Below are 56,516 nucleotides of genomic sequence, written 5' to 3'. Positions count from 1 at the left end.
GCCCTGGGGGCGCACGCCGGAGGAGGGGAAGTGCAGCAGCTGCGCGTCGGTCGTGACGAAGACGAGGTCGAGGTCCGCGTCGTCCTCGAGGTCCACGACGCCGACGACGGCGTCGCCGTCCTTCAGCGAGATGATCTCGAAGCCGTCGGTGCGGGGGAAGTCGAGCTGGACCCGCTTGACCACGCCCTGGCGGGTGCCCAGCGCGATCGCGCCGCCGCGGGCGATGTCCGCCTCGGCCAGGCGGATCAGGCCCAGCGGGCGCTCCTCCCTGTCGAGCTCGAGGAGATCGACCAGGCGCGTGCCGCCGGCGAGGGAGGGCGCTGAGGCGGTCGGGGCGAGGTTCGGCAGGTCCACGACGGACAGGCGCAGCACCCGTCCGCGATCGGTCACCACGCCCACCTCGGCGCGGGTGGTGCTGCGCACCGAGGAGACGATCACGTCGTGCGCGCCCCGCGGGCCCTCCCGCAGCAGCGGCCCCTCCCCGGAGACCCGGGCGATCAGCCCCGTGCCGGTCAGGTGCACGCCGCAGGGCTCGTCGGCGACCTCGAGGGAGGCGCCCGCCTTCGGCGCCGGGGCGGAGGCGGACTCGAGCAGCACCGTGCGGCGCGCGTCCCCGTGCTCGGCCCCGACGGCGGCCAGCTCGTCGGAGACCAGGCGGCGCAGGATGTCTTCGGATCGCAGAATTTCTTCGAGATGCTCGATCTCGGCCCGCAGCTCGTCCCGCTCCGCCTCGAGGTCGATCTGCGAGAACTTCGTCAGGCGGCGCAGGCGCAGCTCGAGGATGTACTCGGCCTGCACCTGGGTGAGGTCGAAGACCTGCATCAGGCGGGTGCGGGCGGTCTCCGCGTCGTCGCTCTGGCGCACGATCTGGATGACCTCGTCGATGTCGAGGATCGCCAGCAGCAGGCCCTCGACCAGGTGCAGGCGCGCCCTGCGCTTGCCCAGGCGGTGCTCGGTGCGGCGCCGCACCACGGCCAGCCGATGGGCGACGAACACCTCCAGCAGCTGCTTGAGGCCCATCGTGCGGGGCTGCCCGTCGACCAGGGCGACGTTGTTGATGCCGAAGGACTCCTCCAGCGGGGTGAAGCGGTAGAGCTGCTCGAGCACCGCCTCGGGCTCGAAGCCGGACTTCACCGTGAGCACGAGCCGCATGCCGTGGTGGCGGTCGGTGAGGTCCTGGTAGTCGGTGATGCCGGTGACCTTCTTGGACTGCACCGCGTCGCGCAGCTTCTCGGCGAGGCGCTCGGGGCCGACCTGGTAGGGCAGCTCGGTGACGACGATGCCCTTGCGGCGCGAGGTGACGTTCTCGATCCGGGTGGTGGCCCGCATCTTGAAGGAGCCGCGACCGGTGCGGTAGGCGTCCCGGATCCCGTCCAGGCCCACGATCCGACCGCCCGTGGGCAGATCCGGGCCGGGCACGAAGCGCATCAGCTCCTCGAGATCAGCCTCCGGGTTCTCGATGAGATGGCGGGCCGCGGCGATCGTCTCGACCAGGTTGTGCGGCGCCATGTTCGTGGCCATGCCGACGGCGATGCCGGAAGCGCCGTTGACCAGGAGGTTCGGGTACTGCGCGGGGAGCACCTCGGGCTGGGTGAGCTGGTTGTCGTAGTTCGGGACCATGTCCACGACGTCCTCGTCCAGCGAGTCCGTCATGAGCAGCGCGGCCTTCGCCAGGCGCGCCTCGGTGTACCGGGCCGCCGCCGGGCCGTTGTCCAGGGAGCCGAAGTTGCCGTGCCCGTCCACCAGCGGCAGGCGCATGTTGAAGCCCTGCGCCATGCGCACCAGCGCGTCGTAGATCGCGGTGTCGCCGTGGGGGTGGAGCTTGCCCATCACCTCGCCGACCACGCGCTGGCTCTTGACGTGCCCCTTCTCGGGGCGCAGGCCCATCTCCGCCATCATGTAGAGGATGCGGCGCTGGACGGGCTTGAGGCCGTCGCGCGCATCGGGCAGCGCCCGGGAGTAGATCACGGAGTAGGCGTACTCGAGGAACGAGGACTCCATCTCGCTGGTGACGTCGATGTCGACGATGGTCTCGTCGACGGCGTCGTCCCCTGCGGGCGGTGCGGTGCTGCGTGATCGGGCCATGGAGGACATCATGGCGCATGACCGGCCATGATCCTGGGATCCCGTGCGCCCGACGGGACGTGAATCCCGTCAACAGCCGCCGCTGCCGGACTAGGATCGCGCCATGGCGGACAGACGCGACGGCCTGCGGTCCCTGCGACGACGTGCCCGGGGCGGCACCGACGCCGGCCCGGCCTATCCCGCGCACTGGGAGGCGGACATCGCGCTGCGCGACGGCTCGGCGGCGCACCTGCGGCCGATCCTGCCCGAGGACGCCGAGGCGCTCCAGGCCTTCCACCAGCGCCAGTCCGAGCACTCGCGGTACCTGCGGTTCTTCGCGCCGATGCCGCGGCTGTCCGAGCGGGACCTGACCCGCTTCACCACCGTGGACCATCGCGACCGGGTCGCCTTCGTCGTGCTGGTGGGGGAGGACATCGTCGCCGTCGGCCGCTACGACCGGACTTCCCCGCGCTCGGCGGAGGTCGCCTTCAACGTCGCCGACTCCCGGCAGGGCTCGGGACTGGGGTCCGTGCTGCTCGAGCACCTCGCGGCCGCCGCGCGGGAGCAGGGCATCGACGTGTTCACCGCCGAGGTGCTCCCGCAGAACACGAAGATGATCAAGGTCTTCACCGAGGCGGGCTTCGACGTCGACCGCACCCTCGACGACGGGGTGGTCATGGTGTCCTTCCGGATCGACCCCACCGCCCGGTCCCTCGCGGTGATGGCGGAGCGGGAGCACCGCGCCGAGGCGCGCGCCATGGAGCGGCTGCTCCACCCCGAGTCCGTGCTCCTGGTGGGGGTCTCCTCCCACCGCGATTCCGTCGGCGGCCGCTTCCTCACCGCGCTGGAGGAATCCGGCTACCCGGGAACCGTCCACCTCGTCTCCCGCGAGGCGCTCGAGCTGCGGGGCCGACGCGCCTGGGCGCGGATCTCCGAGGTCCCCGGACCCGTCGACCTCGCCGTGATCGCGCTGCGCCCCGAGGCCTGCCTCGACGCGGTCGAGGAGTGCGCCGAGATCGGGGTGCGCAGCGTCGTGATCCCCACCGAGGGATTCGCCGACAGCGAGCACGGCGGGAGCCTCCAGCGCGAGCTGGTGGCGCGGATCCGACGCCACGGCATGCGGCTGCTGGGCCCGGGATCCCTCGGCATGCTGCGCACCGGCGACTCGCCGCTCAACCTCTCCCTCGCCCCGCACATGCCGCGCGCGGGGCGGGCCGCGCTCGCCGGGCAGTCCAGCGCGCTCGCCGCGATGCTCCTGGCCGGCACCGATGCCCGCGGGATCGGCCTGCACGAGTTCGTGGGCGTGGGCAACCGCGCCGACGTCTCCCTCAACGACACCCTCCAGCACTGGGAGGACGACGAGGAGGTGGGCGTGATCGGGCTGGCCATGGAGTCGATGGGCAACCCGCGCAAGTTCACCCGGATCGCCCGGCGCCTGACCCGCCGCACCCCGCTGATCGTGCTGCGCCCGCCCGGCAGCGAGTCCCATCTGCCGCCCGGCCATGACGTGCGCCGCTCGACGCTGCCTCGGCGCGCCCTGGACCAGGTGCTCGACTCCGCCGGGGTCGTGCAGACCGGGGGAGTCGACCACCTCCTGGACGTCGTGGACGGCATCGAGCGCCAGGGCCTCCCGCTCGGGCCGCGGGTCGGGATCCTCTCCAACACCGCGGCGCTCGGCGCCTCGCTGCGCGGCGCCGCGGATCGCGCCGGGCTGCGCATCGTGGCAGACAACCGCTCCGTCCCCCTCTCGCCCGACCCGCGTCTGATCCAGCGCGCCTTCACCACGATGGCGGCGCTGGGCGAGGTGGACCTCGTGATCGCCGGGGTGCTCGACGCGCAGGGCGAGGACGCCGAGGAGGTGCTGCGCCAGATGGCGATCGTCGCCCGCCACTCCGAGGTGGTGCTGCTGGTGTGCGTGGTCACCGGCAGCGACCGCTTCGACGCGCTGCGCGGCCGGGTGCGCGTCGACCCGCAGCTCCCGCCGGTGCACGCCACCCCCTTCGCCGTCGTCCGCGCCGCCTCCGGCCTGCTCGAGGCGGCGCTGCGACCCGCGGCCGACGACGAGGAGCCGGCCCGGCGCGAGGACGTGGACCGCGTCGCGGCGCGAGAGATCGCCGAGCGGCTCCTGGGGGACCTCACCGGCGCGGGGAGCCCGTCGGCCCCCGGGGGCCGCGCCGGCGCCGGCACCGGCGCCGAGGTCGAGGTCGAGGTCGGGGGAGAGTACGTCGCCGCGCTCCTGGCCGCCTACGGCATCCAGCTGCTGCAGGGCCGACGCGTCGCCGACGAGGACGAGGCGCTCGCCCGCGCCGCCGAGATCGGATATCCCGTCGCGCTGAAGAGCACCGACCCCGTGCTGCGCCACCGTGCGGACCTCGGCGGGGTGCGCCTGGGGATCCCCGACGCCGTCCAGCTGCGCCATGCGGTGCAGGCCATGCGCAAGGACCTCTCCTACTCCTCCGCACCGCTCGAGGTGCAGGCGATGGCGCCGGCCGGGGTGCCGATGGTGGTGCGCAGCGTCGAGGACCCCTCCCTGGGGCCGGTACTCTCCCTGTCCGTGGCGGGGGACGCGACCGACCTCCTGGACGACATCGCCTATGCGATCCCGCCCTTCAGCGAGGCCGGTGCGCACCGGCTCGTCGACGCCCCCGCCAGCGCCGTCAAGCTTCGCGGCACCCGGGGGCTGCCGCCCGCGGACCGCGACGCGCTCGCCGACCTGGTGGTGCGGGTGGGCCTCCTCGCCGAGGACCTGCCCGAGCTCGCCTTCCTCGAGCTGTACCCGGTGCTGGTCGCCCAGCACGGCCTCACCGTGGTCGGGGCAGGAGCACGGCTCGCCCCCGCGCCGAACCGCACCGACGGGGCGCGCCGCACGCTGTCCGGGCCGCCCGGTGCCTGAGGATCGTGCGGCGTCCGCCGCGTGGGAGACTGGGGCGATGACCACCGCTCTGCCCGCCGACCTCCGGAAGGACCTCGAGACCGCCGGGTACTTCCCCCAGGCCGCCTCCCGCAGCATCGAGCGCTCCCTGCGCGGAGCGGCCGTGCTCACGCACCTCGTGCGTGCCGAGACCACCTTCGACGGCCCCGAGGTGCGACGGCACCTCACCGTCGTCGTGCTCACCGCGACGCACCTGCTGATCACCCATCTCGACGACGACCCCGCGGACGCGCTGAACCCCAGCCAGGTCGTCTCCACCACCGAGCGGGTGCGTCTGCGCCGCATCACCTCGACGGGCCTGTCCCAGGTCTTCGACACCGACGGGCAGCTCGCCACGGGCCGCGAGTCCGAGATCACCCTCGGAGTGACCTGGGACGGCAGCCGTCGCCTCGACCTCGAGCCGGCCGACTGCGGCGACCCCACCTGCCAGGCGGACCACGGCTACACCGGCAGCTCCGCCCCCGCGGACCTCGCGCTGCGGGTCAGCGCCCTGGCCGACGGCGAGGCCGCGGTCGAGGAGGCGCTCGCCTTCCACGACCGTCTCCTCGAGGCGATCGACGACCTCGGGGCCTGAGCCGGAGCATGGCCGAGATGGACGACCCCTTCCTGCCCGACTGGCCCGGGGACCTGCTGGCCCCGCCCTTCGCCGCGGGGGAGCGCCCGGGCCTGCTGGACGTGCTCGCCCCCCTCGCCTCCGCCCCCGAGGAGGGACGGGACCTGGTGGTGCTGCTCGACGGCGTCGGCGCGGACCTGCTGGCCGAGCACCGGGCGCTCACCCCGACGCTGAGGCGCCTCGAGGGCTCCGTCGAGCGGATCCGCACGGTCACCCCGTCGACGACCGCGAGCGCGATGGTCTCCCTGCACACGGGGCTCGCACCGCTCGAGCACGGGGTGCTGGGCTATCTCGGCTTCGATCCCGCGGGCCGCCGCGCCGTCAACCAGCTGACCGGCGCCCCGGGCCTGGACCCCCACGCCTGGATGCCGCTGGCGACCCCCGTGGAGGCCGGGGCACGCCGCGCCGTGCAGGTCGCCCCCGCCAAGCACGCCCGCTCCCATCTCAGCGGCGTCGCCTATCGCGGCTGGGAGTTCCTCGCCCAGGGGCGCGGGGACCGCGTCGAGGCGGTGCGCACCGCGCTGCACCGCGGCGGCCCGGACGCGCTGGTGCACCTGCACGTGGACGACGTGGACCACGCGGGCCATGCGCACGGCATCGACTCCGAGCCGTGGCGCACCGCGCTCGCCGAGGTCGACGCGCTGATCGGCACGCTGCTGCGACGGGTCCCCCGGGGGACCCGCGTCCACCTCACCGCCGATCACGGGATGGTCGACACTTCCGCCGCGCACACCGTCGACCTCGCCGAGGAGCCGGCGGTCCAGTCCCTGGTCGAGGAGGTGACGGGGGAGGCGAGGGCGCTCGCCCTGCACGCGGTGCCGGGCGACGGCGCCGCCGAGGAGCTCGCCGAGCGGATGCGGGAGCTGATGGGGGAGCGCGCCCTGGTCCTCACCCGGGAGCAGGTGCTCGCCTCGGGGCTGCTCGCCCCACCCGCCACGGCGATCCCCGCGCACGTCCGGGGACGGATCGCGGACGTGCTCGTCCTCGCCCGCGGACGCTGGGGCGTCGACGACTTCTCACGCCGCCCCGAGACGGCCCGGTCGATGATCGGGGTGCACGGATCGCTCACCTCGGCGGAGGCGGTCGTGCCGCTGCTGCGTGCGATCAGCTGAGCCCTGCCGCGGCGCGATGCCGGGCGGGCAGGGCCGCCCTCGGCGGTCCCGGGATCCGGGTCAGTCGTTCCGGGAGCCGAAGACGATCTCGTCCCAGCTGGGCATCGAGGCGCGCTTGCTCTTCGATCGGGAGGACTTCCGGGACGGCTTCGCGGGCTCCTCGGACTCGCCGGAGCCCTCGCCGCGCGCGGCGGCGGAGGCGTCGTCGAAGCCGGGCAGCGGCGTGAGGTCCACGGTGTCCTGGTACTGGATCTCGGGCCCCTGGGGCTCGTCGTCCGTCTCGTCGGCGGTCTCCTCGGCCGGGTCCTCGGCGCCGTCCTGCGCGCTCGGGGAGTCCGAGGGGTCCTCGGCGGCGAGCTCCTCGTCGGCGCCCTGCCCGTCCTGCTCCTCCGGCGCCGAGGAGTGCTCCCGCAGGGCCTCCGCGTCCGGGTCGTGGTCGGCGGGGGACCCGTCGGCCGCGGCGTCCGCTCCGGCCGCGGCCGGGCCCGAGAGCAACGGCGCGACGGGACGCGCGGGATCGGTGCGCGGGTCGGGATCGGCCGCGAGGTCGGAGCCCTGCGCCTCGGTGCCGTCGTCGCCGGGCTCCTCGACGGTCTCGTCGAGCCCCGACCAGACGGTCGCGGAGTCGTCGGGGCGGGGCACGGAGCGCATCCCCCGACGGGCGTTGAGCGCGTCGAGCTCGCTGTCCTCGAGCGCGGAGGGGTGCTCGTCCGCCACCGGACGGCGGGGCGGCCAGGTGCGGGCGCGGGGCGACTCGCCCTCGAGCGAGCCGTCGGCCTCGAGGTCGTACACGGAGGACTTCACGGCCTGGAGCCGGCCCCGGCCGCGGCTCGGCTCCGGCGGGGCGTCCTCGTCGCTGATCCAGCGGGCCTCGTCGTCCAGCGGGGAGACGGAGCGGGTCTCGACATCGGCGGCCCAGTGGGCCTGCCGGGTGCGACCGCCGGCGGAGAAGGTCAGCTCGAGGGTCCAGGTGCCGTCGGGGCGCCGCCAGGCGTCCCAGGCGCTCTCGCCGGTCGCCTCGCGGGCGGCGAGCCGCTCGGCGACGACCTCCTGGAGAGCAGGGCCTCCGCGGCCGACGGGGAAGGTGCGCGCCCGCTGGGCGGTCCACTCGCGCTCGGCGAGCACCGGCCCCTCGTAGCGGCGGACGTGCTCGAGGGGGATCTCGGAGGTCTCCGAGATCTCCTCCGCGCTGCGGCCGGCGCGGAGCATCGCCTGGATCTCCTTGGGGCGCAGCGGGGTCGCGTCGGCCGCCTGGATCATGTTCAGCGCGGGACGGTCCGAGCGCACCGCGGCGCGCAGTGCGCGGTCGATCCGCAGGGTGTACCGATCGCCGTCGGAGTCGACCAGGAGCAGATGCTCCCCGTCGTCGTGGATCCCGTCGAGATCGAGCTCGCGCATCGTCGTCCTCTCCGTCCGAGCCTGGTCTCGGAGCCTGGTCGCTCGCAGGCACAGTCTAGGCCGTGACCCTACAGTGCGACGCCTGGGTGCGCGCCGGACGCGCCCGGGCCGTCGGCACCGGACGCCGACGGGGCGGGGACGTCGTGTTGCCGCTCACGGGTGCCTCTGCAATAATGCCGCCGCATTCAGCGTTGGGACCCGGACCGGTCGGATGCGGTCCCTAGTGGCCGCACCGGCGCGGACATGCCCACACCCAGGTCGTACGACCCCGCAGACAACCAGGAACGGACCGTAGATGGCCACTGATTACGACGCCCCGCGCAAGAACGACGACGAGTCGAACGACGACTCCATCGAGGAGCTGAAGGGCCGACGGAACGAGGCGGCGACCCCCACGGTCGACGAGGACGAGGCCGAGGCGGCCGACTCCTACGAGCTCCCGGGCGCCGACCTCTCGGGCGAGGAGCTGTCCGTGCGCGTGCTGCCCCGCCAGGCGGACGAGTTCACGTGCGCCAGCTGCTTCCTCGTGAAGCACCGCAGCCAGATCGACCATGTCGAGGGCACGCTCATCATCTGCAAGGAGTGCGCGGCGGCCTGACGTGCGCGCGAGCGCGGGTCAGCACAGGGGGAGCACCCCGACAGCAGGAACGGCACCTCCCGATCGGGAGGTGCCGTTCGTCGTTCCCGGACCGGTCGCGTCCGGCCGGGCCGTGGCGCGTCACCGGCGAGGACGTGGACGGCGCCGCCGGTCAGGCCGCGCGCCGCGCCTGCTGCTGGGCGGTGCGCAGAGCGAGGGCGAGGTCCTCGGGGCGCCGGGTCGAGCCGACCCACGCGGTGGTCGGGTCCTCCGGATCCAGCACCGGGACGCGGATCCCGCTGCGCGTCCAGCCGCGCACCTCGTGGTGGGCCAGCGGCTCGAAGTCCTGACCGATCGTGAGCGCCCACTCCTCGCCGCGCAGCACCTGCGGCTCGCCCAGCTCCGTCACGTCGATCCGGGCGCGACCCAGGCGGAACCGGCCGTCCGAGACCTCCAGCACGGGGGAGTAGGAGATCAGCAGCACGATCGCGATCACGATGGAGACCGCCGACAGCGCGATCGCCGCGCCGAGGTGCAGGGGCACGATGACGAGCCCGAGCGCCGCACCGATGGCGACGCCGATCACCCAGGCGCCGACCCCGGGCAGGAGGTGCTCGCGGTGGAGAGGTGTCCCGGCGCCGCTCCCGGAGGCGGGGGCCGCACCGGCGGCGGACCGCTCGGACGGGGACTCGGCGGCGGGGGGAACGGCGGAGGCGGACATGCCCACCATGGTCTCACGCACTCCCTGGGCCCCCGGTGCGCGGAGGACGCCGCCGGAGCGCCTACCCTGGCGTCATGTCTGCCGATCCCGACACCAGCGCGCCGCTGCGGATCCGCCGCACCGGCGAGACCCCGCTCCCGCACCGCGCACACGCCGACGACGCCGGCCTCGACCTCGCCAGCGCCGAGGAGCTCGTGATCCCCGCGGGCGGCCGCGCCCTGGTCGACACCGGCCTCGCCGTCGCCCTCCCGCCCGGCACCGTGGGACTCGTCTGCCCCCGTTCGGGCCTCGCCGCGAAGCACGGCGTCACGGTCCTCAACGGCCCCGGTATCGTGGACGCCGGCTATCGCGGACCGCTCAAGGTCGCGCTGCACAACACCGATCCGACGGAGGACTTCCCCCTCCACGTCGGCGACCGGATCGCCCAGCTCGTGGTGGTGCCGTTCCTGGCCCCCGTGCTGCAGGAGGTCGACGACCTCGAGCAGACGGACCGGTCCACCGCAGGGTTCGGCTCCAGCGGCGGCTTCGACGGCGCACACCACCAGGAGGGATGACCATGGGACTGTTCTCCCGCAGGAAGCGGCAGGAGCCGGAGGAGATCGAGGGCCTCGACGCCCTGGACCTCGACTCGCCCGAGCAGGACGAGGCCCCGGAGGACGAGGGCGCGGCCGACGACGCCCTCCCCGAGGACGAGCCGGAGGCCCCCGCACGCGGGGACCATCTCGAGGACGGGCCCTACGACGAGGCCGATGCGCCCGACGAGGACCGCATCGACCTCGGCGGCCTGCTGGTCCCCGCCATCGACGGCATGGAGCTGCGGATGGAGGTCGACCAGCGCACGAACGCCGTGACCGGCGCGAACCTCGTCATCGAGGGCTCCTCGCTGCAGGTCCAGGCCTTCGCGGCCCCCAAGTCCCGCGGGATCTGGGAGGAGGTGCGGGGCAGGCTGCGCGAGTCCGTGGTCAAGCAGGGCGGCACCGCCGAGACCCGGCCGGGCGCCTTCGGGACCGAGCTGATCGCGCGCATGCCGGTCAAGCGGGCCGACGGGCGCACCGCCTACCGTCCCGCGCGCTTCATGGGCGTCGACGGGCGGCGCTGGCTGCTGCGCGCGGTCCTCTCCGGCAAGGCGCTGGCCGACCCCGAGCAGGCGCGCCGCTTCGAGACGCTCGTCTCCCGCCTGGTCGTCGTGCGCGGCGCGGAGGCGATGGCGCCGCAGGAGCTGATCCCCCTGCACCTGCCCGGCGAGCGTCCGGGCCTCAACCAGATCCGCTCCGGCCCGCTGGACCCGCTCGCCCGCGGTCCGGAGATCACCGAGATCGGATGAGCACCCACCGCGCCGGCGGCCGGCCCCGACGGGACCCGGCCGACTCGCCCTCCGCCCCCGCGCCAGCTGCCGGCCCCACGCCGCGCGGCGGCTCCGACGCCGCGCCTGCTCCCGGGACCGGCGCGCAGGACGCGCCCCCGTCGAACCAGCAGCCCGCGGGAGAGCCCGCTGTCGGCGAGGGATCGACCCGCAGCGGCCTCGGCGCCGTGCTCCAGGAGGAGGAGTTCTCCGTCGCCGACGCGATCGGCGGGCGCCGCGGGATCGTGGAGTCGGTGCTGCCGACGCTGCTGTTCGTCGTGCTCTTCGTCGCCACGGGCGCCGTGGGCCTCGCCGCGGGCGCCGCGGTCGCGGCCGTCGTGGTGATGCTGGTGGTGCGCCTCGTCCAGCGCCAGAGCCCCTCGACCGTGATCGGCGGGCTGATCGGGGTCGCGCTCGGCGCGGTCCTCGCGGTCCGCTCCGGGGAGGGGTCCGACTTCTACTGGCCGGGCATCGTCACCAACGCCGTCTCGCTGGCCGTGCTCCTGCTCTCCCTCGCCCTGCGGCACCCGCTGGTCGGCGTGGTCGTCGCGCTGCTGGACCCGCGGGTCTCGGACTGGCGCGAGCACGAGGACGGCCGCCGCGTCTACACCCGCGCGACCCTACTGTTCGCGGGGCTGTACGCGGCCAAGCTCGCCGTGCAGCTCCCGCTGCTGCTGACCGGCCAGGTCGCGGCGCTCGGCGCGGCGAAGATCGCCATGGGCCTGCCGGCCTTCGCGGTGATCGCCTATCTCGTCTGGCTCATGCACCGCGGGCTGCTCGCCCGCCGCGGCCTCCGCTGAGCCCCGACCGGCGCGGTCAGCGCACCGTCCACTGGATGAGATGATGGTGCACGATGTGCCCGCCGAGAGTTCTGCCGCCGTCCGAGCCGAACTCGGACCCGGAGTGGAGGAGAGTGGTCCGATGACCCCCGATGCCGACAGCGCGCCGAGCAGCCCCGCCCCCGGCGGCCGAGTCCTCACGGTCACCGCCGGCCCTCCCGCGGCCGGCGGCACCTTCGTGGCCCGCCACGAGGGCCGGGTCGTCTTCGTGCGCGGCACCGCACCGGGGGAGACCGTCACCGCCCGGCTCCTCGAAGACCCCCAGGCGAAGGCCGATGCCCGCTTCTGGCGCGCCGAGGCGCTCGACGTGCTCGAGGCCGGTCCCGACCGCGTCCCCACGGTGTGGGAGGAGGCCGGCGTCGACGGCGTCGGCGGCGCCGAATGGGCGCACATCGCCCTGCCGGCCCAGCGCCGCATCGCGAGCGAGGTCATGCAGGAGCTGCTGCGCCGCGCCGGGGTGACGAGCTTCCCGATCGAGCAGGTGCAGGTCGAACCCGCCCCGCACGACGCCGACGGGCTCGGCTGGCGCACCCGCGTGCGCTACGCCGTCGGCCCCGACGGGGAGGTCGGGATGCGCGGCTGGCGCTCGCACGAGGTGCGTCCCGTGGGCGAGGATCCCCTGTCGGCCCCCGCGGTGCGCGCGCTGCGCCTGGGGGAGTGGACCGCCCCCGAGGGCACCGAGGCCGTCGACGCCGTGGCCCCCTCGGCCGGTCCGGCCTCGGTGGTGCTGATCGGCCGCGACCTGGATCCCGAGGCGATCGAGATCCCGGAGAGCTGGGGCGACGCCGACGTCGCGGTCCGCACCGCCCGCGGTCTCGTCCCGCTGCGCGGCGACGGCACCGTCCACGAGCGCCTGGGCGAGCGGATGTTCACCGTCAGCGCCACCGGCTTCTGGCAGTCCCACCGCCGGGCCGCGGAGCTGCTCACCGAGGTCGTCGACTCCGCCCTGCACGCCCCGCGGGGCGGCAGCGCCTGGGACCTCTACGGCGGCGTCGGCGTCTTCGCCGCGGTCGCCGCGGAGCAGGTGGGCACGGGCGGCTCGGTCGTCTCCGTCGAGGGCAACCGCCGCGCCTCCCAGCTGGCCGCCCAGAACCTCGAGGACCTCCCGCAGGTCTCCACCGCCACGGCCGATGTCACCGACTGGGTGCGCGCACGCCGCGGCGGGGTCGACGCGGTGGTCCTGGATCCGCCGCGCGCCGGGGCGGGCGTCGAGCTGATGGGGCTGCTCGCCGGCGCCGTGCGCCAGCGCATCGTGTACGTCTCCTGCGAGCCCGCCACCCTCGCCCGCGACCTCGCCGCGATCGAGGGCAAGGGATGGCAGGTCAAGGACCTGCGCGCCTTCGACCTCTTCCCGCACACGCACCACATCGAGTCCGTCGCGGTCCTCGAGCGCTCCGCGGGCTGACCGGACCGACACGCGCCCGGCGCAGATGACGCCCTGTCAGGACCATGGGGTCCTGCGTGGTATGATTTATCTTGACTTCAAGATACTTGCCGGGGATCCGCCCGGCACCCCCTCCTCGGCCCGCGCCCTCCGCGTCGGGCCCCGAGGTGCGCGATCTCCTGCCGTAAGCGGGAGGCGCGCCTACGATGGAGGGGTCGAACCCATACCGAAGGAGTGCGTCCGATGAGCACTGTCGACTCATTCGCCGCGAAGCAGAAGCTCGAGGTCGGCGGCACCGACTACGAGATCTATGCGCTCGACGCCGTCGAGGGCGCCGAGAAGCTTCCCTACAGCCTCAAGATCCTGCTCGAGAACCTGCTGCGCACCGAGGACGGGGCGAACATCACCGCCGACCACGTCCGTGCGCTCGCGAGCTGGGACGCGACGGCCGATCCGTCCGTCGAGATCCAGTTCACGCCCGCCCGCGTGATCATGCAGGACTTCACCGGCGTCCCCTGCGTCGTCGACCTCGCCACCATGCGCGAGGCCGTCCAGGACCTCGGCGGGGATCCCGAGCGGATCAACCCGCTCGCCCCCGCGGAGATGGTCATCGACCACTCCGTGATGATCGACGTCGCGGGCCGCCTCGACGCGCTCGAGCAGAACATGGAGCTGGAGTACGAGCGCAACCGTGAGCGCTACCAGTTCCTGCGCTGGGGCCAGACCGCCTTCGACGACTTCAAGGTCGTCCCCCCGGGCACCGGCATCGTCCACCAGGTCAACATCGAGTACCTGGCCCGCACCGTCATGACCCGCGAGGTGGACGGGGTGCTGCGCGCCTACCCCGACTCCTGCGTCGGCACCGACTCGCACACCACCATGGTCAACGGCCTGGGCGTGCTCGGCTGGGGCGTCGGCGGCATCGAGGCCGAGGCCGCGATGCTCGGCCAGCCCGTCTCCATGCTGATCCCGCGCGTGGTGGGCTTCAAGCTCACCGGCGAGATCCCGCCGGCGGCCACCGCGACCGACGTCGTGCTCACCATCACCGAGATGCTTCGTCAGCACGGCGCGGTGGGCAAGTTCGTCGAGTTCTACGGCGAGGGCGTCTCCCAGGTCCCGCTCGCGAACCGCGCGACCATCGGCAACATGAGCCCCGAGTTCGGCTCGACCGTCGCGATCTTCCCGGTCGACGAGGTCACCACCGACTACCTGCGCCTGACCGGCCGCTCCGAGGAGCAGGTCGCCCTCGTCGAGGCCTACGCCAAGCGCCAGGGCCTGTGGCACGACCCGTCGACGGAGGTCGAGTACTCCGAGTACCTCGAGCTGGACCTCTCCACCGTGGTGCCCTCGATCGCCGGCCCCAAGCGCCCCCAGGACCGCATCGTCCTCACCGAGGCGAAGGAGTCCTTCCGCAAGGTGCTGCCGTCCTACGCGGGCGAGGGCCATCAGGTCGAGGAGGGCGAGGACGCCGGCAGCTTCCCCGCCTCGGACCCGGCCGGACTGGAGTCGGACAACGCTTCCGGCGGCGACGCTCCGGAGCGCCAGAACGTGATCGGCCGCGCCTCGGACCCGGTCCAGGTCAAGGGCAAGGACTTCGAGATCGACCACGGCATCGTCTCGATCGCCTCGATCACCTCGTGCACCAACACCTCGAACCCCTCGGTGATGATGGCCGCCGGCCTGCTCGCCCAGAACGCGGTGGACCGCGGCCTGGTCGCCAAGCCGTGGGTGAAGACCTCCATGGCCCCCGGCTCGCAGGTCGTCACCAACTACTACACCCGGGCGGGCCTCTGGCCGGCGCTCGAGGCGCTCGGCTTCCACCTGGTGGGCTACGGCTGCACCACCTGCATCGGCAACTCGGGCCCGCTGGACTCGGAGATCTCCGAGGCCATTGCCGAGAAGGACCTCGCCGTCACCGCGGTGCTCTCGGGCAACCGCAACTTCGAGGGCCGCATCAACCCCGACGTGAAGATGAACTACCTGGCCTCCCCGCCGCTGGTCATCGCCTACGCGCTCGCGGGCACGATGGACTTCGACTTCGAGAACGACCCGCTGGGGCAGGACAAGGACGGCCAGGACGTCTACCTGCGCGACATCTGGCCGAACCCGACCGAGGTCGAGAAGGTCATCGGCGAGTCCATCTCCCAGGAGATGTTCACCGAGGACTACAAGGACGTCTTCACCGGCGACGAGCGTTGGAGGAGCCTGGAGACCCCCGAGGGCGCGACCTTCGAGTGGGACTCCGAGTCCACCTACGTGCGCAAGCCCCCGTACTTCGAGGGCATGGAGGCGCAGCCTGCGCCGGTCGCCGACGTCGAGGGCGCCCGGGTGCTGGTCAAGGTTGGCGACTCGACCACGACCGACCACATCTCGCCCGCCGGCTCGATCAAGCTCGACTCCCCGGCAGGCAAGTACCTCCAGGAGCACGGCGTCGCGCGCAAGGACTTCAACTCCTACGGCTCCCGCCGAGGCAACCACGAGGTCATGATCCGCGGCACCTTCGCGAACATCCGCATCAAGAACCAGCTCCTCGACGGCGTCGAGGGCGGGTACACGAAGAACTTCCTGACCGGCGAGCAGGAGTTCATCTACGACGCCGCCCAGGCCTACGCCGAGCAGGACATCCCGCTCGTGGTCCTGGCCGGCAAGGAGTACGGCACCGGCTCCTCCCGCGACTGGGCCGCCAAGGGCACCAAGCTCCTCGGCGTCCAGGTCGTCATCGCCGAGAGCTTCGAGCGCATCCACCGCTCGAACCTCATCGGCATGGGCGTGCTGCCGCTGCAGTACCCCGCCGGCGAGACCGCCGAGTCCCTCGGGATCGACGGCACCGAGACCTTCTCCTTCACCGGGATCACCGCGCTGAACGAGGGCGCCACCCCGAAGACGGTCAAGGTCGTCGCCGCCAAGCAGGACGGCACCTCCGTGGAATTCGATGCGGTCGTCCGCATCGACACTCCCGGCGAGGCGGAGTACTACCGCAACGGCGGCATCCTGCAGTACGTCCTGCGCTCGCTGGTCGCGGCCTGATCGCAGGCCCCTCCCGCGCTGTCCGGTCCTCGTGACCGGCGCACGCTGCGCCCCGCCCGGCTCCGGCCCGGCGGGGCGCAGTCGGGTCCGGGCGCCGTCCCGAGGTGCCCCGTCCTGAGATGCCCCTCCCACCGTGCCCCGGCCCGGCCGGGCGGCCGCCCCGGGGCGCGAGCGGGGAACGACGGCCACGGGTGCGCGCCACGTCCCGGAGACCCCTCGAGCGCACCCCTGACCGGGCTGTCTGCACCGCGTTGCACACCTCGGCGGGGTCGGGTGAAGCCCCGGTGAAGATGTGCACAGATGTGACCATGTCTTCCGTCGCGGCAGGTCAGAACCACGTACTCTGAACAGGTCCCGATTCCGTCCCCGAGGGAGGACCGTGCGTGTCCACCACTGAGCAGCGCGCCGTCGCGCCGAGCCGTCGGCGCCCGCACCCCGCCCCCTCCCGCCCGGCGGCGGACTCGACCGTGCCCCCGTCCGAGGTGCCGATCCCCGCGGACCCCGAGGCGCTGCGCGCCCTGGACGCGGAACAGCTCCCGGGCCTCGCCCGCACCCTGCGCCGCCGCCTCCTCGAGATCTGCGCGGTCAGCGGAGGGCACCTCGGCCCGAACCTCGGCGTGGTCGAGCTGACCCTCGCCCTGCACCGCGAGTTCCGCTCCCCGGCGGAGCCGATCGTCTTCGACACCGGCCACCAGGCCTACGTCCACAAAATGCTCACCGGACGCGCCGACCTCGAGGGGCTCCGCCGCGCCGGCGGCACCTCCGGCTATCCCGACCGCGGCGAGTCCGAGCACGACCTGGTGGAGAACTCCCACGCCTCCGGCTCGATCGCCTGGGCGCACGGCCTGGACCGAGCCCACCGCCTCGCGGGGGAGCAGGGCGTGTCCGTCGCGGTGATCGGGGACGGCGCGCTCACCGGCGGCGTCGGCCTCGAGGCGCTCAACGAGCTCGCCGCGGACCGCGGCTCCCGCACCGTCGTCGTGCTCAACGACAACACCCGCTCCTACGCGCCCACCGTCGGCGGCCTCGCCCGACACCTCGCTGCGCTGCGCGCGGGGGAGGTGCTGCCCGGACAGGACGTCTTCACCCAGCTGGGCCTGACCTATCTCGGACCCGTCGACGGCCACGACCTCACCGCGCTCGCGGCCGCGACCGCCGCCGCCCGCGAGGCCGCGGAGGACCCTGGCAGCGCCGGCGTGGTCCTGCACGTCCTCACCCGCAAGGGCGCCGGCTTCGCCCGCGCCGAGGCCGACGCGGTGGACCACTGGCACGCCACCGGCCCCTTCTCGCTCCAGGGCGAGGAGGCGACGAAGCCCGCCGCCCGCACCTGGAGCGCCCGCCTGGGCGCCGCCGTGCTCGACGCCGCCCGGGCCGACGAACGGGTGGTCGCGCTCAGCGCCGCGATGATCGACCCCGTCGGGCTCACCCCCATGCAGCAGGAGATGCCCGAGCGCGTCCTCGACGTCGGCATCGCCGAGCAGCTCGCGCTGGACACCGCCGCGGGCCTGTCCGCCGGGGGCCGCCTGCCCCTCGTCGCGCTCTACGCGACCTTCCTGAACCGCGCCCACGACCAGCTGCTGCTGGACCTCGCCCTGCACGGCGAGGACGTGACGATCACCCTGGACCGCGCCGGGATCACGGGAGACGACGGCCCCAGCCACCACGGCATCTGGGACCTCGCCCTCGCCGCACAGGTGCCCGGGCTGAGCCTCTGGGCGCCACGCGACGCAGCCCGTCTCGATGCGGCGGTCCCCGCGGCCCTGGCCACCGCGGGCCCCTCGATCGTCCGCTTCCCCAAGGGCGCCTGCCCCGAGGAGCTCCCGGCGCTGGCCCAGCTGCCCGCCGGCGACGTGCTGCACGGGGAGGCGGAGGCCCCGATCGACGTGCTCCTGGTCTCCGTCGGCGCCCTCGCCGACCGCGCCCTCGCCGCCGCCCGGGAGATCGCGGCGTCCCGTCCCGCGGCGAACGTGGTCGTGCTCGACCCCGTCCGGGCGCTGCCGCTGGGCGAGGAGCTGCTGGACCTCGCCGCCGGCGCCCGCGCCGTGCTCACCCTCGAGGACGGCCTCGCGGAACGGGGGATCAGTGCCGCGCTCGCGCTGCGGCTCGGCCGCCGTGCGACGCCCGCGACGCCCGGACCCGTCGTGCACTGCCTGGGCGTGGACCTCGAGTTCCTCGCCCACGGCAAGCGCGACGCGATCCTCGCCGACCAGGGCCTGGACGTGCCGGGGATCGCCGCCGCGCTGGAGGAGCTCCTCGGCTGAGAGCGGGATCGGGGCCGAGGCTCACCGTCGCGGACCGCCCGGGCACGCACTCGCGGTGTCCGCCGCCCCGCTGACCGCCCCACGCTCGGCCAAGCCGTCGGGCGGCCCCGCGCTCAGCCCAGCGAGCTGCGCGGAGCGGGGTCGTCGGCCCGGGCCGTGAGGACGATCGGCGCGCCGTCGGTGACCTGCAGGGTGTGCTCCGCGTGCGCGCCGCGGGAGCCGTCGGCCGCCAGCTGGGTCCAGCCGTCCCGCTCGTCGACGACGAGCTCGGAGGTGGTCGGCACCAGGAACGGCTCGACGGTGATCAGCTGCCCCGCCACGAGCTCGGCGCCGCCGCCGGGGGTGCCGTGATTGGGGACGAAGGGCGCCTCGTGCATCGTGCGCCCCACGCCGTGGCCGCCGAAGCGGTCGTTGATCGAGTAGCCGAGCGAGGTCGCCTCGTTCATCACCGCGAAGCCGATGTCGCCGACGGTGGCCCCGGCGGTGACCTGGTCGATCCCGGCCCACATCACCTGCTCGGTGTCGCGGATCAGCTGCAGGTCCTCCGCGCGCGGGGTGCCGACGGGGATCGTCAGGCACGAGTCCGCCACCCAGCCCTCCACCGAGACGGCGAAGTCGAGGGAGAGCAGGTCCCCGTCCTCGAGCACCCGGTCGTAGGGGCGGCCGTGGAGCACGCCCTCGTTCAGCGAGGTGCAGATGACGTACCCGAAGGGGGAGGCGCCGAAGACGGGGTGGTAGTCGATGTAGCAGCTGGTCGCCCCGGCCTCGCGGATCAGGCGATGCGCCTCCGCGTCGACGTCCAGCAGGTTCCAGCCCACGTCCACGACCTGCCGCAGGTGCGAGAGCACGGAGGCGACGAACTCGCCGGCCGGACGGGCCTGCTCGGTGGTGGGCAGCTCCTGGGTGGAGCTGCGGCGACGGCGTCCGAGGATCATCGTGCCTCCTGCCAGGTGACCAGCCGGGCCCCGACCCAGGCGATCATCGGTGCGAACACGGCAGCGCCGAGCAGGTGGCCGAAGACGACCAGCTCGGGCAGCCCGGTGAAGTACTGGATGTAGCCGACCGCGCCCTGCGCGAGGGTCGCCGCGAGCAGCCACCAGGCCGCGGTGCGGGCCTCGCGGCGGGCACCCGAGCGGTGGAGGACGACCAGCATCGCGATCAGCAGGGCGAGGAAGAGGTAGACGGCGACGGCGTGGACCCGGGTGATCAGGACCGGGGAGAACATCAGACGGGTGACGTCCCCGGCATCGCCCGAATGCGGTCCGGTGCCGGTGACCAGCGTGCCGAGCACCAGCACCACGAAGCCCACCGCAGCCAGCGGAACGTAGAGCCCCAGCAGTCGTGGCGGGACCGCGAGGCGCACGTGCGAGTCGCCGTCGTAGAGCCGCACCAGCAGCACCGTCGAGAGCGCGCCGAGCACGGGGGAGATGAGGAAGTGGGGGCTGACGATCCCGGGGTGCAGGTCGAACCACACCACGAACGCCCCGATCAGCGCCTGCGCGGCGGTGCCGATCAGCGGCACCCACGCCAGCATCCGGAAGCCGCGTCCCTTGTGGGAGAGCCAGCGGTAGGTCACCAGCAGCACCGCGACCGCGAAGATGCTCAGCACGCCGGTGAGCGTGCGGTTGCCGAACTCGACGAAGGGGTGGATCCCGGCCTCGAGCGTCAGCTCCGGGGTGAAGTTCCCCGGCTCGCAGTGCGGCCAGGAGGAGCAGCCCAGTCCGCTGCCCGTCAGACGCACCGCGCCGCCCGAGAGGATGATCCCCATCTGGCAGATCAGGTTGCCCCACATCGCGATGGCGGCGAGACGTGCGCGCCGCTGCGGCCCCCAGGAGGTCAGACGACGGTCGGGCAGGGTGGTGATCCGCCCGTGGCGCTCGGGGGAGCGCTCGGCGGAGAGGGCAGGCGAGGACATGCCCAGCAGTCTAGGTTCCGCGGCCGAGGGCTGCCTGGACGCCGGGTGCGGATGCGAGGGATCCCGCATCGTGAGGACTCGGCGGTCGCCCAGGACGGCCGAGCAGCCGGACAGGGGCTCCGGGACCGGGGCCCGGCGTCGGGCTCGTGCGAGGGGGCTCAGGCATCCGTCCAGCGGAACCAGCGCACGACGGCCGCGACCCCTGCCGCGGCCCACAGCAGCAGCACCACGGCGGAGCCGGGGGAGAAGTGCCCGCCCGCGAGGCAGGCCCGCATCAGCTCGCCGAGCGCGCCCGAGGGCAGCAGGTCCGCGAGCCCGCCGAGGATCCGCGGGAACGAGGTGGTGGGGAAGGCGACGCCGCCGACGGCGACGAGCAGCACGAACACGAGGTTCGCCACCGCCAGCACCGCCTCGGTGCGCAGCAGCCCCGCGACCAGCAGACCGAGCGCCCCGAAGGCCGCCGTCCCCACCAGCCAGACGGGGACGAGGGCCGCGAGGCCGGCGATCTCCGGCCGCCAGCCCAGGACGAGGCCCAGCACCCCGAGGACGACCACCTGCAGCACGTGGGTGGTGAGGGTGGCGAGGATCTTCCCGGCGAGATAGCCGCTGCGCCCCAGCGGCGTCGTCGCGATCCAGCGCAGCACGCCGTTGCGACGGTCGAAGCCGGTCATGATCGCCTGCGAGGTGAAGGAGGTCGAGATCAGCGCGGTCGCGAAGGTCGCGGCGACCGCGGTGTCGATCGCGGGAGTGCCCTCGATCCGGCCGACGGGCAGCAGCCACAGCCCCACCATCACCATCGCCGGCAGCGCGATCGCGACCATGAGCTGCTCCCCGTTGGAGAGCAGCACGCGGGTCTCGAGCCGGGCATGGGAGAGGATGCGGCGCATCGCCGGGGCGGGTCGCGGCACGCGCGGCGCGGCGGCGGTGCCGCCGGCGGCGGAGGGAGAGGTCGACGGGGTGGCGGCGCTCATCGGGCGGCTCCTGCGCTGGGGGCGTCGTCGTGGCGGGTCGTGCTCCCGGTGGCCCCGTCCCCCGGGGCGTCGCGGTCCATCAGGTCCAGCAGCACCTCCTCGAGGTCCGCGGCGGCGGCGCTGGAGACCTCCAGACGGGCGCCGTGGCGGGCGGCGGCCTCGTGCAGGGCCTGTTCGAGGGCGGGCACGGCGTCGGGGGCGACGCCGCTCGCGGTCGCCCGGAGGGTCACGCCACCGCCTGGTCCGCGATGCTCACGGATCACCTCCTGCACGCTGCCGGAGGCGAGCACGCGGCCGCGAGAGATCACGCGCACCGCGTCGGCGAGCCCGACCACGTCGTCCATCAGATGGGTGGTGAGCACGACGGCGGTGCCGGTGCGGGCCAGCCCCCGGATCAGCTCGCGCACCCGGCGTCGGATCGAGGGATCCATCCCGGCGGTCGGCTCGTCGAGGAAGACGAGGTCGGGCCGGCCGATGATCGCCAGTGCCAGGGCGAGCCGCTGGCGCTGGCCTCCGGAGAGGCGCCGCACGAGGGTGCGGGCGAACTCGTCGATGCCGAGATGGGCGGCGACCTCGTCGACGTCGAGCGGGGCGGCGTGCAGGCTCGCCCCGTAGCGCAGCAGCTGCATCGCCGTCGCGCCCGAGGCGAGGCCGCCGTCCTGGATCATCACTCCCACCCGGGCGCGGTGCTCGGGGCTCGCGCGCCAGGGGTCGGCGCCGAGCACGCGCACGCTGCCGGCGTCGGGACGCAGCAGGCCGGTGGCGCAGGAGACGGCGGTGGTCTTGCCGGCGCCGTTGGGGCCGAGCAGCGCGGTGACCTCGCCGGGCTCGGCGGTCAGGCTCAGGCCGTCGAGGGCGCGCACGGCGCCGTAGGAGTGGGCGAGGTCGGTCGCGACGAGGGCAGGGGAGTGGTCGTCCATGGCCGCCCCATCGTAGGCCGGACGCGGCGCCGGGCCGGGGACGGCGCCGCGTCCGGGCCGGGGGAGGTGGGCGAGACCTCACCCGGCCGGTGCCGGACTCACCGTCCGGTGACGTGCAGCGGCGTGTGCGCGGGGTCGACGACCTCCGCGGCGAGCGGCGCCTCGGGAGCGGTGCCGCCGGGGCCCCAGGTGTCGGTCTCGAAGCGGTCGCGGTCGTGCGCCTCCAGCAGGGGCTCGAGCGCCGGGCCGGCGGGGACGACCTGGGTGGGGTTGATGTCCTCGTGCACGTAGTAGTAGTGCCGCTTGATCTGGGCGAAGTCGACCGTGTCGCCGAAGCCCGGGGTCTGGAAGAGGTCCTTGGTGTAGTTCCACAGGTTCGGCATCGAGGCGAGGGTCTGCCGGTTGGCCTTGAAGTGGCCGTGGTAGACGGGGTCGAAGCGGATCAGCGTGGGGAACAGGCGCACATCGGCCTCGGTGATCGAGGGGCCCATGAGGTAGCGGCTGCGGCCCAGGCGCTCCTCGAGCTCGTCGAGGGCCTCCCAGAGGAGCGTGTACTCGCGCTCGTAGTCCTCCTGCGAGCCGGCGAAGCCGACCTTGTACACGCCGTTGTTCACGCGGTGGAGCATCCACTTGTTCAGTGCGTCGATCTCCTCGCGCTGCGCCTCGGGATAGAGGTCCGGGGCGCCGTCGCGGTGGTGGGCGGTCCACTCGGTGGCGAGGTCGAGGGTGATCTGCTGGAAGTCGTTGGTCACGACGGCCCTGGTGGGCACGTCCACGACGGCGGGGACGGTGATGCCGCGCGGGTAGTCGGGGAAGCGCGCGAAGTAGGCCTGCTGCAGGCGCTCGTAGCCGAGCACGGGATCCACCTCGCCGGGATCGAGGTCGAAGGTCCAGGAGCGCTTGTCGTGGGTGGGGCCGGGCATCCCCACCGAGATCACGTCCTCCAGGCCCAGCAGACGACGGGAGATCAGGGTGCGGTTGGCCCACGGGCAGGCGCGGGCGGCGATCAGCCGGTAGCGCCCGGCCTCGACGGGCCAGCCATCGCGGCCGTCGCGGGTGATCCGGTCGTCGATGTAGTTCATGTCGCGGTCGAAGGCCTTGCCGGCGGAGACGTAGGCGCCGCGGGTCGAGTGCTCCTCGGCGGCGGCGTCCGTGGGCGCGGGGGTGGTCTCGTTCATGGTGGGTCCCTTCGTGTCGGTGGCGTCGCCGTCATGGTAGTTGAAAACGGTACTAGATGGAAGCCTCTCGGGGTGGCGGTCCCCGGTGCGCCGGGGCGGGCGCCCGGGTGTGCTCCGCGCCCGGGTCGTGCACCCTGTGCGAGGGGGCGCGATCCGCCCCACCCTGTGCGACATCGCAGGTAAGGGCACCCTTCGTGGCCGGGGGCACAGGACTCGGGCAGTATTTGGAAAGAGTCCTGTTGTAAAATCTAGGTGGTCGAGAAGGGAGGTGCAGGATGGCCGAGCAGGATGCGCAGGAGCTCGCGGCGAAGCCCGAGCCGACCACGCGCGATCGCCTCGTCGAGGCGATCTCCACCCACGGACCCATCACCGCCCGGCAGCTCGCCGAGCGCTTCGGCCTCACCAGCGCCGCCGTGCGCCGCCATCTCGCGGCGCTCGAGGCGGAGGGGACCATCGCCGAGCACGAGGTGCCCGTGGCCCATCGCGGCCGCGGTCGCCCCAGCAAGACCTTCGTGCTCTCGCCGTCTGCGCACGAGGACTTCGCAGCCGGCTACGACGAGCTGGCCGTGATGGCGGTCGACGAGCTCGCCCGCCGCGGCGGCGACGAGGCGGTGACCGCCCTCGCGGAGCGGCGGATCTCCGACTGGGAGCAGCGGCTCGCCGAGCGGGTCGACCGCCTCGAGACCGAGACCGGGGAGCCGGTGGGCACCGCCGAGCGGCTCGAGCTGCTCTCGCAGCTGCTCACCGAGCGCGGATACGCCACCACCGTCCGCCCGCTCCACGTCCCGCTGCCGGCCGCTCGTCGCGAGGGCGGCGCCGGGCCGCGTAGCCTCGTCACCGCGCAGCTCTGCCACGGCCGCTGCCCCGTCCTCGACGTGGCCGCCGACCATCCGGAGCTGTGCGAGGCCGAGACCCGCGTCATCTCCCGCATCATCGGGGCCCCCGTCCAGCGCCTGGCCACCCTGGCGCAGGGGGCTCACGTCTGCACGACCCACATTCCGCTCACCGAGGGAAGGACACCATGACGAGCGCACCCGAGAAGCTCTCACAGGACGAGATCATCGATTCGATCGGCAACTACGCCTTCGGATGGCACGACGAGGACTCGGCCGGGGCCAGCGCGCGCCGCGGCCTGTCCGAGGACGTCGTGCGCGACATCTCCGCACGCAAGGACGAGCCCGAGTGGATGCTCGAGCGCCGGCTGAAGGCGCTGAAGCTCTTCGAGAAGAAGCCGCTGCCCACCTGGGGCCCGGACCTCTCCGGCATCGCCTTCGACGACATCAAGTACTTCGTCCGCTCCACCGAGAAGCAGGTCACCGACTGGAACGACCTGCCCGAGGACATCAAGGAGACCTACGACCGCCTCGGCATCCCCGAGGCCGAGAAGCAGCGCCTCGTCGCCGGCGTCGCCGCGCAGTACGAGTCCGAGGTCGTCTACCACCAGATCCGCGAGGACCTGGAGGAGCAGGGCGTCATCTTCCTGGACACCGACACGGCGCTCAAGGAGCACCCGGAGCTGTTCAAGGAGTACTTCGGCACCGTCATCCCCTCGGGTGACAACAAGTTCTCCGCGCTGAACACCGCCGTGTGGTCCGGCGGCTCCTTCGTCTACGTCCCCAAGGGCGTGCACGTCGAGATCCCGCTGCAGGCCTACTTCCGGATCAACACCGAGAACATGGGCCAGTTCGAGCGCACGCTGATCATCGCCGACGAGGGCTCCTACGTCCACTACGTCGAGGGCTGCACCGCGCCGATCTACAAGTCCGACTCGCTGCACAGCGCCGTCGTCGAGATCGTCGTGAAGAAGGACGCCCGCGTCCGCTACACGACCATCCAGAACTGGTCGAACAACGTCTACAACCTGGTCACCAAGCGCACCACGGTCGAGCAGGGCGGCGTCATGGAGTGGGTCGACGGCAACATCGGCTCCAAGGTCACCATGAAGTACCCGGCCGTCTGGCTGATGGGCGAGCATGCCCGCGGCGAGACCCTCTCCGTCGCCTTCGCCGGCGAGGGCCAGAACCAGGACACCGGCTCGAAGATGGTGCACATGGCGCCGCACACCTCGAGCTCGATCGTCTCCAAGTCGGTCTCGCGCGGCGGCGGCCGCTCCTCCTACCGCGGCCTGGTCCAGGTCATGCCCGGTGCCGAGCACTCCGCCTCGACCGTGCTGTGCGATGCGCTGCTGGTCGACCAGATCTCGCGCACCGACACCTACCCCTACGTCGACGTGCGCGTCGACGACGTCCAGATGGGCCACGAGGCCACCGTCTCCAAGGTCTCCGAGGAGCAGCTCTTCTACCTGATGAGCCGCGGCATGGAGGAGACCGAGGCGATGGCGATGATCGTGCGCGGTTTCATCGAGCCCATCGCCCGCGAGCTCCCGATGGAGTACGCCCTCGAGCTGAACCGCCTGATCGAGCTGCAGATGGAAGGAGCAGTCGGCTGATGACGACCACTGATGTGAAGGGTGCCGAGAGCGCCGGGGACCCGACCGCGAACGAGGCCGTGGGCCACGCGGCGGGCGCCGCGCCCGTCGCCGCCGGGACCGCCCTGGAGGGCACCGACACGACGGCCGCGCCGGAGCTGGAGGAGGAGAACCTCAGCCTGCCGGGCCAGGAGGTCTCCGCCGCCCACGCCGCGCTGAACCGCGGCGCGCGACTGCGCTCCTTCGAGGTCGCCGACCACGCCGTGCCCAAGAGCGACATCGAGGAGTGGCGCTTCACCCCGCTGCGCCGCTTCTCCGCCCTCTTCGAGGACGCCGCCACCGACGATCGCGAGGGCGACCCCGCCGTCGACTACGCCGTGACCGTGCCCGAGGGCGCCCCGGAGCCCTCGACGCTCGCCCCCGGACAGGCTCCCCGCGGTACCGTGCTGGTCCCCGAGGACCTGCCCACCGCGATCGCCTCCGCCCGCACCGAGCAGGCGCTGCACCTGGTCGCCGCCAAGAACGTCGCCTACGACGCGCCGTTCCGCGTGGACATCACCGGCCGGGGCGCGGACCGCCGCGCCAACGCGCACCTCGTGATCGAGGCGCAGGAGTCCTCCTCCTCGATCGTGGTGCTGAACCACACCGGCTCGGCGCAGTACGCGCAGGACGTGGAGATCCTCGTCGGCGACAACGCGCAGATGACCGTCATCACCGTCCACGACTGGGACGACGACGCGGTGCACATCGCCCAGCACCACGCCCGCGTGGGCCGCGACGCCCGCCTGAAGCACGTCGCCGTCACCCTCGGCGGCAGCGCGGTGCGCCTGAACTCGATCGGCGAGTACGCCGCCCCCGGCGGCGAGATCGAGAAGCTCGGCCTCTACTTCTCCGACGAGGGCCAGTTCTTCGAGAACCGCCTGTTCATCGACCACAGCGCCCCGAACTGCACCTCCAACGTCGCCTACAAGGGCGCGCTGCAGGGCAAGGGCGCGCGGTCCGTGTGGGTCGGCGACGTGCTGATCCGCAAGGAGGCCGAGGGCACCAACACCTACGAGCTCAACCGCAACCTGGTGCTCACCGAGGGCGCCCGCGCCGACTCGGTGCCGAACCTGGAGATCGAGACGGGCGAGATCGAGGGCGCCGGCCACGCCGCCGCCACCGGACGCTTCGACGACGAGCAGCTGTTCTACCTGCGCGCTCGCGGCATCCCGGAGATCGAGGCGCGCCGCCTGGTCGTGCGCGGCTTCTTCGCCGAGATCATCCAGCAGATCGACGTGCCGGAGGTGCGCGAGCGCCTCTCGGCCGCGATCGAGGACGAGCTCGCACGGAGCATGAACTGATGTCGGACGCCTTCGTCCCCGTCGCCGCCCTGGCCGACCTCGCCCCCGGCGAGGCGATCGACGTCGTCGCCGGCGGGATCGAGATCGCCCTGGTGCGCGACGAGGACGGCGGCGTCCACGCCCTCGAGGACGTCTGCTCGCACGACGAGATCGCGCTGAGCGACGGCGATGTCGAGGGATGCACCATCGAGTGCTGGAAGCACGGCAGCCAGTTCGACCTCGTCACCGGTCGACCCCTGCAGCTCCCGGCGGTCCTGCCCGTGCGGGTGTTCCCCGTGCGCATCGACGAGAGCAGCGGCGAGATCCTCGTGGATCCCTCCGCCGCTCCCGCCACCTGACCTCGCGGGCGCCCGCACCGGCGCCCGCCCCCAGCCCCACGAATCCACCAGCTTCCTGGTCAAGGAGAACCCCACATGTCGATCCTGGAGATCAAGAACCTCCACGCCACCGTCGAGACCCCTGAGGGCACCAAGGAGATCCTCAAGGGTGTCGACCTCACCATCAAGGGCGGCGAGACCCACGCGATCATGGGCCCCAACGGCTCGGGCAAGTCCACCCTCGCCTACGCGATCGCGGGCCACCCCAAGTACGAGATCACCGGCGGCGAGGTCCTCCTCGACGGCGAGGACGTGCTCGAGATGAGCGTCGACGAGCGCGCCCGCGCCGGCCTCTTCCTCGCCATGCAGTACCCCGTCGAGGTCCCCGGCGTCACCGTCTCGAACTTCCTGCGCACCGCCAAGACCGCGATCGACGGCGAGGCCCCCTCGCTGCGCACCTGGGTCAAGGACGTCAAGGGCGCGATGGACGACCTGAAGATGGACCCCGTCTTCGCCGAGCGCAACGTCAACGAGGGCTTCTCCGGCGGCGAGAAGAAGCGCCACGAGATCCTCCAGATGCAGCTGCTGAAGCCCTCCATCGCCGTCCTCGACGAGACCGACTCCGGCCTCGACGTCGACGCGCTGCGCGTGGTCTCCGAGGGCGTCAACCGCGCCAAGGAGAACACCGAGGTCGGCATCATGCTGATCACCCACTACACCCGCATCCTGCAGTACGTGAAGCCGGACTTCGTCCACGTCTTCGTGAACGGGAAGATCGCCGAGCAGGGCGGCCCCGAGCTGGCCGAGCGTCTCGAGGCCGAGGGCTACGACCGCTTCCTCGTCGGCGCCTGATGCCGCCGGCCGTCCCGCCCCGCACCCGCGCGGGGCGGGACGTCCGGACCGCGGGACCCGCCGCGGACCGTTCCGGACAGCCCGTCCGGGGACGGCCCGACGAGCCCCGTCCGCACCCCCTGCGGGAGCAGTCCCGCACCCCTTCCGGGAGGACACCATGACCGACCAGCAGACCCCGGCCTCGACCGTGAGCGCCGAGGACGTCACCGAGGCGATGAAGGACGTCATCGATCCCGAGCTCGGGATCAACGTCGTCGACCTGGGCCTCGTCTACGGGGTGACCGTCGAGGACGGCAACGCCGTGATCGACATGACCCTCACCTCCGCCGCCTGCCCGCTGACGGACGTGCTCGAGGAGCAGACCTTCGCGGTGCTGGACCCCATCACCGAGACGCACCGCATCAACTGGGTGTGGATGCCGCCGTGGGGCATGGAGAAGATCACCGAGGACGGCCGCGAGCAGCTGCGCGCCATCGGCTTCAACCTCTGAGCCGCCTCACCCTCTGAGCCGGCACGAGAGACCCCCTGACCCGCGATTGCGGGGCAGGGGGTCTCCTCGCTGCGGACGGGGCGGGCCCCCGAGCCGGCGTCAGCCGAGCAGCGTCGCCGTCTGCGTGAGCTCCATGCCGTGCGCCTCGGCGGTGCCGGCGTGGGTGAGGGCGCCCTCGTGGGTGTGCAGCCCTAGCGCGAGCGCGCCGTCCGCCCGCAGCGCGTCCCGCCAGCCCGCGCCCGCGAGCTTCAGGACGTAGGGGAGGGTCGCGTTGTTCAGCGCCGCCGTCGCCGTGACCGGCACGGAGCCGGGCATGTTCGCCACGCAGTAGTAGACCGCGTCGTGCACCCGGAAGGTCGGGTCGTCGTGCGTGGTGGGGCGGGAGTTCTCGAAGCAGCCGCCCTGGTCGATCGCGACGTCGACCAGCACCGAGCCCGGCTTCATCCGGGAGACCATCTCATCGGTGACGAGCTTCGGGGCGCGCTTGCCGGGGATCAGCACCGAGCCGACGACGACGTCGGCCTGCTCGATCTGCTCGGAGAGGTCGAGGGCGGTCGAGTAGCGGGTGAGGATGCCCCCGTGGTGCATCGTCGCGATCTGGGAGAGCCGGGAGACGTTCACGTCCATCACGGTGACGTTCGCGTGCAGCCCGTGCGCCATCATCGCGGCCTGCTCGCCGACGACGCCTCCGCCGAGGACGAGCACGTTCGCCTCCGAGGTCCCCGGCACGCCGCCCATCAGCACTCCGCCGCCGCCCAGCGGCGCCATCAGGTGGTAGGCGCCGACCTGCGCGGCGAGCCGGCCCGCGATCGCGCTCATCGGCGCGAGCAGCGGCAGCGAGCGGTCGGGGAGCTGGACGGTCTCGTAGGCGATGGCGGTGGTGCCCGAGGCGAGCAGCGCCTCGGTGAGCTGCCGGTCCGCCGCGAGGTGCAGATAGGTGAAGAGGATCTGGCCCTTCCTCAGGCGTCCGTACTCCTCGGGCAGCGGCTCCTTCACCTTCACGATCATCTCGGCCTGCGCCCAGACCTCGTCCGCCGTCGGCAGCAGGGTCGCGCCCGCGGCGGCGTAGTCCTCGTCGCTCACGCGGGAGCCGAGGCCCGCGCCGCTCTCGACGATCACCTCATGGCCGTGCATCACCAGCTCGTGCACGCCGGCGGCGCCCAGGCCCACCCTGTTCTCGTTGTTCTTGACCTCGCGGGGCACCCCGATGCGCATGTGTCCAGCCTCTCTGCTGAGCTCCCTGGCCGCGGTCACGGCCACCGCCCCCAGGATGACACCTCGTCGGCCCTGCGGGGGAGCCTGCGGATGTGTCCCCCGGCACCGTCGACGGGAATCCGGGCGACCGTTCGGCGCCTCGGCCCTAGACTCGATCCGGCCCTCCTCCGGGCCGTCCCCGTCCGAAGAGGAGCCCCACCCGTGATCACCGTGCACGACCTCGCCATCCGCGTCGGCGCCCGGCTGCTCATGAGCGACGTCTCCTTCCAGGTCACCGACGGCGACCGGATCGGCCTGGTGGGTCGCAACGGCGCCGGCAAGACCACGCTGACCAAGGTCCTCTCCGGGACCCTGGACCCCAGCGAGGGCAGCGTCGAGGTCTCCGGCGAGCTCGGCTACCTCCCGCAGGACACCCACAGCGGCGAGGACACTGAGCCGGTGCTCGCCCGGATCCTCTCCGCCCGCGGGCTCGACGGGATCCTGAGGAAGCTGCGCCGCGCCGAGGAGGAGATGGGGGACATGTCCCTCACCGAGGCCCGCCGCGAGAAGGCCATGAACCGCTACCCGCGCCTGGAGGCCGAGCTCGACGCCGCCGGCGGCTACGCGGCGGAGGCCGAGGCGAAGCGGATGGCCGCGAACCTCGGCCTGCCCAACCGGCTGCTCGAGCAGGAGCTCGGCACCCTCTCCGGCGGCCAGCGCCGCCGCGTCGAGCTCGCTCGGATCCTGTTCTCGCAGGCCTCCACGATGATCCTCGACGAGCCGACGAACCACCTCGACCACGACTCGATCGTGTGGCTGCGCGAGTACCTGATGAGCTACCGCGGGGGGCTGATCGTGATCAGCCACGACGTCGAGCTCGTCGAGCAGGTCGTGAACAAGGTGTTCTACCTCGACGCGAACCGCTCCGCGATCGACATCTACAACATGGGCTGGAAGCAGTACCTGCGCCAGCGCGAGGACGACGAGAAGCGTCGCAAGCGGGAGCGGGCGAACGCCGAGAAGAAGGCCACCCAGCTGACCGCCCAGGCGGAGAAGATGCGGGCGAAGGCCACCAAGGCCGTCGCCGCGCAGAACATGCTGAAGCGCGCCGAGCGCATGCTCGACGGCGTCGAGGGGGAGCGGCAGACCGACCGGGTCGCCTCGCTGCGCTTCCCGAAGCCCGCCCCCTGCGGCAAGACCCCGCTGATGGCCGAGGACCTCTCGAAGTCCTACGGCAGCCTCGAGATCTTCACCGGCGTGGACCTCGCGATCGACCGCGGCTCGCGCGTGGTCATCATCGGCCTGAACGGCGCGGGCAAGACCACCCTGCTGCGGATCCTCGGCGGCGTCGACGCGCCGGACACCGGGCGGATCCTGCCCGGCCACGGCCTGCGCATCGGCTACTACGCCCAGGAGCACGAGACCCTGGACCTGGACCGGACCGTGCTGGAGAACATGATGACGGCGGCCTACGAGCTGCCCGAGGTCGAGGCCCGCAAGATCCTCGGCTCCTTCCTGTTCACGGGCGACGACGTGCACAAGCCCGCCCGGGTGCTCTCCGGCGGGGAGAAGACCCGCCTCGCCCTGGCCGCGCTCGTCGTCTCCAGCGCCAACGTGCTCCTGCTCGACGAGCCGACGAACAACCTCGACCCCGCTAGCCGCGAGGAGATCCTCGGGGCGCTGGCGAGCTTCGAGGGCGCCGTCGTGCTGGTCTCCCACGATCCCGGCGCCGTCGCGGCGCTCGATCCCGAGCGGGTGCTGATGATGCCCGACGCCGTCGAGGACCTCTGGAACGCCGAGTACCAGGAGCTCATCGAGCTCGCCTGAGGCTCGACCGCTCCGCGCTCCGACCGTGCTCGCCGCCGCGCCGGGGGCGCTTCCGCCGCCGCGGCGGGGACGGCTCCTGCGACGGCGGCCGCGGGAGTTCTCCGCTCTGAGTTGCGCTCTTGTGACCTGCGTCATAGTCTCAGCTCGTCGGCACCGTGACGGTGCCCGCCCCGTCGTGGAGGACGGTGCGCGACCGCGCCGTCCGCCTCGACCCGACGAGGAGGAGCGAGACCGTGAGCGAACCCGTCCGCCCGTCCGGTCTGCGCCGGCTGGTCGCCGCCGGGGCCGCGCTCGCCCTGGGGGCGACGCTCGCGGCCTGCGGCTCGGCCGACGCCGGCCCGCCGCAGCTGACCTGGTACATCAACCCCGACAACGGCGGCCAGGCCCAGATCGCCCAGCAGTGCAGCGACGAGGCCGACGGGGCGTACACGATCACCACCTCGCTGCTTCCCCGCGACGCGGCCAGCCAGCGCGAGCAGCTCGCCCGCCGCCTCGCCGCGGGGGACAGGTCCCTGGACATCATGAGCCTGGACCCGCCCTACATCCCGGAGCTCGCCGAGCCCGGCTTCCTCGCCCCCGTCCCGGAGGACCTCGTCACCATCTCCACCCAGGATGTCGTCGACGGCGCCGTGCAGGGGGCGACCTGGAACGACGAGCTGGTCGCCGTGCCCTTCTGGGCCAATACCCAGCTGCTGTGGTACCGCGCGTCCGTCGCCGAGGAGGCGGGGCTGGACATGTCCGAGCCCGTCACCTGGGACCAGCTGATCGAGGCGGCGGAGACCACCGACAGCCACCTCGGCATCCAGGGGATCCGCGCCGAGTCGATGACCGTGTGGGTCAACGCGCTGTACGAGTCGCAGGGCCAGTCGATCATCGAGAACCCCGGCGCCCCCGCCGACGAGACCCAGCTCGCGCTCGACTCCCCGGCCGGCGACGAGGCCTCCCGGATCATCGGCACGATCGGCTCCGAGGGGCTCGCCGGCCCGGGCGCCACCACCCAGGACGAGAACGTCGCCATGGCCCAGTTCCAGGGGGAGCAGGGCTCCTTCATGGTCAACTGGCCCTTCGTCTACACCGCCACGCAGACCTCCGTGGACCAGGGCAGCGTGGACCAGGAGGTGCTCGACGACATGAAGTGGACCACCTACCCCCAGGTGAGCGAGGACCAGGAGTCCGCGCCGCCGCTGGGCGGGATCAACCTCGGAGTCGGCGCCTCGAGCCGGCACCAGGACCTCGCCTACGAGGCGATCCGCTGCATCGCCTCCCCGGAGAAGCAGGCGCAGTACTTCCTCTCCGACGGCAACCCGCCCGCCTCCACCGCCGCCTACGAGGACCCCGAGGTACAGGACGCCTATCCGATGGCGCCGGTGATCCGCGAGTCCCTCGAGCGCGCCGCGCCCCGCCCGCAGACCCCCTTCTACAACGAGATCTCCCTGGGCATCCAGCAGCACTGGACCCCGATCTCGGAGGTCGGCGAGGCCACCCCCGCGCGGTCCCAGGAGTTCATCCAGTCCGTGCTGCGAGGGGAGGCCCTGCTGTGAGCGAGACAGCCGCCGCGCCGAGGACCGGGACGGACGGCGCCTCCGGGCGCCGCCGCGCGACCCGGCAGAAGCCGCCGCTGAGCGACCGGGCCCGGGCGGAGCGCCGCCTGGGCATCATGCTGGCGGCCCCCGCCTTCGTGGTCATGCTGGCGGTGACGGTGTACCCGATCCTCCAGGCATTCTTCGACTCCCTGTTCTCCTACCGTCTCACCGCCCCGGACCAGCGCTCCTTCGTGGGACTGGCGAACTACGGTGTGCTCTTCACCGATCCTCTGTTCTGGCGGGACCTCGGGGTCACTGTGCTGATCACCGTGGTCACCGTCGCGATCGAGCTGGTGCTCGGCTTCGCCCTGGCCCTGGTGATGCACAACGCCGTCAAGAGCCTGCGCGGCCTGCTGCGCACCGCGATCCTCGTCCCCTACGGCACGATCACCGTCGTCTCCGCCTTCGCCTGGTTCTTCGCCTTCGACATCAACACCGGCTTCGTCAACGCCTGGCTGCCGGTGGTGGAGGACAGCTTCAACTGGTTCGGCTCCGCCGCGCCCGCGCTGACCGTCATCATGCTCAGCGAGATCTGGAAGACGACCCCCTTCATCTCGCTGCTGCTGCTGTCGGGCCTGGCCCAGGTGCCCGGGGAGCTGACGGAGGCCGCTCGCGTGGACGGCGGCACCCGCGCGGAGGTGATGCGCCGCGTGGTGCTGCCGAACATGAAGGCCGCGATCATGGTCGCCGTGCTGTTCCGGGCGCTGGACGCCTTCCGGATCTTCGACAACGTGTTCATCATGACCAACGGCGCCTACGGCACGGAGGTCCTCTCGCTGCTGGCCTATCGCACCTCGATCGGGCGGCTCGAGATCGGCATGGGCTCGGCGATCTCCGTGGTGCTGTTCCTGTGCGTGATCGGCATCGCGATCGGCGCGATCAAGGGCTTCAAGGTCGATCTGGCCTCGGGGGAGGGACGCTGAGATGAAGGGCATGACCACCCGGCAGAAGGTCGGCTGGAGCGTGATCACGATCGTGGTGCTGGTGTACACCCTCGCTCCGCTGGTCTCGATCCTGATGACCTCCTTCAAGGCCTCCGGCGACCTCACCACGGGGCGCTTCCTGCCCACCCGCTTCGTGCTGGACAACTACGAGCAGATCTTCGCCGGCAGCGCCCGCGACCTGTTCCTGCCCGCGCTGCGCAACTCCATCGGCATCACGCTGATCGCGACCGTCGTCGCGGTCGTGCTCGCGACCCTCTGCGCCTACGCGATCGCGCGCCTGGACTTCCCCGGCAAGCGCCTCGTGCTGGTCAGCGCGCTCGGGGTCTCGATGTTCCCGGTGATCTCGATCGTGACGCCGCTGTTCAACCTCTGGCGCACGATCGGGCTGTACGACACCTGGCCGGGCCTGATCATCCCCTACCTCTCGCTGACGCTGCCGATCTCGATCTACACCCTGGCGGCGTACTTCCAGCAGATCCCCTGGGACCTCGAGCGGGCCGCGCAGGTCGACGGCGCCACCAGCTTCGAGGCGTTCCGGAAGGTGATCGTCCCGCTCGCCCTGCCCGGCGTGTTCACCACCGCGATCATCGCGTTCTTCATCGCCTGGAACGACTTCGTCTACGGCATCTCGCTGACGTCCACCTCGGCCGCGCGCCCGGTCCCGGCGGCGCTGGCCTTCTTCACCGGCGCCTCCCAGTTCGAGGAGCCCACGGGCGCGATCTCGGCCGCCGCGATCATCGTCACCATCCCCATCGTCATCATCGTCGTGCTCTTCCAGCGCCAGATCGTCTCCGGTCTGACGCAGGGCGCGGTCAAGGGCTGACCCCAGGAGGCAACCGGCCATGGCCACCATCGAGATCCAGAACCTCGTCAAGCGGTACGACGACGGCTTCCCCGCCGTCAACGACGTGAGCCTCGACATCGCCGACGGCGAGTTCGTGATCCTCGTCGGCCCCTCCGGCTGCGGGAAGTCCACGCTGTTGCGCATGATCGTGGGGCTCGAGGACATCACCGAGGGCGAGCTGCGCATCGACGGCAAGCGCGTGAACGAGAGCGCGCCGCGCGACCGCGACCTCGCCATGGTCTTCCAGAACTACGCCCTGTACCCCCACCTGAGCGTGTACGACAACATCGCCTTCCCGATGCGACTGTCGAAGAGCAAGCTCCCCGAGGATGAGATCGACCGCCGGGTGCGCCGCGCCTCGTCGATGCTGGGGCTGGACGAGCACCTCGAGCGCAAGCCCGGCAACCTCTCGGGCGGTCAGCGCCAGCGCGTGGCGATGGGCCGCGCGATCGTCCGCGAGGCCGATGCCTTCCTCTTCGACGAGCCGCTGTCGAACCTCGACGCGAAGCTGCGCGGCCAGATGCGCACCCAGATCGCGCAGCTCCAGCGGCGCCTGGGCATCACGAGCGTCTACGTCACCCACGACCAGACCGAGGCGATGACCCTGGGGGACCGGGTCGCGGTGCTGAAGAAGGGCAGGCTGCAGCAGGTCGCCTCGCCGCGCGAGCTCTACGAGCAGCCCGCGAACCTCTTCGTCGCCGGGTTCATCGGCTCTCCTTCGATGAACTTCCTGCCCGCCCGGGAGGAGGGCGGGCACCTGCGCACCCCGATCGGGGACCTCGCGGCGCCCGAGCACGTCCTCGAGGCCGCCCGGGGGAGGGACCTGGTGCTGCTGGGGGTGCGCCCCGAGCACTTCGAGGACCTCGAGTTCGTCGACGAGGCGCTGCTGCCGCACGGCACGGAGCTCGCCGTGACGCCCACCCACACCGAATGGCTCGGCAACGAGCAGTACGGCTACATCGACTACGAGAAGGACCCCGAGGTGGCAGAGGTCCTCGACGAGCTCGCCCGCGATCTCGACCAGGACGAGATCCCGCCGCAGGTGGTGGTGACCCTCAGCTCCGCCAGCCGCATCCGCGGCGGCATCGAGTCCCGGATCTGGGTGGACACGCGCAAGGTCCACGTCTTCGACGTCGCGACGGGGGAGAACCTCACCCGCGACGAGGAGAAGGGGGCGGAGCTTACGCGCCGCGCCGCCGAGGACCGCCAGCGCGAGATCGAGACCGCCGCGGCGCTGGAGGACTGAGGCCGGCTCCCGCGCCCGTCGCGGCGCGGCGCGCCGTGCCCTGCGACGGCGCGGAGAGGGCGTAGCGTGGCGGACACCTGATATCCGCTGTGAAAGGCCTCCATGTTCGTCCTCTCCCTCTCCGGCCGTCCCGGCCACGGCCGCGCCGCCGGCGACCCCGTCCCCGCTCTGCTCGAGGCCCTCGAGGGGCTCGAGTTCCCGCTCGCCCCGGAGCGGACCGCCGGCCCGGACGCGCTCGTGCTCGCCTCCCGCGGCGAGACCGCGCTCGAGGCGATGCTGCGGGCGCTCGAGGTCGGGAGCACGGCCGTCGGCCTCGGGATCGGCGCTGTGCCGGGGCCGCTGCCCGGCTCGGTCCGCGAGCTCTCCGGCCCCGCCGTCGAGGCCGCCCGGGACGCCGTGTCCGCGGCGTCGACCACCTCCCAGGTCCCGCTCGCCGTCCGCGCCGCCGATCCCCGCCACGCCGACACCGCCGCCGACGTCGAGGCCGTGCTGCGGCTGATCGGCTGGATGATCCGCGCCCGCAGCCGTGGGCAGTGGCAGGCCGTGCACGAGCTGCGCGAGGACCCGACGGCCACGCAGGCCGTCCTCGCCGAGCGCCTCGGCGTCACCCAGCAGACCGTCTCCCGCGCCGTGAAGACCAGCGGCTGGCGCGAGGAGAGCGCCGCCCATCCGCTCGCCGTGCGACTGATGAGCATGATCGACCTCACGTCGACCCGCTGAGTCCGGCCCCGCCCCCGAGGGCGGAGGCGCCGCACGCTATCCTGGGGCCGCCCCGACGACAACCGAGGAGACCCATGGCGACGACGAACGACCTCAAGAACGGAATGGTGCTGGTCATCGACCAGCAGCTCTGGAGCGTGGTCGAGTTCCAGCACGTCAAGCCCGGCAAGGGACCCGCTTTCGTGCGCACCAAGCTCAAGAACGTCCTGTCCGGCAAGGGCGTGGACAAGACCTTCAACGCCGGCGTGAAGGTCGAGACGGCCACCGTGGACCGCCGCGACATGCAGTTCTCCTATCTCGACGGCGACATGTACGTCTTCATGGACACCTCGAACTGGGAGCAGACCAGCCTCACCGAGGAGGTCGTGGGCGACGCGAAGGACTTCATGGTCGAGGGCCAGGACGTCGTCATCGCCTTCCACGAGGGCAACGCGCTCTTCGTCGAGCTGCCCGCCTCCGTGGTGCTCGAGATCGAGTTCACCGAGCCCGGCCTGCAGGGCGACCGCTCCAGCGGCGGCACCAAGCCCGCGCGCCTGACCACCGGCCGCGAGATCCAGGTCCCGCTGTTCCTCAACGAGGGCGACAGCGTCAAGGTCGACACCCGCAGCGGCGACTACCTCGAGCGCGTGAAGTGACCCGAGGCTCGACCCCGCAGGGCGCCGACGACCGGCCCGCCCCGCGCCCCACCGGCCTCCCCCTCCCCACCCGGGAGGGGGCGGAGGTCGAGCTCGAGCGGACCGTCCCGGCCGCCGCGGACCGGCTCCACGGACGCTCCCGCGACCGGATCCGCGCCCTGGACGTGCTCTTCGAGGCCGACGCCAAGCAGGCCGACGTGCTCGACGTGCTCGCCGAGCGGCTCCGTCGCACGGCCGCGCAGACCCCGCTGCCCGAGCGCTCCCGCGCCCTGGTCGAGCTCTACGCCCCGCACGCCGTCGACATCGACGAGGACCTCTCCACGCATTCCCGCGACTGGCCGCTGCGCCGCATGCCCGCGGTGGACCGCGCGATCCTTCGCCTCGGCGCCGCCGAAGTGCTGCACGGCGAGGAGCCCGGCGCGCGCGGCGCGATCATCGGCGAGTACACCAAGATCGCCGAGGTCCTCTCGACCGACGACTCCCCGCGCTTCGTCAACGGCCTGCTGCAGCGGCTCGTGGACGTGCGCGGCCTGCTCGGCTGAGCAGGACCGGACCGCTCCGCAGCCCCCTCCGCCCCCGCCGGGCGCGTCCCCGTCCGAGGGGCGGGCAGGCGGGGGCGGACCCGCACCTGCCGACTACACTCGGCACAGCTCGCACGAGCACCCGACCCTTTAACGACACGTCCCGTGAGGCGTGGAAGGGAGAACACCGCATGACCAGCACCGACCCTGCCCTGGAGAGGGGAGCCGAGAGCTCCCGCGTCCTCGGCCCCGAGGAGATCCGGCGCGCGCTGACCCGCATCGCCCACGAGATCCTCGAGAGCGACCACGGCGCCGAGGACCTCGTCCTGCTCGGCATCCCGCATCGCGGCGTGCCGCTCGCCCGCCGCCTCGCCGAGCTCATCGCCCGCGCCGAGGGCCGCGCCGACGGCGCCGACCTCGCCGACCTGCACGGCGCGCTCGACATCACGATGTACCGCGACGACCTGCGCAGCAATCCCACCCGCGCGCCGAGCCCCACCCGGATCCCCGCCGCCGGCATCGACGGTCGCACCGTCGTCCTGGTCGACGACGTGCTCTACTCCGGCCGCACGGTCCGCGCCGCCCTCGACGCGCTCAGCGCCATCGGCCGACCCGCCGCCGTGCGCCTGGCCGTGCTCGTGGACCGCGGCCATCGCGAGCTGCCGATCCGCGCCGACCACGTCGGCAAGAACCTGCCCACCTCGCGCAGCGAGCGGGTGCACGTCCAACTCGCGGAGACCGACGGCACCGATGCGGTGGACATCGTCCGCCCGGCCCGCACGACGGGGGAGGGGCGCGCATGAGGCACTTCATCTCGATCGCGGACCTCCGCCGCGAGGAGGCCCTCGAGGTCCTCGCGACCGCCGAGCACATGGCCCAGACCCAGTCCCGCGCGATCCGCAAGCTGCCCACCCTCGTGGGCACCACCGTCGTGAACCTTTTCTTCGAGGACTCCACCCGCACCCGGATCAGCTTCGAGGCCGCCGCCAAGCGCCTCTCGGCCGACGTCATCAACTTCTCCGCCAAGGGCTCCAGCATCTCCAAGGGCGAGTCGCTGAAGGACACCGCGCTCACCCTCCAGGCGATGGGCGCCGACGCGGTCGTGGTGCGCTCGGGCTCCTCCGGCGCGGCGCACCTGCTCGCCCACGCCGGCTGGATCGACCAGCCCATCGTCAACGCCGGCGACGGCGCGCACGAGCACCCCACCCAGGCGATGCTCGACGCCTTCACCATGCGCCGCCACCTGCGGCCCGGCGACCCGCACGCGGGCCTCGACGGCCTGCACGTGGTGATCGTCGGGGACGTCCTCCACTCCCGCGTCGCCCGCTCGAACGTGCTTCTGCTGACCCTGCTCGGCGCCCGCGTCACGCTCGTCGCACCGCCCGCGCTGGTGCCCGTCGGCGCCTCCGCCTGGCCGTGCGAGATCTCCTACGACCTCGACCAGGCCCTCGCCACCGGTCCCGACGCCGTGATGATGCTGCGGGTCCAGCACGAGCGGATGGTCGGCGGCGGCTTCTTCCCGACGGCGGGGGAGTACTCCCGCCGCTACGGGCTCAGCGCCGCGCGCGCCGCCTCGCTGCCCGAGCACACGATCGTCATGCACCCCGGCCCGATGAACCGCGGCTTCGAGATCGCCGGCTCCGTCGCCGACTCCCCGCGCAGCGTCATCGTCGAGCAGGTCGCCTCCGGCGTGTTCGTGCGCATGGCCGTGCTCTACCATCTGCTCGCCACCGACGCCCGGGAGGCCCCCCGTGACCGCTGACACCACCACCGCCACGACCGGCTCCCCGGCCCCGCTGCTGCTGCGCGGCGGTCGCCCCTACGGCGAGGACGTGCAGGACATCCTGATCCGCGAGGGCCGCATCGCCGCGATCGGCGCAGAGCTCGAGGCGCCCGACGGCGTCGAGGTGATCGACGCCGAGGGCTGCGTGATCCTCCCCGGCCTGGTCGACCTCCACACCCACCTGCGCGAGCCCGGCGGCGAGGAGGCCGAGACCGTCGAGACCGGCACCCGCGCCGCCGCCCGCGGCGGCTTCACCGCCGTGCACGCCATGGCCAACACCACCCCCGTCGCGGACACCGCGGGCGTGGTCGAGCAGGTCGCGATGCGCGGCGAGGCCGCCGGCCGGTGCGCCGTCCGCCCCGTCGGCGCGGTCACCGTGGGCCTCCAGGGCGAGCGCCTCGCCGAGCTCGACGCGATGGCGAACTCCCGCGCCCGCGTCCGCGTGTTCAGCGACGACGGCAAGTGCGTGCACGACCCGGTGCTGATGCGGCGCGCGCTGGAGTACGTGAAGTCCTTCGACGGCGTGATCGCCCAGCACGCCCAGGACCCGCGCCTGACCGAGGGCGCCCAGATGCACGAGGGGCTCGTCTCGGCGGAGCTGGGGCTGACCGGCTGGCCGGCCGTGGCCGAGGAGTCGATCATCGCCCGCGACGTGCTGCTCGCCCAGCACGTCGGCTCCCGCCTGCACGTCTGCCACCTCTCGACCGCCGGCAGCGTGGACATCGTGCGCTGGGCCAAGCAGCGCGGCATCGCGGTCACCGCCGAGGTCACCCCGCACCACCTGCTGCTGACCGACGAGAACGTGCGCCAGTTCGACGCGGTGTTCAAGGTCAACCCGCCGCTGCGCACCGCCGCGGACGTCGAGGCGGTGCGCGAGGGCCTGGCCGACGGGACCATCGACATCGTCGCGACCGACCACGCCCCCCATCCCGCGGACGCCAAGGACCGCGAGTGGGACCAGGCCGCGATGGGCATGACCGGCCTCGAGACCGCGCTGAACCTGGTCCAGTCCACGATGGTCGACGAGGGCCGCCTCAGCTGGCGCGACGTCGCCCGGGTGCTCTCCGAGAAGCCCGCCGAGATCGGCCGCGACCAGGACCACGGCCGTCCGGTCGCGGTGGGGGAGCCGGCCCACCTGCTCGTCTGGGACCCGCACCCGGTGCGGGTCGCGGACCCCGCCGAGCACGCCTCCCAGGGCCGCAACTCTCCCTTCGCGGGCCTCGAGCTGCCCGGCGCGAACCGGCTCACCCTGCTCGGCGGCCGCCCCACCGTGCGCGACGGCGCGGTGGTGGAGAGGTGAGCGGGCGGATCGTCCCGGTCCTCCTGCTGGCGGTGCTGTTCGCGCTGATGATCGGCGCGATGGTGCTCGGCTGGCGCCGACGGGGCCGCTCGCAGGCCCATCTGCCGGCCCCGTCGGCCGAGACGCTCGAGGAGCTCGGCGAGGCCACCGCCCACGGGCCCGTCGGCGCGGTCTACGTCGACACCGTCCTCGCCGAGCAGCCGCTCGAGCGGGTCGTCGCCCACCGCCTGGGACAGCGCGCCCGCGCCGAGGTCAGCCTCGGCGAGCAGGGCACCTGGCACCTCGAGCGCGAGGGCACCGGGCCGCTCACCATCCCCGCCGCGGCCGTCCGGGAGGTCACCTCCGGGCCCGGCATGGCGGGGAAGTTCATCGGCGGCGACGGCCTGCTGATCATCCGCTGGAGCCTCGGCGACCAGCTCCTGGACACCGGCCTGCGCCTCGACCGGCGCACCGACCACGACCTCCTGCTCTCCCGGAAGGAGCACGCATGACCACCCCCGCCCCCGCCACCCCCAGGCCCTCGGGCCGTGCGCGCCGCGAGCGCGCGCTGCTGATCCTCGAGGACGGCACCGTGCTGCGCGGCTCCGCCTACGGCGCCCGCGGCGCCCGCTTCGGCGAGGTCGTCTTCACCACCGGCATGACCGGCTACCAGGAGACCCTCTCGGACCCCTCCTACGCCGGGCAGATTGTCGTGCAGACCGCCCCGCACATCGGCAACACCGGCGCGAACGCCGAGGACATGGAGTCCCGCCGCGTGTGGGTGCGCGGCTACGCGGTGCGCGACGCGAGCCGCATCGCCTCCTCCTTCCGCGCCGAGCAGAGCCTCGACGACCTCCTGATCAGCAGCGACGTGGTCGGCATCAGCGACATCGACACCCGCATGCTCACCCGTCGGCTGCGCGAGGAGGGCTCCGCCCGCGGTGGCATCTTCTCCGGAGAAGCCCTCGAGGCCTCGGAGGAGGAGCTGCTCGCCCAGGTGCGCGAGCAGCCGCAGATGGCCGGCTCGAGCTTCGTCGAGGAGGTCACGATCGCCCAGCCCGTCGTGCTCGAGCCCGAGGGCGAGGCGGTCGCGACCGTCGCCGCCGTGGACCTCGGCATCAAGGGCGCCTCGCCGCGCTCCATGCTCGCCCGCGGCCTGCGCGTGCACCTGCTGCCCGCCACGACCTCCCTCGAGGACCTCCTCGCGATCGGTGCCGACGCCGTCTTCTTCTCCAACGGCCCCGGCGACCCCTCCGCCGCGACCGACCAGATCGAGCTGCTGCGCGGCGTGCTCGACGCAGGCGTGCCCTTCTTCGGCATCTGCTTCGGCAACCAGCTGCTGGGCCGCGCCCTCGGCTTCGACACCTACAAGCTGAAGTTCGGCCACCGCGGCATCAACCAGCCCGTCCAGGACCGCGAGACCGGTCAGGTCGCGATCACCGCGCACAACCACGGCTTCGCCGTCGACGTGCCGCTCGAGGGCGAGCACAGCGCCCCCCACGACGGGGGCCGCTACGGCCGGGTCGTCGTCTCGCACGTGGGCCTGAACGACGACGTGGTCGAGGGGCTGCGCTGCCTCGACCTCCCCGCCTACTCCGTCCAGTACCACCCCGAGGCCGCCGGCGGCCCCCACGACGCCTCGCCCCTCTTCGACCGACTGGTGGAGCTCGCCGTCGCGCACCGCGCCGCCTCCGCCGACAAGGAGTCCTGATGCCCCGCCGTACCGATATCTCCTCCGTCCTCGTCGTCGGCTCCGGCCCGATCGTCATCGGCCAGGCAGCGGAGTTCGACTACTCCGGCACCCAGGCCTGCCGCGTCCTGCGCGAGGAGGGCCTGCGGGTCATCCTGGTCAACTCCAACCCGGCCACGATCATGACCGACCCGGAGATCGCCGACGCCACCTACATCGAGCCGATCGACCCGGACATCATCCGCTCGATCATCGCCGCGGAGCGGCCCGACGCGATCCTGCCGACGCTCGGCGGGCAGACCGCGCTGAACGCCGCGATCGCCCTGGCCGAGAACGGGACCCTCGAGGAGTTCGGCGTCGAGATGATCGGCGCGAACCTCGAGGCGATCAACAAGGCCGAGGACCGCCAGCAGTTCAAGGAGGTCGTCGAGCGGGTCGGCGGCGAGTCCGCCCGCTCGCGGATCTGCCACACCATGGACGAGCTGCTGGAGGCGGCCGACGAGCTCGGCTACCCGATGGTGGTCCGCCCCAGCTTCACCATGGGCGGGCTCGGCTCCGGCATGGCCTACGACGAGGCGGACCTGCGCCGCATCGGCGGCGACGGCCTGCACTACTCGCCGACCTCCGAGGTCCTGCTCGAGGAGTCGATCCTGGGCTGGAAGGAGTTCGAGCTCGAGCTCATGCGCGACAGCGCCGACAACTGCGTCGTGATCTGCTCGATCGAGAACGTCGACCCCGTCGGCGTGCACACCGGCGACTCTGTCACCGTCGCCCCCGCGCTGACCCTCACCGACGTCGAGATGCAGAAGCTGCGCGACCTCGGCATCGCGATCATCCGCGAGGTCGGCGTCGACACCGGCGGCTGCAACGTCCAGTTCGCCACCCACCCCGAGACCGGCCGCATCGTCGTGATCGAGATGAACCCCCGCGTCTCCCGCTCCTCGGCGCTCGCCTCGAAGGCCACCGGCTTCCCGATCGCGAAGATCGCCGCGCGCGTCGCGATCGGCTACACCCTCGACGAGATCCGCAACGACATCACCGGCACCACCCCGGCCAGCTTCGAGCCGGCGCTGGACTACGTCGTGGTCAAGGTGCCCCGCTTCGCCTTCGAGAAGTTCCCGGCCGCGGACCCGACGCTCACCACCACCATGAAGAGCGTCGGCGAGGCGATGGCCCTGGGCCGCAACTTCACCGAGGCCCTCGGCAAGGCGCAGCGCTCCATCGACGCCAAGGGCGCGTCCCTGGACTACACGGGCACGCCGCCGAGCGCCGCCGAGGTCGCCGCGCTCCTGGACGAGGTGCGCACCCCGACCTCCGAGCGCCTGGTCGCCATCGCGCGGATCCTGTGGTCCGCGGCGGAGGGGATCCTCGACCCCGCCGAGACCCTCGACCGCCTCGTGGAGGCGACGGCGATCGACCGCTGGTTCCTCGACCAGATGCTGATCGTCGCCGAGCTCGCCGCGGAGATCCGCGCGAGCGACGTGCTGGACGCGGACCTGCTGGGCCTGGCCAAGCGGCACGGCCTCTCCGACGAGCAGATCGGCGCGCTCACCGGCCGCAGCGGCGACGTCGTCAAGGGCGTGCGCGAGGCGCTGGGCATCAACCCGGTCTACAAGACGGTGGACACCTGCGCCGCGGAGTTCGCCTCCCGCACCCCGTACCACTACTCGACCTACGACCAGGAGACCGAGATCGAGCCCCGCGAGAAGCCCGCGGTGCTGATCCTCGGCTCGGGCCCCAACCGCATCGGGCAGGGCATCGAGTTCGACTACTCCTGCGTCCACGCGGCGATCGCGCTCGGCGATCCGCAGCTGCCCGGCGGCGGCTACGAGACGGTCATGATCAACTGCAACCCCGAGACGGTCTCGACCGACTACGACGTCGCCGACCGGCTCTACTTCGAGCCGCTCACCTTCGAGGACGTCGTCGAGGTGTACGAGGCGGAGAAGGCCGCCGGCCCCGTCGCCGGCGTCATCGTCCAGCTCGGCGGCCAGACCCCACTGTCCCTCGCGCGCCGCCTCGAGGCGGAGGGCCTGCCGATCATCGGCACCAGCCCCGCCGCGATCGACAACGCCGAGGACCGGGGCCACTTCGGCGCCGTCCTGGCCGAGGCCGACCTGCCCGCCCCGCCCTACGGCACCGCCTGGGCGCTGAACGACGCGATCGAGGTCGCCGCGGAGGTCGGCTATCCGGTGCTCGTGCGCCCCAGCTACGTGCTCGGCGGCCGCGGCATGGAGATCGTCTTCGACGAGGCGGGGCTGGTCGACTACGTCGGACGCAACCTGCCCGACGGGGGCCGCGCCGAGGCGCCGATCCTCATCGACAGCTTCCTGGACACCGCGATCGAGATCGACGTGGACGCCCTCTACGACGGCGAGGAGCTCTACCTCGCCGGCGTCATGGAGCACATCGAGGAGGCCGGCATCCACTCCGGCGACTCCGCCTGCACCCTGCCGCCGGTCACCCTCGGCGATCCGGTGCTCGAGCGGATCCGCGCCTCGACCCTCGCGATCGCCGAGGGCGTGGGCGTGCGCGGCCTGCTCAACGTGCAGTACGCGCTCTCCCACGGCGTGCTCTACGTGCTCGAGGCGAACCCCCGCGCCTCCCGCACCGTGCCCTTCGTCGCGAAGGCCACCGGGGTGCCGCTCGCGCAGGCGGCCGCGCTGCTCATGGCCGGCACCTCCATCGCGGACCTGCGCCGCGGCGGCGTGCTCCCGGCGACCGGCGACGGCTCGGACCTGCCCGAGGACTCGCCGATCGCGGTGAAGGAGGCGGTGCTGCCGTTCAAGCGCTTCCGCACCCGCGAGGGACGCGCCGTGGACTCGGTGCTCGGCCCGGAGATGCGCTCGACGGGCGAGGTGATGGGCATGGACTCGACCTTCCCGCTCGCCTTCGCGAAGTCGCAGCTGGCGATCTCCGGACAGGGCCTGCCCACCGCGGGCACCGCCTTCGTCTCGGTCTCCGACCGCGACAAGCGCTCGCTCCCGCTGCCGGTGGCGCGCCTGGCCGCGCTCGGCTTCGAGATCCTGACCACCGAGGGCACCGGGCGGGTGCTCGGACGCTACGGGATCCCCTGCCGCGTGCTGCGCAAGGCCTCGGAGGAGGGCGAGGGCGCGAGCGTCATCGACCTCATCGAGGCGGGCGAGGTGGACCTCGTGCTGAACACCCCCTCGGGCTCCAACGCCCGCGTCGACGGCTACGCCATCCGCGCCGCCGCGACCAGCATGGACGTCCCGATGATCACGACGCTGCAGGAGTTCCAGGCGGCCGTCCAGGCGATCGAGGCGCGCCCCGTGGAGCCCTTCGAGGTCCACAGCATCCAGGCCCACACCGCGCGTCTGCGCGAGGTGCGGACGGCCGGGGCGTCGGCATGAGCACCGCCCCGGCGAGCTTCGGACGGCGGCTGCAGGAGGAGACGGCCGCGCGCGGCCGCCTCGTCGCGGGCATCGACCCGCATGCCGCGCTGCTGGAGTCCTGGGGGCTCCCCGACAGCCCCGCGGGGCTGCGGGAGTTCTCCCGCACGGTGCTCGAGGCCGTCACCGGTCATGTCGCCGCGCTCAAGCCGCAGTCGGCGTTCTTCGAGCGCCACGGCAGCGCCGGCGTCGCGGTGCTCGAGGAGCTGCTGGCCGCGGCCCGCGCGGCGGGGGTGCTGACGATCCTCGACGTGAAGCGGGGCGACATCGGCTCGACGATGGACGCCTATGCCCAGGCGCACCTGCTGCCCGGCGCACCGCTGGAGGCCGACGCGATCACCGTCAGCCCCTATCTGGGCACCGGCTCCCTCGACCCCGCGGCCGAGCTCGCCCTGGCCCACGGCAAGGGGCTGTTCCTCCTCGCCCTGACCTCCAACCCCGACGGACCGCAGGTCCAGCACGCGAGGACCGGCCAGGACACGCCGGTCGCGCTGGAGATCGCGCGACACGCCGAGAGGATCGGCGGCGCCGCGCCGGGGGAGTGGTCGAGCATCGGCCTGGTCGTCGGCGCGACCGTCGGCGACGCCTACCGCCGCCTCGGCCTGGACGCCGCCGCGCCCTCGGTCCCGCTCCTCGCCCCCGGCGTCGGGGCCCAGGGCGCCGGACCTGCGGAGATCGCCGACGTCTTCGGTGAACGTGCTGGTCAGGCCCTGGTCTCGGTGTCCCGCGGACTGCTCGCGGCAGGGCCGGACCGGGCGGCGCTCGCACAGCGCGCGGTGGAGCTGGCAACGACCTTCCGCTGAGGCCGAGGAGCGCTCCCGCACGGGGCCCCGACATCGCCGGAGGACGGCGGCGTCGGGGCCCCGAAACGCATCGGACCTGGGACTTAGCGTGTCAGAAGTGCCCTCGGCCACGAATATGGGGTTACGCTCTTCCCACACCGGGCTCCTCCCGGACCCGCAGGACAACCGCGACAGAACAAGAGGTAAGAACAGTGGCTCTCCCTCCCCTCACCCCTGAGCAGCGGGCCGAGGCCCTGAAGAAGGCCGCCGAGGCACGCCGCGAGCGCGCGGCCATCAAGGCGCGGCTCAAGGACAGCGCCGGCCACCGCGGCGAGGAGATCAAGAAGGTCCTCGCCGAGGCCGAGTCCAACGAGGTCGTCGGCCGTCTCCGCGTCTCCGCCCTGCTCGAGGCCCTGCCCGGCGTCGGCAAGGTCAAGGCCCAGCAGATCATGGAGGAGATCGGCATCTCGCCCTCCCGCAAGATCCGCGGCCTCGGCTCGCACCAGGCGGAGAAGCTCGTCGCCCACTTCTCCGAGTGAGCCCTGATCTTCCCACCGGGGCCGGCGCCGCGACGGCACCGGCCCCGGTCACCGTCCTGGCCGGCCCCACCGCGGTGGGCAAGGGGACCGTCTCCGCGGCGATCCGCGCCCGGTACCCCCAGATCTGGCTGTCCGTCTCCGCGACCACCCGCGCGCCCCGCCCCGGCGAGGTCGACGGCGTGCACTACCGTTTCGTGGGCGAGGAGGAGTTCTCCCGCCTGATCGAGGACGGCCAGATGCTCGAGTGGGCCGTGGTCCACGGCCGCAACAAGTACGGCACCCCGCGCGGCCCCGTCGAGGAGAAGGTCGCCGAGGGCCGCCCCGTGCTGCTCGAGATCGACCTCGCCGGCGCCCGCCAGGTGCGCGAGAGCCTTCCCGAGGCGCGCTTCGTCTTCCTCGCCCCGCCGGACTGGGACACGCTCGTGCAGCGACTCGTGGGCCGCGGCACGGAGGACGAGGAGGAGCGCGAGCGCCGTCTCGCGACCGCCAGGGTCGAGCTCGCCGCGGAGGACGAGTTCGACGTGACCATCGTCAACGACTCGGTGGACCGCGCCGCCGACGAGCTCGCACGCCTGCTCGGCGTGAACGACCTCACCTGACCCCTCTCGCTCCTGCCCTCGCCGCCGCGCGCGGTGTGGCGTATCCTGGAGCGTCGCACGTCGTCACCCAGGAAGGGACATCCGTGGCCGGAACAGTCGCACAGCCCGAAGGCATCACGAACCCCCCGATCGACCGTCTCCTCGAGACCGTCGACTCGAAGTACGCCCTGGTGCTGTACGCCTCCCAGCGCGCCCGCCAGATCAACGCGTACTACTCGCAGCTCTCCGAGGGCCTGCTCGAGTTCGTCGGCCCGCTGGTCGACGTCGAGAACCAGGAGAAGCCGCTCTCGATCGCGCTGCGCGAGATCGACGAGGGACTCCTGACCGTCCGCGAGATCGACGAGGAGGAGTACGCCGCGCAGAACGAGCCGGACCCCGACGCCCCGGCCCCGCTGCTGCTCGGCGACGACGCCCCCGAGGTCCCGCCGACCGACTTCCCCCTCTGATCCCGGCCCTCGCCGGTCGTCGCACGGAGCAGGCATGAGCAGCCAGCCGCGCACGCTCGCCGGAGCCCGCGTCCTCGTGGGCGTCGGCGGCGGGATCGCCGCCTACAAGACCGCGCACCTGGTGCGCGGTCTTGTCGGTGAAGGGGCCGAGGTGCGGGTGGTCCCCACCCCCGCCTCGCTCGAGTTCGTGGGCGGGGCGACCTGGGAGGCGCTCAGCCACCACCCGGTGCTCACCTCCGTCTTCGAGGACGTCGACGAGGTCGCCCACGTGCGGCACGGCCAGCAGGCCGATCTCACCGTCATCGCCCCCGCCACCGCGGACCTGCTGGCGCGGATGCGGATAGGCCGCGCCGACGACATGCTCACCGCCTCCCTGCTGGTGACCCGCGGCCCGGTGGTGGTCGCCCCCGCCATGCACACCGAGATGTGGGAGCACCCCTCCACCCGCGAGAACGTCGCCGTGCTGCGCGAGCGGGGAGTGACCGTGCTCGAGCCCGCCGTCGGCCGCCTGACCGGCCCCGACTCCGGACCGGGCCGCCTGCCCGAGCCCGAGGCGATCCTCGACGCCGCCCGCGCCGCGATCGCCGCGCCGCGCGACGAGCGCGGGGGAGCGCTGCGCGATCTCGTCGGCCGCGAGCTGCTGATCACGGCCGGCGGCACCCGCGAGGAGCTCGACCCCGTCCGCTTCCTCGCCAACCACTCCTCCGGCCGACAGGGCTGGGCCCTCGCCCATGCGGCCCTCGTGCGCGGCGCGCGGGTGCGCCTGGCCGCCGCGAACGTCGCGCTCGAGACCCCGCCCGGCGCGGACCGCCTCGACGTGGGCAGCGCCGCCGAGCTCGCCGAGCTCGTCGCCGCCCAGCTCGGGGAGGTCGACGCGCTCGTCATGGCCGCCGCCGTGGCGGACTTCACCTCCGCCGGCCGCGCCGACCAGAAGATCAAGAAGGACGAGTCCGCCCCGGACTCCGTGCCGACCCTCGCGCTGGCCCGCACCCAGGACATCCTGCGTCACAGCGTCGAGTCCCGCGGCGGGGGCGCGCGCCCCGCGATCGTGGGATTCGCCGCCGAGACCGGCGGGGACGGCGCCGCGGCCCTGGACCTCGCCCGGCAGAAAGCGCGCCGCAAGGGCGCCGACCTGCTGGTCTTCAACGACGTCAGCGCCGGGGTGTTCGGCGCCGCGGACAACGAGGTGCGGATCCTGGACCGCGACGGCGAGGAGGTCGCCCACGCCGCGGGCAGCAAGACCCTCGTCGCCCACGCCGTGCTCGACGAGCTCGTCGGTCGTCTCCCGGAAGTACCCTGATCCCCATGACCACCAGCGAGCTGCGCACCTTCACGTCCGAATCGGTCACCGAGGGGCATCCCGACAAGATCTGCGACCAGATCTCCGACGCGATCCTCGACGACATGCTGAGCCAGGACACCGGCGCCCGCGTCGCCGTGGAGACCATGGTCACCACCGGGCTCGTGCACGTCGCCGGCGAGGTCCGCACGACCGGCTACAGCGACGTCTCCAACATCGTGCGCGACGTGATCCGCGAGATCGGCTACGACTCCTCCGAGAAGGGCTTCGACGCGGACTCCTGCGGCGTCGAGGTCTCGATCGGCGCGCAGTCCCCGGACATCGCCCAGGGGGTGGACACCTCCTTCGAGGCGAGGGGCGACGTCGCGGCCGAGGCCTTCGCGCGTCTCGGCGCCGGCGACCAGGGGCTCATGTTCGGCTACGCCTGCAACGACACGCCCGAGCTGATGCCGCTGCCGATCCACGCCGCGCATCGCCTGACCCAGAACCTCTCCACCGCCCGCCGCGACGGCGTGCTGCCCTACCTCCGCCCCGACGGCAAGACCCAGGTCTCCATCGGCTATGACGAGGACGGCGTGGCCCGCAGCGTCGAGGCCGTCGTCGTCTCCACGCAGCACAGCGAGGAGGTCGACCTCGACGCCCAGCTCGCGCCCGCGATCTCCAAGGTCGTCATCGCCCCGGTCCTCGAGGACCTCGCCGCGCAGGGCCTGGACGTCTCCGAGGTCATCACCCACATCAACCCCTCCGGCCGCTTCGTGCTCGGCGGGCCCAAGGGCGATGCGGGCCTGACCGGCCGCAAGATCATCGTCGACACCTACGGCGGGATGGCCCGCCACGGCGGCGGCGCCTTCTCCGGCAAGGACCCCAGCAAGGTCGACCGCTCCGGGGCCTACGCCATGCGCTGGGTCGCCAAGAACATCGTCGCCGCCGGCCTCGCCGACCGCTGCGAGGTGCAGGTCGCCTACGCGATCGGCGTCGCCGAGCCGGTGGGCCTGTACGTCGAGACCTTCGGCACCGGGAAGGCGCCCGCGCACCGGATCGCCGCCGCCGTGCGCAAGGTCTTCGACCTCCGCCCCGCCGCGCTGATCGAGGCGCTGGACCTGCTGCGCCCGATCTACTCCCTCACCTCCGTGCACGGCCACTTCGGCCGGGAGCTGCCCGAGTTCACCTGGGAGCGCCGCGACCGCGCCGAGGAGCTGGAGCGCGCCCTGTGACCGCCCCCGACACCTCCGGCGTCCCCGGCGAGGACCGCACCGCCCCGATGCTGGACCCCGCCCTCGCCGCCCGGCTCAAGCACGACGGCGCCGGCCTGCTCACCGCCGTCGTGCAGGACGCGAGCGACCTGCGCGTGCTGATGGTCGGCTGGATGGACGACGAGGCGCTGCGGCGCACGCTCACCACGGGCCGGGTGACCTACTGGTCCCGCTCCCGCGGCGAGTACTGGCGCAAGGGCGACACCTCCGGCCACGTCCAGTTCGTGCGCTCCGTCGCGCTGGACTGCGACGGCGACACCCTGCTGGTGCAGGTCGACCAGGTCGGGGCCGCCTGCCACCGCGGCACCGACACCTGCTTCGACGGCGGCGACCTGGATGCCGTCGTGCTGACCGAGAAGGAGCGTGCCCTGTGACCCTCGAGGACGCCCGCCCCGAGGCCTATCCCGAGCGCATCGGCGGCCGGGAGGGCATCGCGCTGGGGGAGATCACTCCGGACCGCGAGACCTTCCGCGAGCTCGCCGCGCGCCAGCGGGTCGTCCCCGTCTCGGTGCGGCTGCTGGCCGACGAGGACACCCCCGTCTCGCTCTACCGGCGCCTCACCGCCGACGGCGGCACCCGCGGCACCTTCCTGCTGGAATCCGCCGGGGAGGGCGAGGCCTCCCGGTACTCGATCATCGGCACCCGCGCCCGTGCGGTGCTCACCGAGCGCGACGGCGCCGCGCACTGGCGCGGCGACGTCCCCGCCGGGGTGCCCACCTCCGGCAGCCCCGTCGAGGCCCTCGCGGCCGTGACCTCCGCGTTCCGCGCCACCCGCCAGCCGCATCTGCCGCCCTTCTCCGGCGGGCTCGTCGGCTACGTCGCCTACGACGCGGTGCGCCACTGGGAGAAGCTGTCCGAGGCCCCGCCGGACGAGATCGGTCTGCCGGACCTCTCGATGCTGCTGGCCCAGGACGTGGTCGTCCACGACGCCCACGACTCGACCGTCGTCCTGGTCGCCAACGCCCTGAACCTCAACGCCACTGACGACGGCGTGGACGCCGCCTACGACGACGCGCTCGCCCGCCTCGAGACGCTCCGTCAACGGCTGCGTACCCCCGCGGTCGGCGGACCGACCGTCTACGACACGGTCAGCGACCTCGAGCCGAAGGCCCGCACCGCCCAGCGCGAGTACGAGGCCGCGGTCCACGAGGCGGTGCGCGACATCATCGACGGGGAGATCTTCCAGGTCGTCCCCTCGCAGCGCTTCTCCCTGCCGATCGCGGCGGACCCGCTGGACGTGTACCGGGTGCTGCGCCGCATGAACCCCAGCCCCTACATGTACCTGCTGCGCACCGAGGACGCCGACGGCGAGCCGATCGACGTGGTCGGCGCGAGCCCCGAGTCGCTCGTGACCGTCCGCGGCACCACCGCGACGACCCACCCGATCGCCGGCTCCCGCCCCCGCGGCGCGAGCCCCGAGGAGGACGAGCGCCTGGCGGCCGAGCTGCTGGCCGACCCGAAGGAGCGCTCCGAGCACCTCATGCTCGTGGACCTCGCGCGCAACGACCTGCAGAAGTTCTGCGCTCCCGGCACCGTGGTGGTGCGGGACTTCATGCACATCGAGCGGTTCAGCCACATCCAGCACATCGTCTCCACCGTCACCGGCACCCTGCGCGAGGACGCCGCGGCCTACGACGCGCTGCGGGCCACCTTCCCGGCGGGCACTCTCTCCGGCGCCCCGAAGCCCTCCGCGATGCGGATCATCGACCGTCTCGAGCCCGTGCGCCGCGGCGTCTACGGCGGGACGGTCGGCTACTTCGACTTCGCCGGCGACATGGACATGGCCATCGCGATCCGCACCGCCGTGATCAAGGACGGCACCGCGCACGTGCAGGCAGGCGGGGGAGTGGTCGCCGACTCCGACGCGACCATGGAGCACCGCGAGACCCAGGCCAAGGCCGCCGCCGCGCTGCGCGCCGCCGCCTCCGCCGACACCCTCCGCCCCGCATGAGCGCCGAGCAGCGACCGCGCCGCACCGGGCCCTCGCGCCGCACCGCCGTGCTCGGCGGCCTCGTCGCCGCGGGCGCCCTGGCCGGCACCACGCGCGCCACCTGGGTGCAGGCCACCGCCCCCGACCTCGCCGGCACCGCGCAGGACGTCGCGGTGGGCGGCGCGGACGCCGCCCCGGCGGTGCTCGCCCTCGCCCTCGCGGGCCTCGCCGCAGCGCTGGCGACCTCGCTCTCGAGCCGCTGGGTGCGCTTCCTCACGGGGCCGGTCCTGATCGCCGCCGGTCTCGGCGCGGGCCTCGCGTCCCTCGCCCCGCTGCGTGACCCCGCCGCGGCCGCCGGCTCCGCCGTCGCCGAGTCCACCGGAGTGGTCGGCGCGGAGGTCGCCGCGGACGCGACCAGCTGGCCGCTGATCGCCCTCGTCCCGGCCCTCGCCGTGATCGCCACCGGTGTGATCGTGCTGATCGCAGGTGGTTCCTGGCCCGTCGGCAGCCGCTACCGCAGCGCCGCCGTCACCACCGCCGCCGACCCCGCCGAGGACCCCGCCGCCGCCTGGGACGCCCTCACCCGCGGCGAGGACCCGAGCCTCGCCGGCCCCGACGAGGACGAGGACGCGCCGCGCGCGGGGACGGACCCCGCAGACGCTCCCGGGGCCGACGGCGCCGGGACGCCCCCGCAGCGCTGACCGCCTCGCGCAGCACGCCGCGGACGATGCCGTCGTCCGACGGCATGACGTGGCACAATGGCCCCGACCGGGACCCAGACTGGAGAAGGATCATGTCGAAGACCTACACCGTGCCGCCGCCGCCCCATCACAACGAGGGGAAGACCGTCGCGGCGTGGACGATGAACATGGGCATCGTGATCGGCTCCGTCCCGATCGCCGCGGGCCTCATCCTCCCCGAGATGACGGTGCTGATCTGGGTCGGCGCCGCGATCGTCGTGCTCGCGATCCTGGCCGGCGTCGTGATGTCCAAGGCCGGGCTCGGCCAGCCCAAGCAGTACGGCCACCCGGTCGCCGAGGCCGTCGCCGTCGCCGAGACCCGTCCCGACGAGGCCCCCGCCGAGGCCGGCGCCCGGTGACCCTCGCGGCGCAGGGGCGGGACGAGCAGCTCGCCACGGGGGGACCCGCGCGCGGTGCGCACCGGCTCCTGCTGCCGCTCGGCATCGTCGGCGCCGCACTGGCGCTCGCGGTCGGGGTGCAGCTGGTCTTCGATCCGTTCCGCACCCATGTGCCGCTGTGCCTGGTCAACCACCTCACGGGCATCGAGTGCCCCGGCTGCGGAGCGCTCCGCGCCGTGCACTCCCTGCTCGCCGGCGACCTGCTGCTGGCCCTGCGCAGCAACCTGCTGATCATCCTCGCGATCCCGCTGACCGCGATCGGCATGGGGGTGTGGGCGCTGCGCCGGGCGCGGGGCCTCACCACCGAGCTGACCCCCTCCCGCACGACGGTGCTCGTGCTCACCGGCGTCGTGCTGGTCTTCACGGTGCTGCGGAACCTCCCCGCCTTCTGGTTCCTGGCACCGATCTCGTACGTCGGCGGCTGAGCCCCGCCTCGCGGGCCGCAGCCTCGTGCGCGGCGCCGCCCCACCCGCTTCAGGAGGACCGAGTGACCACCACCGGAACCGTTCTCGACGACATCATCGTCGGCGTCCGCGAGGATCTCGCCCCCCGGCGTCGCGCCGTGCCGGACGCCGAGATCGAGGCGCGCGCCCGCGCCGCCGCCCCCGCCCTCGACGCCCGCGCGCGGCTGGCCGGCGACGGCACCACCATGGGTCTGATCGCCGAGGTCAAGCGCGCCAGCCCCTCCAAGGGCGCCCTGGCGGAGATCCCCGAGCCGGCCGAGCTCGCCGGCACCTACGCCGACTCTGGAGCCTCCGCGATCAGCGTCCTGACCGAGCAGCGCCGGTTCCGCGGCTCCCTCGCCGACCTCGACGCCGTCCGCGAGCGGGTCGACGTGCCGGTGCTGCGCAAGGATTTCGTCGTCGAGCCGTACCAGGTGCACGAGGCACGCGCCCACGGGGCGGACATCGTGCTGCTGATCGTCGCCGCGCTCGAGGACGGTCCGCTGCAGGAGCTGTACGCTCTCACCGGCGAGCTGGGCATGCAGGCGCTGGTCGAAACCCATACGGAGGAGGAGCTCGAGCGGGCCCTCGCCCTGGACCCGCAGCTCCTCGGCGTCAACGCCCGCAACCTCAAGGACCTCACCGTCGACCTGGACCGTGCCGCGGCCCTGCTGCGCCGCATCCCCGCCGGACCCCTCGCCATCGGCGAGTCCGCGGTCGCCGCCCGCGCCGACGTCGAGGCCTACGCCGCCGCCGGCGCGGACGCCGTCCTGGTCGGTGAGGCCCTGGTGACCTCCGGGGACCCCGCCGACGCCGTCTCCTCGTTCCGCAGCGTCGCCCGCCGCGGCCGCCCCCTCCCGGAAGGAGCCCAGGCATGAGCACCCCCGACCCCGTGCTGCCCGACCTCACCCGACCCTCGACGGCGCTGCGCTCCGAGGCCGGGCCCTACTTCGGCGACTTCGGCGGGCGCTTCCTGCCCGAGGCGCTCGTGCCCGCCCTCGACGAGCTCACCGAGACCTACGAGAAGGCGATCGTCGACCCCGAGTTCAGCAGCGAGCTGCGGCGACTGGCCGCCGAGTACACCGGGCGCCCCTCGCTGCTGTCCGAGGCGCCGCGCTTCTCGGCCCTCGCCGGCGGCGCGCGGATCCTCCTCAAGCGCGAGGACCTCAACCACACCGGCTCGCACAAGATCAACAACGTGCTCGGCCAGGCGCTGCTGACCCGACGCATGGGCAAGACCCGCGTGATCGCCGAGACCGGCGCGGGCCAGCACGGCGTCGCCACCGCGACCGCCGCGGCCCTGTTCGGGCTCGACTGCACTATCTACATGGGCGCCGAGGACACCGAGCGCCAGGCCCTCAACGTCGCCCGCATGCGCCTGCTCGGCGCCGAGGTGGTCGCCGTCGAGCAGGGCTCCCGCACCCTCAAGGACGCCATCAACGAGGCCTTCCGCGACTGGGTCGCGAACGTGGAGACCACCCACTACCTGCTGGGCACCGTCGCGGGACCCCACCCGTTCCCCGCCATGGTGCGCGACTTCCACCGCATCATCGGCGAGGAGGCCCGCGCCCAGACCCTCGAGCGCGTGGGCCGCCTGCCCGACGCGGTCGTCGCCTGCGTCGGCGGCGGCTCCAACGCGATGGGCATCTTCCACGCCTTCCTCGACGACACCGATCCGCTCGTGCGCCTCGTCGGATGCGAGGCCGGCGGCGACGGCGTCGCG

General features: G+C 73.0%; 52 protein-coding genes (2 of these 52 only partly in view). 43 read left to right on the top strand and 9 right to left on the bottom strand.

Features of this window, described 5'->3' with window-relative positions:
- Positions 1 to 2,085: the 5' portion of a DNA topoisomerase (ATP-hydrolyzing) subunit A gene (locus A4A78_RS16555; protein WP_062951334.1), read on the bottom strand. Its footprint begins 372 nt before the window's first position; only the first 2,085 of its 2,457 coding nucleotides appear in the window; its start codon is at positions 2,083 to 2,085; its stop codon lies off the left edge, out of view.
- Between the two features lie 103 nt (positions 2,086 to 2,188).
- Between A4A78_RS16555 and A4A78_RS16550 the strand changes: the two genes are divergently transcribed.
- Genes A4A78_RS16550 through A4A78_RS16540 form a run of 3 tightly spaced genes read left to right on the top strand, consistent with a single transcriptional unit; the run spans position 2,189 to position 6,721 of the window.
- Complete coding sequence (locus tag A4A78_RS16550) at positions 2,189 to 4,957, top strand: GNAT family N-acetyltransferase (protein WP_062951112.1); 2,769 nt, start codon at positions 2,189 to 2,191, stop codon at positions 4,955 to 4,957.
- Between the two features lie 37 nt (positions 4,958 to 4,994).
- On the top strand, positions 4,995 to 5,570 hold the full coding sequence (locus A4A78_RS16545) for a DUF5998 family protein (RefSeq protein ID WP_053917252.1): 576 nt from the start codon (positions 4,995 to 4,997) through the stop codon (positions 5,568 to 5,570).
- A 17-nt stretch (positions 5,571 to 5,587) separates the two neighbouring features.
- A complete protein-coding gene (locus A4A78_RS16540; protein ID WP_062951333.1) occupies positions 5,588 to 6,721 on the top strand; it encodes an alkaline phosphatase family protein in 1,134 nt (377 codons plus the stop codon).
- A gap of 60 nt (positions 6,722 to 6,781) precedes the next feature.
- Here A4A78_RS16540 and sepH read toward each other — a convergent pair whose 3' ends face one another.
- Positions 6,782 to 8,119 (bottom strand): septation protein SepH, encoded by a 1,338-nt coding sequence (gene sepH / locus A4A78_RS16535; RefSeq protein WP_062951107.1) that lies wholly within the window; start codon positions 8,117 to 8,119, stop codon positions 6,782 to 6,784.
- A 295-nt stretch (positions 8,120 to 8,414) separates the two neighbouring features.
- Here sepH and A4A78_RS16530 point away from each other — a divergent pair, with 295 nt between their 5' ends.
- Positions 8,415 to 8,717, top strand: a complete 303-nt coding sequence (locus A4A78_RS16530; RefSeq protein WP_010550618.1) for a DUF4193 domain-containing protein — start codon at positions 8,415 to 8,417, stop codon at positions 8,715 to 8,717.
- A 151-nt stretch (positions 8,718 to 8,868) separates the two neighbouring features.
- Here the strand turns inward: A4A78_RS16530 and A4A78_RS16525 are convergent, their stop codons facing one another.
- Entirely contained in the window at positions 8,869 to 9,417 is a 549-nt protein-coding gene (locus A4A78_RS16525) for a DUF3093 domain-containing protein (RefSeq protein WP_231881081.1), read from the bottom strand.
- 74 nt (positions 9,418 to 9,491) lie between these two features.
- On the opposite strand from A4A78_RS16525, the gene dut reads away from it, so the two are divergent.
- From dut to A4A78_RS16495, 6 genes are all read left to right on the top strand, one after another.
- Positions 9,492 to 9,971, top strand: coding sequence for a dUTP diphosphatase (gene dut, locus A4A78_RS16520; protein WP_062951103.1), 480 nt, complete (start codon positions 9,492 to 9,494; stop codon positions 9,969 to 9,971).
- Positions 9,968 to 10,741: a DUF3710 domain-containing protein gene (locus A4A78_RS16515; protein WP_231881080.1), complete on the top strand. Its 774-nt coding sequence runs from the start codon at positions 9,968 to 9,970 to the stop codon at positions 10,739 to 10,741. Before dut ends, A4A78_RS16515 begins: the two co-directional genes overlap by 4 nt.
- Entirely contained in the window at positions 10,738 to 11,559 is an 822-nt protein-coding gene (locus A4A78_RS16510) for a DUF3159 domain-containing protein (RefSeq protein WP_062951099.1), read from the top strand. Before A4A78_RS16515 ends, A4A78_RS16510 begins: the two co-directional genes overlap by 4 nt.
- A 121-nt stretch (positions 11,560 to 11,680) precedes the next feature.
- Positions 11,681 to 13,003 carry a class I SAM-dependent RNA methyltransferase gene (locus tag A4A78_RS16505; RefSeq protein WP_062951097.1) on the top strand — a complete coding sequence of 441 codons (1,323 nt, stop codon included), beginning with the start codon at positions 11,681 to 11,683 and terminating at the stop codon, positions 13,001 to 13,003.
- 222 nt (positions 13,004 to 13,225) lie between these two features.
- Positions 13,226 to 16,009: an aconitate hydratase AcnA gene (gene acnA / locus A4A78_RS16500; protein ID WP_062951095.1), complete on the top strand. Its 2,784-nt coding sequence runs from the start codon at positions 13,226 to 13,228 to the stop codon at positions 16,007 to 16,009.
- A gap of 383 nt (positions 16,010 to 16,392) precedes the next feature.
- Positions 16,393 to 18,270, top strand: coding sequence for a 1-deoxy-D-xylulose-5-phosphate synthase (locus A4A78_RS16495; protein WP_231881079.1), 1,878 nt, complete (start codon positions 16,393 to 16,395; stop codon positions 18,268 to 18,270).
- Between the two features lie 113 nt (positions 18,271 to 18,383).
- Here A4A78_RS16495 and map read toward each other — a convergent pair whose 3' ends face one another.
- From map to A4A78_RS16470, 5 genes are all read right to left on the bottom strand, one after another.
- On the bottom strand, positions 18,384 to 19,205 hold the full coding sequence (gene map / locus A4A78_RS16490; RefSeq protein ID WP_062951093.1) for a type I methionyl aminopeptidase: 822 nt from the start codon (positions 19,203 to 19,205) through the stop codon (positions 18,384 to 18,386).
- Positions 19,202 to 20,185, bottom strand: a complete 984-nt coding sequence (locus tag A4A78_RS16485; protein WP_062951088.1) for a heme A synthase — start codon at positions 20,183 to 20,185, stop codon at positions 19,202 to 19,204. The genes map and A4A78_RS16485 overlap by 4 nt, the downstream gene beginning before the upstream one ends.
- Positions 20,186 to 20,343: 158 nt before the next feature.
- Positions 20,344 to 21,156: an ABC transporter permease gene (locus A4A78_RS16480; RefSeq protein WP_062951087.1), complete on the bottom strand. Its 813-nt coding sequence runs from the start codon at positions 21,154 to 21,156 to the stop codon at positions 20,344 to 20,346.
- Positions 21,153 to 22,076 carry an ABC transporter ATP-binding protein gene (locus A4A78_RS16475; protein ID WP_062951085.1) on the bottom strand — a complete coding sequence of 308 codons (924 nt, stop codon included), beginning with the start codon at positions 22,074 to 22,076 and terminating at the stop codon, positions 21,153 to 21,155. Before A4A78_RS16475 ends, A4A78_RS16480 begins: the two co-directional genes overlap by 4 nt.
- A 98-nt stretch (positions 22,077 to 22,174) precedes the next feature.
- A complete protein-coding gene (locus A4A78_RS16470) occupies positions 22,175 to 23,254 on the bottom strand; it encodes a glutathione S-transferase family protein (protein WP_062951081.1) in 1,080 nt (359 codons plus the stop codon).
- 275 nt (positions 23,255 to 23,529) lie between these two features.
- Here A4A78_RS16470 and A4A78_RS16465 point away from each other — a divergent pair, with 275 nt between their 5' ends.
- From A4A78_RS16465 to A4A78_RS16440, 6 genes are all read left to right on the top strand, one after another.
- A complete protein-coding gene (locus A4A78_RS16465) occupies positions 23,530 to 24,279 on the top strand; it encodes a metalloregulator ArsR/SmtB family transcription factor (protein ID WP_062951079.1) in 750 nt (249 codons plus the stop codon).
- Complete coding sequence (gene sufB, locus A4A78_RS16460; RefSeq protein ID WP_010550633.1) at positions 24,276 to 25,703, top strand: Fe-S cluster assembly protein SufB; 1,428 nt, start codon at positions 24,276 to 24,278, stop codon at positions 25,701 to 25,703. The genes A4A78_RS16465 and sufB overlap by 4 nt, the downstream gene beginning before the upstream one ends.
- Positions 25,703 to 27,025 (top strand): Fe-S cluster assembly protein SufD, encoded by a 1,323-nt coding sequence (gene sufD / locus A4A78_RS16455; RefSeq protein ID WP_062951074.1) that lies wholly within the window; start codon positions 25,703 to 25,705, stop codon positions 27,023 to 27,025. The genes sufB and sufD overlap by 1 nt, the downstream gene beginning before the upstream one ends.
- Complete coding sequence (locus tag A4A78_RS16450; RefSeq protein WP_062951073.1) at positions 27,025 to 27,363, top strand: non-heme iron oxygenase ferredoxin subunit; 339 nt, start codon at positions 27,025 to 27,027, stop codon at positions 27,361 to 27,363. The genes sufD and A4A78_RS16450 overlap by 1 nt, the downstream gene beginning before the upstream one ends.
- Before the next feature lie 75 nt (positions 27,364 to 27,438).
- Positions 27,439 to 28,194, top strand: a complete 756-nt coding sequence (sufC, locus tag A4A78_RS16445) for a Fe-S cluster assembly ATPase SufC (RefSeq protein ID WP_010550636.1) — start codon at positions 27,439 to 27,441, stop codon at positions 28,192 to 28,194.
- A 157-nt stretch (positions 28,195 to 28,351) separates the two neighbouring features.
- The gene (locus tag A4A78_RS16440; protein ID WP_010550637.1) at positions 28,352 to 28,684 is read left to right on the top strand and encodes a metal-sulfur cluster assembly factor; all 333 of its coding nucleotides are present in this window, start codon (positions 28,352 to 28,354) and stop codon (positions 28,682 to 28,684) included.
- A gap of 99 nt (positions 28,685 to 28,783) precedes the next feature.
- On the opposite strand, the gene ald is transcribed toward A4A78_RS16440, so the two are convergent.
- A complete protein-coding gene (gene ald / locus A4A78_RS16435; protein ID WP_062951072.1) occupies positions 28,784 to 29,899 on the bottom strand; it encodes an alanine dehydrogenase in 1,116 nt (371 codons plus the stop codon).
- 201 nt (positions 29,900 to 30,100) lie between these two features.
- Here ald and A4A78_RS16430 point away from each other — a divergent pair, with 201 nt between their 5' ends.
- The 27 genes from A4A78_RS16430 to trpB form a co-directional block, all read left to right on the top strand.
- Positions 30,101 to 31,705: an ABC-F family ATP-binding cassette domain-containing protein gene (locus tag A4A78_RS16430; RefSeq protein ID WP_062951071.1), complete on the top strand. Its 1,605-nt coding sequence runs from the start codon at positions 30,101 to 30,103 to the stop codon at positions 31,703 to 31,705.
- 233 nt (positions 31,706 to 31,938) lie between these two features.
- Complete coding sequence (locus tag A4A78_RS16425; RefSeq protein WP_062951329.1) at positions 31,939 to 33,246, top strand: extracellular solute-binding protein; 1,308 nt, start codon at positions 31,939 to 31,941, stop codon at positions 33,244 to 33,246.
- A complete protein-coding gene (locus A4A78_RS16420; RefSeq protein ID WP_062951070.1) occupies positions 33,243 to 34,211 on the top strand; it encodes a carbohydrate ABC transporter permease in 969 nt (322 codons plus the stop codon). The genes A4A78_RS16425 and A4A78_RS16420 overlap by 4 nt, the downstream gene beginning before the upstream one ends.
- Before the next feature lie 10 nt (positions 34,212 to 34,221).
- The gene (locus tag A4A78_RS16415) at positions 34,222 to 35,055 is read left to right on the top strand and encodes a carbohydrate ABC transporter permease (RefSeq protein ID WP_062951327.1); all 834 of its coding nucleotides are present in this window, start codon (positions 34,222 to 34,224) and stop codon (positions 35,053 to 35,055) included.
- 19 nt (positions 35,056 to 35,074) lie between these two features.
- Complete coding sequence (locus tag A4A78_RS16410) at positions 35,075 to 36,322, top strand: ABC transporter ATP-binding protein (RefSeq protein WP_062951069.1); 1,248 nt, start codon at positions 35,075 to 35,077, stop codon at positions 36,320 to 36,322.
- A gap of 102 nt (positions 36,323 to 36,424) precedes the next feature.
- Positions 36,425 to 37,042: a helix-turn-helix domain-containing protein gene (locus A4A78_RS16405; protein ID WP_062951067.1), complete on the top strand. Its 618-nt coding sequence runs from the start codon at positions 36,425 to 36,427 to the stop codon at positions 37,040 to 37,042.
- 74 nt (positions 37,043 to 37,116) lie between these two features.
- The gene (gene efp / locus A4A78_RS16400; protein ID WP_062951066.1) at positions 37,117 to 37,677 is read left to right on the top strand and encodes an elongation factor P; all 561 of its coding nucleotides are present in this window, start codon (positions 37,117 to 37,119) and stop codon (positions 37,675 to 37,677) included.
- Positions 37,674 to 38,219 (top strand): transcription antitermination factor NusB, encoded by a 546-nt coding sequence (gene nusB / locus A4A78_RS16395; RefSeq protein WP_082835383.1) that lies wholly within the window; start codon positions 37,674 to 37,676, stop codon positions 38,217 to 38,219. The genes efp and nusB overlap by 4 nt, the downstream gene beginning before the upstream one ends.
- 170 nt (positions 38,220 to 38,389) lie before the next feature.
- Positions 38,390 to 39,001: a bifunctional pyr operon transcriptional regulator/uracil phosphoribosyltransferase PyrR gene (pyrR, locus tag A4A78_RS16390; RefSeq protein ID WP_062951064.1), complete on the top strand. Its 612-nt coding sequence runs from the start codon at positions 38,390 to 38,392 to the stop codon at positions 38,999 to 39,001.
- The gene (locus A4A78_RS16385) at positions 38,998 to 39,960 is read left to right on the top strand and encodes an aspartate carbamoyltransferase catalytic subunit (protein WP_062951060.1); all 963 of its coding nucleotides are present in this window, start codon (positions 38,998 to 39,000) and stop codon (positions 39,958 to 39,960) included. Before pyrR ends, A4A78_RS16385 begins: the two co-directional genes overlap by 4 nt.
- Positions 39,950 to 41,281 (top strand): dihydroorotase, encoded by a 1,332-nt coding sequence (locus A4A78_RS16380; protein ID WP_062951057.1) that lies wholly within the window; start codon positions 39,950 to 39,952, stop codon positions 41,279 to 41,281. Before A4A78_RS16385 ends, A4A78_RS16380 begins: the two co-directional genes overlap by 11 nt.
- Positions 41,278 to 41,772 carry a hypothetical protein gene (locus tag A4A78_RS16375; protein WP_062951056.1) on the top strand — a complete coding sequence of 165 codons (495 nt, stop codon included), beginning with the start codon at positions 41,278 to 41,280 and terminating at the stop codon, positions 41,770 to 41,772. The genes A4A78_RS16380 and A4A78_RS16375 overlap by 4 nt, the downstream gene beginning before the upstream one ends.
- On the top strand, positions 41,769 to 42,971 hold the full coding sequence (gene carA / locus A4A78_RS16370) for a glutamine-hydrolyzing carbamoyl-phosphate synthase small subunit (protein ID WP_062951054.1): 1,203 nt from the start codon (positions 41,769 to 41,771) through the stop codon (positions 42,969 to 42,971). The genes A4A78_RS16375 and carA overlap by 4 nt, the downstream gene beginning before the upstream one ends.
- The gene (gene carB / locus A4A78_RS16365; RefSeq protein WP_062951052.1) at positions 42,971 to 46,324 is read left to right on the top strand and encodes a carbamoyl-phosphate synthase large subunit; all 3,354 of its coding nucleotides are present in this window, start codon (positions 42,971 to 42,973) and stop codon (positions 46,322 to 46,324) included. Before carA ends, carB begins: the two co-directional genes overlap by 1 nt.
- Positions 46,321 to 47,166: an orotidine-5'-phosphate decarboxylase gene (gene pyrF, locus A4A78_RS16360; RefSeq protein WP_062951050.1), complete on the top strand. Its 846-nt coding sequence runs from the start codon at positions 46,321 to 46,323 to the stop codon at positions 47,164 to 47,166. Before carB ends, pyrF begins: the two co-directional genes overlap by 4 nt.
- A 191-nt stretch (positions 47,167 to 47,357) precedes the next feature.
- Positions 47,358 to 47,684 (top strand): integration host factor, actinobacterial type, encoded by a 327-nt coding sequence (gene mihF / locus A4A78_RS16355; protein ID WP_062951048.1) that lies wholly within the window; start codon positions 47,358 to 47,360, stop codon positions 47,682 to 47,684.
- Positions 47,681 to 48,283: a guanylate kinase gene (gene gmk / locus A4A78_RS16350; protein ID WP_010550655.1), complete on the top strand. Its 603-nt coding sequence runs from the start codon at positions 47,681 to 47,683 to the stop codon at positions 48,281 to 48,283. The genes mihF and gmk overlap by 4 nt, the downstream gene beginning before the upstream one ends.
- An 83-nt stretch (positions 48,284 to 48,366) precedes the next feature.
- A complete protein-coding gene (gene rpoZ, locus A4A78_RS16345) occupies positions 48,367 to 48,729 on the top strand; it encodes a DNA-directed RNA polymerase subunit omega (RefSeq protein WP_062951047.1) in 363 nt (120 codons plus the stop codon).
- Between the two features lie 34 nt (positions 48,730 to 48,763).
- Positions 48,764 to 50,029: a bifunctional phosphopantothenoylcysteine decarboxylase/phosphopantothenate--cysteine ligase CoaBC gene (gene coaBC / locus A4A78_RS16340; protein WP_062951046.1), complete on the top strand. Its 1,266-nt coding sequence runs from the start codon at positions 48,764 to 48,766 to the stop codon at positions 50,027 to 50,029.
- A 5-nt stretch (positions 50,030 to 50,034) separates the two neighbouring features.
- The gene (metK, locus tag A4A78_RS16335; protein ID WP_062951045.1) at positions 50,035 to 51,243 is read left to right on the top strand and encodes a methionine adenosyltransferase; all 1,209 of its coding nucleotides are present in this window, start codon (positions 50,035 to 50,037) and stop codon (positions 51,241 to 51,243) included.
- A gap of 47 nt (positions 51,244 to 51,290) precedes the next feature.
- The gene (gene hisI, locus A4A78_RS16330) at positions 51,291 to 51,656 is read left to right on the top strand and encodes a phosphoribosyl-AMP cyclohydrolase (protein WP_062951323.1); all 366 of its coding nucleotides are present in this window, start codon (positions 51,291 to 51,293) and stop codon (positions 51,654 to 51,656) included.
- On the top strand, positions 51,653 to 53,233 hold the full coding sequence (locus A4A78_RS16325) for an anthranilate synthase component I (RefSeq protein WP_231881078.1): 1,581 nt from the start codon (positions 51,653 to 51,655) through the stop codon (positions 53,231 to 53,233). The genes hisI and A4A78_RS16325 overlap by 4 nt, the downstream gene beginning before the upstream one ends.
- Positions 53,230 to 53,913, top strand: a complete 684-nt coding sequence (locus A4A78_RS16320) for a Trp biosynthesis-associated membrane protein (protein ID WP_062951043.1) — start codon at positions 53,230 to 53,232, stop codon at positions 53,911 to 53,913. The genes A4A78_RS16325 and A4A78_RS16320 overlap by 4 nt, the downstream gene beginning before the upstream one ends.
- A gap of 92 nt (positions 53,914 to 54,005) precedes the next feature.
- On the top strand, positions 54,006 to 54,311 hold the full coding sequence (locus tag A4A78_RS16315; protein WP_062951042.1) for an HGxxPAAW family protein: 306 nt from the start codon (positions 54,006 to 54,008) through the stop codon (positions 54,309 to 54,311).
- Positions 54,308 to 54,775: a DUF2752 domain-containing protein gene (locus A4A78_RS16310; RefSeq protein WP_062951041.1), complete on the top strand. Its 468-nt coding sequence runs from the start codon at positions 54,308 to 54,310 to the stop codon at positions 54,773 to 54,775. The genes A4A78_RS16315 and A4A78_RS16310 overlap by 4 nt, the downstream gene beginning before the upstream one ends.
- A 62-nt stretch (positions 54,776 to 54,837) precedes the next feature.
- Positions 54,838 to 55,671, top strand: a complete 834-nt coding sequence (gene trpC, locus A4A78_RS16305; RefSeq protein WP_062951040.1) for an indole-3-glycerol phosphate synthase TrpC — start codon at positions 54,838 to 54,840, stop codon at positions 55,669 to 55,671.
- A protein-coding gene (gene trpB / locus A4A78_RS16300) for a tryptophan synthase subunit beta (protein ID WP_062951039.1) crosses the window boundary here: on the top strand, positions 55,668 to 56,516 show its 5' portion. 477 nt of this gene lie beyond the right edge of the window; 849 of the gene's 1,326 nt are visible here — the first part of the coding sequence; the start codon lies at positions 55,668 to 55,670; the stop codon falls past the right edge of the window. Before trpC ends, trpB begins: the two co-directional genes overlap by 4 nt.

The sequence above is a fragment of the Brachybacterium sp. sponge genome, from assembly GCF_001613775.1.
In the GTDB taxonomy this organism is placed as follows: domain Bacteria; phylum Actinomycetota; class Actinomycetes; order Actinomycetales; family Dermabacteraceae; genus Brachybacterium; species Brachybacterium conglomeratum.
Note: the sequence above shows the minus strand (reverse complement) of the source record. Positions and strands in the feature narration are given on the sequence as shown.

What these genes read in the sequence shown, in the direction of transcription:
- A4A78_RS16550 (WP_062951112.1), top strand. Translation starts at nt 2,189, where the DNA reads ATGGCGGACAGACGCGACGGCCTGCGGTCCCTGCGACGACGTGCCCGG.
- A4A78_RS16545 (WP_053917252.1), top strand. Translation starts at nt 4,995, where the DNA reads ATGACCACCGCTCTGCCCGCCGACCTCCGGAAGGACCTCGAGACCGCC.
- A4A78_RS16540 (WP_062951333.1), top strand. Translation starts at nt 5,588, where the DNA reads ATGGACGACCCCTTCCTGCCCGACTGGCCCGGGGACCTGCTGGCCCCG.
- sepH (WP_062951107.1), bottom strand. Translation starts at nt 8,119, where the DNA reads ATGCGCGAGCTCGATCTCGACGGGATCCACGACGACGGGGAGCATCTG.
- A4A78_RS16530 (WP_010550618.1), top strand. Translation starts at nt 8,415, where the DNA reads ATGGCCACTGATTACGACGCCCCGCGCAAGAACGACGACGAGTCGAAC.
- A4A78_RS16525 (WP_231881081.1), bottom strand. Translation starts at nt 9,417, where the DNA reads ATGTCCGCCTCCGCCGTTCCCCCCGCCGCCGAGTCCCCGTCCGAGCGG.
- dut (WP_062951103.1), top strand. Translation starts at nt 9,492, where the DNA reads ATGTCTGCCGATCCCGACACCAGCGCGCCGCTGCGGATCCGCCGCACC.
- A4A78_RS16515 (WP_231881080.1), top strand. Translation starts at nt 9,968, where the DNA reads ATGACCATGGGACTGTTCTCCCGCAGGAAGCGGCAGGAGCCGGAGGAG.
- A4A78_RS16510 (WP_062951099.1), top strand. Translation starts at nt 10,738, where the DNA reads ATGAGCACCCACCGCGCCGGCGGCCGGCCCCGACGGGACCCGGCCGAC.
- A4A78_RS16505 (WP_062951097.1), top strand. Translation starts at nt 11,681, where the DNA reads ATGACCCCCGATGCCGACAGCGCGCCGAGCAGCCCCGCCCCCGGCGGC.
- acnA (WP_062951095.1), top strand. Translation starts at nt 13,226, where the DNA reads ATGAGCACTGTCGACTCATTCGCCGCGAAGCAGAAGCTCGAGGTCGGC.
- map (WP_062951093.1), bottom strand. Translation starts at nt 19,205, where the DNA reads ATGATCCTCGGACGCCGTCGCCGCAGCTCCACCCAGGAGCTGCCCACC.
- A4A78_RS16485 (WP_062951088.1), bottom strand. Translation starts at nt 20,185, where the DNA reads ATGTCCTCGCCTGCCCTCTCCGCCGAGCGCTCCCCCGAGCGCCACGGG.
- A4A78_RS16480 (WP_062951087.1), bottom strand. Translation starts at nt 21,156, where the DNA reads ATGAGCGCCGCCACCCCGTCGACCTCTCCCTCCGCCGCCGGCGGCACC.
- A4A78_RS16475 (WP_062951085.1), bottom strand. Translation starts at nt 22,076, where the DNA reads ATGGACGACCACTCCCCTGCCCTCGTCGCGACCGACCTCGCCCACTCC.
- A4A78_RS16470 (WP_062951081.1), bottom strand. Translation starts at nt 23,254, where the DNA reads ATGAACGAGACCACCCCCGCGCCCACGGACGCCGCCGCCGAGGAGCAC.
- A4A78_RS16465 (WP_062951079.1), top strand. Translation starts at nt 23,530, where the DNA reads ATGGCCGAGCAGGATGCGCAGGAGCTCGCGGCGAAGCCCGAGCCGACC.
- sufB (WP_010550633.1), top strand. Translation starts at nt 24,276, where the DNA reads ATGACGAGCGCACCCGAGAAGCTCTCACAGGACGAGATCATCGATTCG.
- sufD (WP_062951074.1), top strand. Translation starts at nt 25,703, where the DNA reads ATGACGACCACTGATGTGAAGGGTGCCGAGAGCGCCGGGGACCCGACC.
- A4A78_RS16450 (WP_062951073.1), top strand. Translation starts at nt 27,025, where the DNA reads ATGTCGGACGCCTTCGTCCCCGTCGCCGCCCTGGCCGACCTCGCCCCC.
- sufC (WP_010550636.1), top strand. Translation starts at nt 27,439, where the DNA reads ATGTCGATCCTGGAGATCAAGAACCTCCACGCCACCGTCGAGACCCCT.
- A4A78_RS16440 (WP_010550637.1), top strand. Translation starts at nt 28,352, where the DNA reads ATGACCGACCAGCAGACCCCGGCCTCGACCGTGAGCGCCGAGGACGTC.
- ald (WP_062951072.1), bottom strand. Translation starts at nt 29,899, where the DNA reads ATGCGCATCGGGGTGCCCCGCGAGGTCAAGAACAACGAGAACAGGGTG.
- A4A78_RS16415 (WP_062951327.1), top strand. Translation starts at nt 34,222, where the DNA reads ATGACCACCCGGCAGAAGGTCGGCTGGAGCGTGATCACGATCGTGGTG.
- A4A78_RS16410 (WP_062951069.1), top strand. Translation starts at nt 35,075, where the DNA reads ATGGCCACCATCGAGATCCAGAACCTCGTCAAGCGGTACGACGACGGC.
- A4A78_RS16405 (WP_062951067.1), top strand. Translation starts at nt 36,425, where the DNA reads ATGTTCGTCCTCTCCCTCTCCGGCCGTCCCGGCCACGGCCGCGCCGCC.
- efp (WP_062951066.1), top strand. Translation starts at nt 37,117, where the DNA reads ATGGCGACGACGAACGACCTCAAGAACGGAATGGTGCTGGTCATCGAC.
- pyrR (WP_062951064.1), top strand. Translation starts at nt 38,390, where the DNA reads ATGACCAGCACCGACCCTGCCCTGGAGAGGGGAGCCGAGAGCTCCCGC.
- A4A78_RS16385 (WP_062951060.1), top strand. Translation starts at nt 38,998, where the DNA reads ATGAGGCACTTCATCTCGATCGCGGACCTCCGCCGCGAGGAGGCCCTC.
- carA (WP_062951054.1), top strand. Translation starts at nt 41,769, where the DNA reads ATGACCACCCCCGCCCCCGCCACCCCCAGGCCCTCGGGCCGTGCGCGC.
- carB (WP_062951052.1), top strand. Translation starts at nt 42,971, where the DNA reads ATGCCCCGCCGTACCGATATCTCCTCCGTCCTCGTCGTCGGCTCCGGC.
- pyrF (WP_062951050.1), top strand. Translation starts at nt 46,321, where the DNA reads ATGAGCACCGCCCCGGCGAGCTTCGGACGGCGGCTGCAGGAGGAGACG.
- coaBC (WP_062951046.1), top strand. Translation starts at nt 48,764, where the DNA reads ATGAGCAGCCAGCCGCGCACGCTCGCCGGAGCCCGCGTCCTCGTGGGC.
- metK (WP_062951045.1), top strand. Translation starts at nt 50,035, where the DNA reads ATGACCACCAGCGAGCTGCGCACCTTCACGTCCGAATCGGTCACCGAG.
- hisI (WP_062951323.1), top strand. Translation starts at nt 51,291, where the DNA reads ATGCTGGACCCCGCCCTCGCCGCCCGGCTCAAGCACGACGGCGCCGGC.
- A4A78_RS16320 (WP_062951043.1), top strand. Translation starts at nt 53,230, where the DNA reads ATGAGCGCCGAGCAGCGACCGCGCCGCACCGGGCCCTCGCGCCGCACC.
- A4A78_RS16315 (WP_062951042.1), top strand. Translation starts at nt 54,006, where the DNA reads ATGTCGAAGACCTACACCGTGCCGCCGCCGCCCCATCACAACGAGGGG.